At 60.0% G+C, this 55,271-nt stretch carries 58 protein-coding genes and 1 other RNA gene (1 of these 59 running past the window's edge); 20 read left to right on the top strand and 39 right to left on the bottom strand.

The window, feature by feature from the left end; all coding sequences use genetic code 11:
• On the bottom strand, positions 1-497 hold the 5' portion of the coding sequence (locus tag ACMVPR_RS00295; RefSeq protein WP_292269079.1) for an ATP-dependent Clp protease proteolytic subunit. 133 nt of this gene lie to the left of the window's left edge; the window shows 497 of its 630 coding nt (coding positions 1-497); its start codon is at positions 495-497; the stop codon falls past the left edge of the window.
• A gap of 146 nt (positions 498-643) precedes the next feature.
• On the opposite strand from ACMVPR_RS00295, the gene ACMVPR_RS00290 reads away from it, so the two are divergent.
• Entirely contained in the window at positions 644-1,849 is a 1,206-nt protein-coding gene (locus ACMVPR_RS00290; protein ID WP_416881216.1) for an FAD-binding domain-containing protein, read from the top strand.
• A gap of 139 nt (positions 1,850-1,988) precedes the next feature.
• Here ACMVPR_RS00290 and ACMVPR_RS00285 read toward each other — a convergent pair whose 3' ends face one another.
• The 11 genes from ACMVPR_RS00285 to ACMVPR_RS00235 form a co-directional block, all read right to left on the bottom strand.
• The gene (locus ACMVPR_RS00285; RefSeq protein WP_416881215.1) at positions 1,989-3,254 is read right to left on the bottom strand and encodes an NAD(P)/FAD-dependent oxidoreductase; all 1,266 of its coding nucleotides are present in this window, start codon (positions 3,252-3,254) and stop codon (positions 1,989-1,991) included.
• Between the two features lie 54 nt (positions 3,255-3,308).
• Positions 3,309-3,992, bottom strand: a complete 684-nt coding sequence (locus ACMVPR_RS00280; RefSeq protein ID WP_416884591.1) for a c-type cytochrome — start codon at positions 3,990-3,992, stop codon at positions 3,309-3,311.
• Positions 3,993-4,379: 387 nt separating this feature from the next.
• The gene (locus ACMVPR_RS00275) at positions 4,380-5,561 is read right to left on the bottom strand and encodes a c-type cytochrome (RefSeq protein WP_416881214.1); all 1,182 of its coding nucleotides are present in this window, start codon (positions 5,559-5,561) and stop codon (positions 4,380-4,382) included.
• Entirely contained in the window at positions 5,545-6,819 is a 1,275-nt protein-coding gene (soxC, locus tag ACMVPR_RS00270; protein WP_416881213.1) for a sulfite dehydrogenase, read from the bottom strand. The genes ACMVPR_RS00275 and soxC overlap by 17 nt, the downstream gene beginning before the upstream one ends.
• A 20-nt stretch (positions 6,820-6,839) precedes the next feature.
• Positions 6,840-8,537, bottom strand: a complete 1,698-nt coding sequence (gene soxB, locus ACMVPR_RS00265) for a thiosulfohydrolase SoxB (RefSeq protein ID WP_416881212.1) — start codon at positions 8,535-8,537, stop codon at positions 6,840-6,842.
• A gap of 94 nt (positions 8,538-8,631) precedes the next feature.
• Complete coding sequence (gene soxA / locus ACMVPR_RS00260) at positions 8,632-9,483, bottom strand: sulfur oxidation c-type cytochrome SoxA (RefSeq protein WP_416881211.1); 852 nt, start codon at positions 9,481-9,483, stop codon at positions 8,632-8,634.
• A 58-nt stretch (positions 9,484-9,541) separates the two neighbouring features.
• On the bottom strand, positions 9,542-9,868 hold the full coding sequence (gene soxZ / locus ACMVPR_RS00255) for a thiosulfate oxidation carrier complex protein SoxZ (protein ID WP_292268978.1): 327 nt from the start codon (positions 9,866-9,868) through the stop codon (positions 9,542-9,544).
• A 31-nt stretch (positions 9,869-9,899) separates the two neighbouring features.
• Positions 9,900-10,316: a thiosulfate oxidation carrier protein SoxY gene (gene soxY, locus ACMVPR_RS00250; RefSeq protein WP_292268979.1), complete on the bottom strand. Its 417-nt coding sequence runs from the start codon at positions 10,314-10,316 to the stop codon at positions 9,900-9,902.
• A 29-nt stretch (positions 10,317-10,345) separates the two neighbouring features.
• Positions 10,346-10,825, bottom strand: a complete 480-nt coding sequence (gene soxX, locus ACMVPR_RS00245) for a sulfur oxidation c-type cytochrome SoxX (RefSeq protein WP_300586449.1) — start codon at positions 10,823-10,825, stop codon at positions 10,346-10,348.
• A 128-nt stretch (positions 10,826-10,953) separates the two neighbouring features.
• Entirely contained in the window at positions 10,954-11,532 is a 579-nt protein-coding gene (locus ACMVPR_RS00240) for a thioredoxin family protein (protein ID WP_416881210.1), read from the bottom strand.
• A gap of 26 nt (positions 11,533-11,558) precedes the next feature.
• Positions 11,559-12,296: a cytochrome c biogenesis CcdA family protein gene (locus ACMVPR_RS00235; RefSeq protein ID WP_292268984.1), complete on the bottom strand. Its 738-nt coding sequence runs from the start codon at positions 12,294-12,296 to the stop codon at positions 11,559-11,561.
• A 69-nt stretch (positions 12,297-12,365) separates the two neighbouring features.
• Between ACMVPR_RS00235 and ACMVPR_RS00230 the strand changes: the two genes are divergently transcribed.
• The 4 genes from ACMVPR_RS00230 to ACMVPR_RS00215 all read left to right on the top strand — a co-directional run bounded on the left by ACMVPR_RS00230 (position 12,366) and on the right by ACMVPR_RS00215 (position 15,475).
• Complete coding sequence (locus ACMVPR_RS00230) at positions 12,366-12,770, top strand: thioredoxin family protein (protein ID WP_416881209.1); 405 nt, start codon at positions 12,366-12,368, stop codon at positions 12,768-12,770.
• A gap of 9 nt (positions 12,771-12,779) precedes the next feature.
• On the top strand, positions 12,780-13,115 hold the full coding sequence (locus tag ACMVPR_RS00225) for an ArsR/SmtB family transcription factor (RefSeq protein WP_416881208.1): 336 nt from the start codon (positions 12,780-12,782) through the stop codon (positions 13,113-13,115).
• 81 nt (positions 13,116-13,196) lie between these two features.
• Positions 13,197-14,258 carry a YeeE/YedE family protein gene (locus ACMVPR_RS00220; RefSeq protein WP_416881207.1) on the top strand — a complete coding sequence of 354 codons (1,062 nt, stop codon included), beginning with the start codon at positions 13,197-13,199 and terminating at the stop codon, positions 14,256-14,258.
• Positions 14,259-14,410: 152 nt separating this feature from the next.
• On the top strand, positions 14,411-15,475 hold the full coding sequence (locus ACMVPR_RS00215) for a Hint domain-containing protein (protein ID WP_416881206.1): 1,065 nt from the start codon (positions 14,411-14,413) through the stop codon (positions 15,473-15,475).
• 32 nt (positions 15,476-15,507) lie between these two features.
• On the opposite strand, the gene ACMVPR_RS00210 is transcribed toward ACMVPR_RS00215, so the two are convergent.
• On the bottom strand, positions 15,508-16,029 hold the full coding sequence (locus tag ACMVPR_RS00210; protein ID WP_416881205.1) for an SH3 domain-containing protein: 522 nt from the start codon (positions 16,027-16,029) through the stop codon (positions 15,508-15,510).
• Positions 16,030-16,147: 118 nt separating this feature from the next.
• On the opposite strand from ACMVPR_RS00210, the gene ACMVPR_RS00205 reads away from it, so the two are divergent.
• Genes ACMVPR_RS00205 through speB form a run of 4 tightly spaced genes read left to right on the top strand, consistent with a single transcriptional unit; the run spans position 16,148 to position 19,263 of the window.
• Entirely contained in the window at positions 16,148-17,134 is a 987-nt protein-coding gene (locus tag ACMVPR_RS00205) for a 2-hydroxyacid dehydrogenase (RefSeq protein ID WP_300586459.1), read from the top strand.
• 51 nt (positions 17,135-17,185) lie between these two features.
• A complete protein-coding gene (pdeM, locus tag ACMVPR_RS00200; RefSeq protein WP_416881204.1) occupies positions 17,186-17,866 on the top strand; it encodes a ligase-associated DNA damage response endonuclease PdeM in 681 nt (226 codons plus the stop codon).
• 27 nt (positions 17,867-17,893) lie between these two features.
• Entirely contained in the window at positions 17,894-18,307 is a 414-nt protein-coding gene (locus tag ACMVPR_RS00195) for a PaaI family thioesterase (protein ID WP_416881203.1), read from the top strand.
• 11 nt (positions 18,308-18,318) lie between these two features.
• Positions 18,319-19,263 carry an agmatinase gene (speB, locus tag ACMVPR_RS00190; RefSeq protein ID WP_416881202.1) on the top strand — a complete coding sequence of 315 codons (945 nt, stop codon included), beginning with the start codon at positions 18,319-18,321 and terminating at the stop codon, positions 19,261-19,263.
• Between the two features lie 29 nt (positions 19,264-19,292).
• Here the strand turns inward: speB and folD are convergent, their stop codons facing one another.
• From folD to ruvC, 16 genes are all read right to left on the bottom strand, one after another.
• On the bottom strand, positions 19,293-20,192 hold the full coding sequence (gene folD, locus ACMVPR_RS00185) for a bifunctional methylenetetrahydrofolate dehydrogenase/methenyltetrahydrofolate cyclohydrolase FolD (RefSeq protein WP_416881201.1): 900 nt from the start codon (positions 20,190-20,192) through the stop codon (positions 19,293-19,295).
• Between the two features lie 132 nt (positions 20,193-20,324).
• Complete coding sequence (locus tag ACMVPR_RS00180) at positions 20,325-22,001, bottom strand: formate--tetrahydrofolate ligase (RefSeq protein WP_416881200.1); 1,677 nt, start codon at positions 21,999-22,001, stop codon at positions 20,325-20,327.
• A gap of 148 nt (positions 22,002-22,149) precedes the next feature.
• Positions 22,150-22,746 carry an MOSC domain-containing protein gene (locus ACMVPR_RS00175; protein WP_416881199.1) on the bottom strand — a complete coding sequence of 199 codons (597 nt, stop codon included), beginning with the start codon at positions 22,744-22,746 and terminating at the stop codon, positions 22,150-22,152.
• A 131-nt stretch (positions 22,747-22,877) separates the two neighbouring features.
• On the bottom strand, positions 22,878-24,809 hold the full coding sequence (gene ftsH, locus ACMVPR_RS00170; RefSeq protein ID WP_416881198.1) for an ATP-dependent zinc metalloprotease FtsH: 1,932 nt from the start codon (positions 24,807-24,809) through the stop codon (positions 22,878-22,880).
• Between the two features lie 79 nt (positions 24,810-24,888).
• A complete protein-coding gene (gene tilS / locus ACMVPR_RS00165) occupies positions 24,889-26,238 on the bottom strand; it encodes a tRNA lysidine(34) synthetase TilS (RefSeq protein WP_416881197.1) in 1,350 nt (449 codons plus the stop codon).
• Positions 26,235-27,056, bottom strand: coding sequence for a tetratricopeptide repeat protein (locus tag ACMVPR_RS00160; RefSeq protein WP_292266302.1), 822 nt, complete (start codon positions 27,054-27,056; stop codon positions 26,235-26,237). The genes tilS and ACMVPR_RS00160 overlap by 4 nt, the downstream gene beginning before the upstream one ends.
• A gap of 11 nt (positions 27,057-27,067) precedes the next feature.
• Complete coding sequence (pal, locus tag ACMVPR_RS00155) at positions 27,068-27,586, bottom strand: peptidoglycan-associated lipoprotein Pal (RefSeq protein ID WP_416881196.1); 519 nt, start codon at positions 27,584-27,586, stop codon at positions 27,068-27,070.
• 135 nt (positions 27,587-27,721) lie between these two features.
• Entirely contained in the window at positions 27,722-29,047 is a 1,326-nt protein-coding gene (tolB, locus tag ACMVPR_RS00150) for a Tol-Pal system beta propeller repeat protein TolB (protein WP_300581491.1), read from the bottom strand.
• Entirely contained in the window at positions 29,044-30,189 is a 1,146-nt protein-coding gene (locus ACMVPR_RS00145) for a cell envelope biogenesis protein TolA (RefSeq protein WP_416881195.1), read from the bottom strand. Before ACMVPR_RS00145 ends, tolB begins: the two co-directional genes overlap by 4 nt.
• 8 nt (positions 30,190-30,197) lie before the next feature.
• On the bottom strand, positions 30,198-30,668 hold the full coding sequence (gene tolR / locus ACMVPR_RS00140) for a protein TolR (RefSeq protein WP_292266293.1): 471 nt from the start codon (positions 30,666-30,668) through the stop codon (positions 30,198-30,200).
• A gap of 3 nt (positions 30,669-30,671) precedes the next feature.
• Positions 30,672-31,367 carry a protein TolQ gene (tolQ, locus tag ACMVPR_RS00135; RefSeq protein ID WP_416881194.1) on the bottom strand — a complete coding sequence of 232 codons (696 nt, stop codon included), beginning with the start codon at positions 31,365-31,367 and terminating at the stop codon, positions 30,672-30,674.
• Between the two features lie 117 nt (positions 31,368-31,484).
• Positions 31,485-31,874, bottom strand: a complete 390-nt coding sequence (gene ybgC / locus ACMVPR_RS00130; RefSeq protein WP_416881193.1) for a tol-pal system-associated acyl-CoA thioesterase — start codon at positions 31,872-31,874, stop codon at positions 31,485-31,487.
• Complete coding sequence (locus ACMVPR_RS00125; RefSeq protein ID WP_416881192.1) at positions 31,874-32,515, bottom strand: hypothetical protein; 642 nt, start codon at positions 32,513-32,515, stop codon at positions 31,874-31,876. Before ACMVPR_RS00125 ends, ybgC begins: the two co-directional genes overlap by 1 nt.
• 83 nt (positions 32,516-32,598) lie before the next feature.
• Positions 32,599-33,621, bottom strand: a complete 1,023-nt coding sequence (gene ruvB / locus ACMVPR_RS00120) for a Holliday junction branch migration DNA helicase RuvB (protein WP_300581497.1) — start codon at positions 33,619-33,621, stop codon at positions 32,599-32,601.
• Between the two features lie 83 nt (positions 33,622-33,704).
• Positions 33,705-34,373, bottom strand: coding sequence for a Holliday junction branch migration protein RuvA (ruvA, locus tag ACMVPR_RS00115; protein ID WP_416881191.1), 669 nt, complete (start codon positions 34,371-34,373; stop codon positions 33,705-33,707).
• Positions 34,370-34,858: a crossover junction endodeoxyribonuclease RuvC gene (ruvC, locus tag ACMVPR_RS00110; protein ID WP_300581500.1), complete on the bottom strand. Its 489-nt coding sequence runs from the start codon at positions 34,856-34,858 to the stop codon at positions 34,370-34,372. The genes ruvA and ruvC overlap by 4 nt, the downstream gene beginning before the upstream one ends.
• A gap of 315 nt (positions 34,859-35,173) precedes the next feature.
• On the opposite strand from ruvC, the gene ACMVPR_RS00105 reads away from it, so the two are divergent.
• Positions 35,174-35,365, top strand: a complete 192-nt coding sequence (locus ACMVPR_RS00105; protein WP_292266276.1) for a DUF1127 domain-containing protein — start codon at positions 35,174-35,176, stop codon at positions 35,363-35,365.
• 95 nt (positions 35,366-35,460) lie between these two features.
• On the opposite strand, the gene ACMVPR_RS00100 is transcribed toward ACMVPR_RS00105, so the two are convergent.
• Positions 35,461-35,808 carry a hypothetical protein gene (locus tag ACMVPR_RS00100; protein ID WP_292266274.1) on the bottom strand — a complete coding sequence of 116 codons (348 nt, stop codon included), beginning with the start codon at positions 35,806-35,808 and terminating at the stop codon, positions 35,461-35,463.
• 133 nt (positions 35,809-35,941) lie between these two features.
• Positions 35,942-36,817: a 50S ribosomal protein L11 methyltransferase gene (locus ACMVPR_RS00095; protein ID WP_416881190.1), complete on the bottom strand. Its 876-nt coding sequence runs from the start codon at positions 36,815-36,817 to the stop codon at positions 35,942-35,944.
• A gap of 148 nt (positions 36,818-36,965) precedes the next feature.
• Between ACMVPR_RS00095 and ACMVPR_RS00090 the strand changes: the two genes are divergently transcribed.
• Positions 36,966-37,343 carry a hypothetical protein gene (locus ACMVPR_RS00090; protein WP_416881189.1) on the top strand — a complete coding sequence of 126 codons (378 nt, stop codon included), beginning with the start codon at positions 36,966-36,968 and terminating at the stop codon, positions 37,341-37,343.
• A gap of 3 nt (positions 37,344-37,346) precedes the next feature.
• On the opposite strand, the gene ACMVPR_RS00085 is transcribed toward ACMVPR_RS00090, so the two are convergent.
• Positions 37,347-38,579, bottom strand: a complete 1,233-nt coding sequence (locus tag ACMVPR_RS00085; RefSeq protein ID WP_300581506.1) for an MFS transporter — start codon at positions 38,577-38,579, stop codon at positions 37,347-37,349.
• A gap of 227 nt (positions 38,580-38,806) precedes the next feature.
• On the opposite strand from ACMVPR_RS00085, the gene ACMVPR_RS00080 reads away from it, so the two are divergent.
• Both ACMVPR_RS00080 and ACMVPR_RS00075 read left to right on the top strand, forming a co-directional pair.
• Complete coding sequence (locus tag ACMVPR_RS00080) at positions 38,807-39,868, top strand: YeeE/YedE family protein (RefSeq protein WP_416881188.1); 1,062 nt, start codon at positions 38,807-38,809, stop codon at positions 39,866-39,868.
• A 205-nt stretch (positions 39,869-40,073) separates the two neighbouring features.
• Positions 40,074-40,403, top strand: a complete 330-nt coding sequence (locus ACMVPR_RS00075; protein WP_300581510.1) for a 5-aminolevulinate synthase — start codon at positions 40,074-40,076, stop codon at positions 40,401-40,403.
• 31 nt (positions 40,404-40,434) lie between these two features.
• Here ACMVPR_RS00075 and ACMVPR_RS00070 read toward each other — a convergent pair whose 3' ends face one another.
• Positions 40,435-41,196 carry an ABC transporter permease gene (locus ACMVPR_RS00070; RefSeq protein WP_292266266.1) on the bottom strand — a complete coding sequence of 254 codons (762 nt, stop codon included), beginning with the start codon at positions 41,194-41,196 and terminating at the stop codon, positions 40,435-40,437.
• Positions 41,193-42,125: an ABC transporter ATP-binding protein gene (locus ACMVPR_RS00065; RefSeq protein ID WP_416881187.1), complete on the bottom strand. Its 933-nt coding sequence runs from the start codon at positions 42,123-42,125 to the stop codon at positions 41,193-41,195. The genes ACMVPR_RS00070 and ACMVPR_RS00065 overlap by 4 nt, the downstream gene beginning before the upstream one ends.
• A gap of 148 nt (positions 42,126-42,273) precedes the next feature.
• Between ACMVPR_RS00065 and ACMVPR_RS00060 the strand changes: the two genes are divergently transcribed.
• Positions 42,274-43,254, top strand: a complete 981-nt coding sequence (locus ACMVPR_RS00060) for a DMT family transporter (protein ID WP_416881186.1) — start codon at positions 42,274-42,276, stop codon at positions 43,252-43,254.
• A 48-nt stretch (positions 43,255-43,302) separates the two neighbouring features.
• On the opposite strand, the gene hemE is transcribed toward ACMVPR_RS00060, so the two are convergent.
• Positions 43,303-44,337 (bottom strand): uroporphyrinogen decarboxylase, encoded by a 1,035-nt coding sequence (gene hemE / locus ACMVPR_RS00055; RefSeq protein WP_416881185.1) that lies wholly within the window; start codon positions 44,335-44,337, stop codon positions 43,303-43,305.
• A gap of 101 nt (positions 44,338-44,438) precedes the next feature.
• On the opposite strand from hemE, the gene hemC reads away from it, so the two are divergent.
• The gene (gene hemC / locus ACMVPR_RS00050) at positions 44,439-45,401 is read left to right on the top strand and encodes a hydroxymethylbilane synthase (RefSeq protein WP_416881184.1); all 963 of its coding nucleotides are present in this window, start codon (positions 44,439-44,441) and stop codon (positions 45,399-45,401) included.
• 12 nt (positions 45,402-45,413) lie between these two features.
• Here the strand turns inward: hemC and ACMVPR_RS00045 are convergent, their stop codons facing one another.
• Genes ACMVPR_RS00045 through nudC form a run of 3 tightly spaced genes read right to left on the bottom strand, consistent with a single transcriptional unit; the run spans position 45,414 to position 47,693 of the window.
• Positions 45,414-46,220, bottom strand: a complete 807-nt coding sequence (locus ACMVPR_RS00045; protein WP_416881183.1) for a DUF4198 domain-containing protein — start codon at positions 46,218-46,220, stop codon at positions 45,414-45,416.
• Complete coding sequence (locus tag ACMVPR_RS00040; RefSeq protein ID WP_416881182.1) at positions 46,217-46,684, bottom strand: SRPBCC family protein; 468 nt, start codon at positions 46,682-46,684, stop codon at positions 46,217-46,219. The genes ACMVPR_RS00045 and ACMVPR_RS00040 overlap by 4 nt, the downstream gene beginning before the upstream one ends.
• Positions 46,685-46,724: 40 nt before the next feature.
• On the bottom strand, positions 46,725-47,693 hold the full coding sequence (nudC, locus tag ACMVPR_RS00035; RefSeq protein ID WP_416881181.1) for an NAD(+) diphosphatase: 969 nt from the start codon (positions 47,691-47,693) through the stop codon (positions 46,725-46,727).
• Between the two features lie 124 nt (positions 47,694-47,817).
• On the opposite strand from nudC, the gene ffs reads away from it, so the two are divergent.
• An RNA gene (ffs, locus tag ACMVPR_RS00030) (signal recognition particle sRNA small type) lies at positions 47,818-47,916 on the top strand.
• A 106-nt stretch (positions 47,917-48,022) separates the two neighbouring features.
• On the top strand, positions 48,023-49,801 hold the full coding sequence (locus ACMVPR_RS00025; protein WP_416881180.1) for a tyrosine-type recombinase/integrase: 1,779 nt from the start codon (positions 48,023-48,025) through the stop codon (positions 49,799-49,801).
• A 313-nt stretch (positions 49,802-50,114) separates the two neighbouring features.
• Here ACMVPR_RS00025 and ACMVPR_RS00020 read toward each other — a convergent pair whose 3' ends face one another.
• Complete coding sequence (locus ACMVPR_RS00020) at positions 50,115-50,576, bottom strand: very short patch repair endonuclease (protein WP_416881179.1); 462 nt, start codon at positions 50,574-50,576, stop codon at positions 50,115-50,117.
• 67 nt (positions 50,577-50,643) lie between these two features.
• Between ACMVPR_RS00020 and ACMVPR_RS00015 the strand changes: the two genes are divergently transcribed.
• The 3 genes from ACMVPR_RS00015 to ACMVPR_RS00005 all read left to right on the top strand — a co-directional run.
• Positions 50,644-52,197: a DNA cytosine methyltransferase gene (locus ACMVPR_RS00015; RefSeq protein WP_416881178.1), complete on the top strand. Its 1,554-nt coding sequence runs from the start codon at positions 50,644-50,646 to the stop codon at positions 52,195-52,197.
• A 65-nt stretch (positions 52,198-52,262) separates the two neighbouring features.
• A complete protein-coding gene (locus ACMVPR_RS00010) occupies positions 52,263-53,756 on the top strand; it encodes an ATP-binding protein (protein WP_416881177.1) in 1,494 nt (497 codons plus the stop codon).
• Positions 53,753-55,271, top strand: a 1,519-nt coding sequence (locus ACMVPR_RS00005; RefSeq protein WP_416881176.1) for a Z1 domain-containing protein, incomplete at its 3' end; no start/stop codon positions are given. The genes ACMVPR_RS00010 and ACMVPR_RS00005, both read left to right, overlap by 4 nt.

Genomic DNA, 55,271 nt, shown 5'->3' with positions numbered 1-55,271 from the left:
TGTTTCACATAAATCTCGTTCAGACGCGTCTTGAGTTTCTGGGTTTCCTGCGCATGGATCATGATATCCGTTGCTTGGCCCTGATACCCGCCCGACGGCTGGTGCACCATGACGCGGCTGTTGGGCAGCGAAAAGCGCATTCCGGCCTCACCCGCCGTCAGCAGCAACGACCCCATGGAGGCGGCCTGCCCGATCACCAACGTGCTGACCTTGGGCTTGATATATTGCATCGTATCATAAATCGACAGGCCACTGGTCACCACGCCACCGGGACTGTTGATATACATGCTGATTTCCTTGGACGGGTTCTCCGCCTCAAGGTGCAAAAGCTGTGCCACGATCAGCGATGACATGCCGTCATGCACCGGCCCGCTCAGAAAGATGATCCGTTCCTTGAGCAGGCGGGAGAAGATGTCATAGGCCCGTTCGCCACGGCTGGTCTGCTCAACCACCATGGGAACAAGCGTGTTCATATAGGTATCAAAGGGATCTTTCATCTGTGCCTGCCTGGATGAGAAGCCCGCCGGACGGTGGGCTTGGTTGCGAGTTGTCTCAAGACTAGTGTCCGGCTTGGGGGGCTGCAAGGGGCAGCGGTTCATCTGCAGGCCTTGACCCGGCACCGCGCGACGTTACCTCGCGCGACATGACAGACCTGTTTCCTCCGACCCGAACCGCTGCGCTGGAAAAGCTGCAAAGCTTTGTTCCAAAGGCTGCCCGCGACTACGCAGCGCAGCGCAACTATGACCGCGGACCGGGGCATCACGACAATGTGTCGACCCTGTCGCCCTATCTCCGGCATAGATTGCTGACCGAAGCCGAGGTGCTGGAGGCGGTTCTGGGTCGCTACTCTCTCGGCAGCGCCGAGAAATTCGTGCAAGAGGTGTTCTGGCGCACCTATTGGAAGGGCTGGCTGGAAATGCGCCCGGCCGTCTGGGGCGGCTACCAGCAGGGTCTTCTGCGGGCATGGGATCAGGTACAGACCCAATCCGGCCTGCGCGCCGAATGGGAAGCTGCCTGCAAAGGCGAAACCGACATCGACTGCTTCAACCACTGGGCACAGGAACTGGTGAGGACCGGCTACCTGCACAACCACGCCCGCATGTGGTTTGCCTCGATCTGGATCTTCACCCTGCGCCTGCCATGGGAACTGGGTGCGGATTTCTTCCTGCGGCATCTCTATGACGGTGACCCGGCCTCCAATACGCTCAGCTGGCGCTGGGTTGCAGGACTTCAGACCCAAGGCAAGAACTATGTCGCTCGCGCATCAAACATCTCGAAATATACCGAAGGACGGTTCTCTCCTTTGTACCAATTGACCTCGAACCCTGAGCCTTTGGACGGCCCGCCCCATCCTCCCCGCATGGACGCCCCAATGGGGGACAGGCTCGACCAGTCAAAGCCTGTGGTTCTGATCTTGCACGAAGACGATCTCAGCCCCGGCTGGCTGTTCGATCAGGGGCTCAAACCGCTGGCAACCGCAACGCTCGATGCCACCGCTCAGATCGGTCCTTTGCATATCGCGCCGCAGGTCAAGACATTCAAAGCAGCGCTAATGGACGACTGCACCGCGCGCTGGTCCTCTTCGCTTGGTCCTGTCGCCTCCGGTCTCACGACAGCACAAGAGATCGAAGACTGGGCACACAGCATGGGCGCAGAGCAGATCGTCACGCCCTATGCCCCTGTCGGCCCTGCGGCCACGATCCTCAACGACATCTGCGCGCTGCCCCTTGTCCGCCCGCTGCGCGATTTCGACCGTCGGGCCTGGCCGCACGCAACCGCCGGTTTTTTCAAGTTCAAGAAAAAGATCCCCGAACTTGTCGGCGCCATGAAGGGTCTGCAACCCGTCTGATCTTCATCTTGCGAGATAAACTCCGGGAGGTTTGGAGGGCTGGCCCTCCAATCGGTCGGATCGCGCAGCGATCCGACACAATTCCAAAATAAAAAGGCCGGGTCTCATGCCCGGCCTTTTCCCAAATCTGCACCAAAGATCAGCCGAACATGTCGGCCGTGATCCCTTCGTACCAGCCGATGCTTTCCTCATAGGTCGCCTTCCGCAGGGCGGCATCCTCGCCGGTCTGGCTGACAAAGCTCGACACGCTGGCGATCTTCTCGTCATTCGGTTCATAGGCCGCGCCGACTTTCACACCGTCATCCGTCGCAATGAGCGACCAGCAGGTGTTCGAGAATTTCGCCGGGAACACGCGGCTGCCGGTGAGCGCACCGCGCACCGCCATCGCCGCAACCTTGGCCTGGCTGTTGGCCGAGAACCCGGATTTCGGCATGTCACCCTGATTGGTGGCGTCGCCCAGGATGTGGATGTTCTCGTCCAGACGCGACACCATGGTGTGCCCGTCCACCGGCGCCCAGTTACCTTCGGTCAGACCAGCGGCGTCGCAGATCAGACCTGCCTTTTGCGCCGGGATCACGTTGACCACATCCGCCTTGACCACTTCACCGTCGATATTGACGGTCATCGCTGCCGGGTCGACCGTCACATTGCCACCGCCGAAATCCGGGCCGATGCGTTCGACCATGCCGGTGTAGTGTTTCTGCCAACCTTCCTCGAACAGCGCCTGTTTGGAGAACTTCTCTTTCGGGTCGGCAATGATGATCTTGGCCGTCGGATTGTTCGCCTTGAGCTGGTGCGCCACCATCGAAATCCGCTCGTACGGTCCGGGCGGGCAACGGTACGGGTTGGGCGGGGCCACCATCACATAGGTGCCGCCTTCGGGCATCGCCATGATCTGCGCCTTGAGCAACTCGGTCTGGCTGCCACCCTTATAGGCATGTGGCATCGCGTTCTGCGCCGACAGATCCCAACCGGGCACGGAGCCTTCGACAAAGTCGATACCGGGGCTGAGGATCAGGCGGTCGTAGGGCACCGATCCACCACCGGCGAGCGCTACCGTCTTGGCATCCCTGTCCACACCTGTGGCCCAGTCATGCACGACGTTGATGCCGTATTCCGACGCCAGCTTGCCATAGGAATGCGACAGGTTCTCAAGATCCCAGAACCCGCCAAGATAGAGGTTCGAGAAGAAGCAGGTATAGTAGCTGCGCGTCGGTTCGATCAGCGTCACGTCGATCTCGCCTGCGCTGTCCTTGGCGATGTAGCGCGCAGCGGTGGCACCGCCTGCACCGCCGCCTACGACAACCACCTTGGGCTTGCCGTGTGACGCCGCGTGTACCATCGGGGCGCTGAGCGTTGCCGCCGCGATCCCGGTGCCGACAAAAGCCCGTCTATTGAGTTTCATGGTTTTCCTCCCGTTTTCATTACGCACCTTGGCCGTTTTGGTCTCTTCCGGACCTTACTCGGCTTCGGCAAAATACGCCGCGAGCGCGGCGATTTCTTCATCCGACAACCGGGCAGCCATCATCTGCATCACCGGGTGCGGCCTGATCTGTCTTTTGTAGGCATGCATGGCGACGACGAAATCTTCGGTCGGCCATTGCGTGATCGACGGGATGCCCCGGTCCGATCCATCCTGCTGGTGGCAGGTCTTGCATTCGCTGGCGAGGTATTCGCCGTAATCCGTATCGCCCACAATGGCGAGCACCTCTGGCGCAAGCTCCACCTCACGCGCCTGCGCGGTGGGCGCGGCCTCGGGGATGTTTTGCGGGCTGGCCGAGAACTGGCGCAGATAGGCCAGGATGTCGGACCTATCCTGCGGGTCTTTCAGACCGGCAAAGTTCATCCGGGTGCGTGACACCAGCGCCTTCGGGTTCTCCAGATAGGCGTTGAGCGTCTCGATCTCCCAGGTCAGACCGTCGGCACCCATCATCGCCATATCGTCGGAATAGCGGAACCCGTCATGGACGCCCGCACGACGGCCAAAGATACCATTGAGATGAGGACCGATCCGATCCTCGGCACCCTGACCGATCTGGTGGCAGGACCGGCATTGCGCAAAAACCTGTTCGCCGCGCGCCGGATCGCCAAATTCAAGTCCGGTGGCGTCGGCAATGACGGGGTCTGGATCAGGCTGTTGCAGCGGGTCTGCAACGGCGGCAACCGGTTGCACGGCGGCCTGTTTGGCTTCCTCGACAGCTTGCAAGGCCGCAGCCAGTTCGGTCTCCAGTTCCGACAGCCGGGATTCAAGCGCGGATGTCTGATCGGCCTTTGCGGCCAGGTCTGCGTTGCTGCGTTCAAGCTGCGCAAGGCGGTCCGTCAAAACGTCAAGTTCGGACGCGCGATAGTCCCGTGAGGTCCATCCATAGGCGGCCCCGAGCACAAGCGCGGCACCTCCGATCACGGAAAGGAACATACCAGACGTATTGGCCATGACACCTCGTGTGTAACGGTTCGCTTAAAGCTGACTCACAGCTTCATGTTAAAGGTTTTTGCGCGGCAAGATACTGTCTTGCCGCGCAATTAAGTATTATTCGAAGGTAGAAAGATAGGCCGAGACAGCCGCGATGTCGTCGTCGCTCTTCAGGCCGGCAAAGCTCATCTTGGTGCCTTTTGCATAGCCACGCGGGTCAGCAAGGAAGGCTGCAAGATTTTCCGGAGTCCAGTTGCCTTCCATTTCGGCAAGCGTCTTGGAATACTTGAACCCATCGACCGAGGCGATGTCTGCGCCAACGATGCCGTTCAGCGCAGGACCCGACCGGTTTTGCGCACCGTCACCAACCTGATGGCAAGCCTTGCACTTGCCGAAGACCTTTTCACCGGCGGCCACCAGTTCGGGGTCCGGGCCGGCTGCGGCAGCCACTGCGACAGGCGCGGCCTCGGCTGCTTCGGCAACGGGTTCCGCAACAGCGGCGGTCTCGACAACTGCTGGTGCCTCGGTGGCGGCTTCAGCGCCCTCTTCCTCGGGCGTCACATCCAGCACGGTCGCGCGCATGGTGATCTCGACGGTCTCCTTGCAGTTTTCCATGCAAGGCTCGGTGCGCCAGATCGTGTATTCGGTCTCGGCCCGGTCGTCGATGATGAAGCCATTTGCGTTCGGCATCTCGACCTCGAGGAAGTTCTCGTTCGACAGAACGAAATCGTCATCCACGATGAAGTTGGAATAGAGGATATAGGCAACGATGGCGTACACCTCGTCATTGGTAAGCGTCTGCGCATTGCCGTAAGGCATGGAGCGGTGGACGTAGTCCCATGCGGTCGACAGGTAGGGCCAATAGCTGCCCACGGTCTTGACCGGGTCCGCGTCTGCGAGCGTGCCTTCGCCGCCCGCCAGTTCCGGCCAGTTGTCGACACCTTCGGCAAACTCACCGTGACAGACCGCGCAGTTCTCAGAGAAGATCATTTCGCCGTCTTCGACAGACCCGGAGCCAACCGGAAGGCCCGTTCCATCCGGACTCACATCGAGGTCCCACGCCGCGATTTCTTCCGCCAGCGCAGGGCGTCCAAGGCCGAATTTGCCTTCACCTGCGCCTGTCGAGGCATTCGCTGCAGCGACCAGACCGCTCGACACCACGGGCGGTGCAATCGCCGTCATCACCGGCGGGTTTTCCGGGAACCCCGCGATGTTGCGGTCGGCAAAGTTCACCGCCATTGTCAGGACGGCCACGGTGCCGAGTGCAGTTCCGCCGAAAAGATTAAGAGACTTCGACATTTTCGGCCTCCCCGTTGGGTTTGACGTGCCACGTCTGGATGCAGTTGTTGTGATAGATCGAGTTCTCGCCGCGCACTTCGCGCAGTTGCGCTTTGGTCGGCTGAACATATCCAGTTTCGTCCATTGCCCGCGACTGGAGCAGCATGTCCTCGCCGTTCCATTCGGTGTCGAGATAGAAGCGGGTCAGTGCCATCTTCTCGCCCGGCTTGGCCAGACGCGCGGTTTCCCATGTCTTGCCGCCGTCCTTGGACACGTCCACGCGGGTGATCGCGCCATGGCCCGACCATGCAAGACCGGTGATGACCAGCGGACCCGCGCCATGCGTGATGGGGGATTGCGGGCTGGGTGAGGTGACGACGGATTTCGCGTCCATCACCCATGTCCACTTGCGGCTTGTCCCATCGGCCAGCGTGTCGGTGTATTTCGACGTTTCCTCGCGGCTTTCGACCGCGTTTGCCGTGACCTCAATGCGGCGGATCCATTTGACCCACATGTTGCCTTCCCAACCGGGAACAACCAGACGCACCGGGTAGCCGTGCTCTTTGCGCAGCGCTTCACCGTTCGCCTTGAACGCCACCAGAACATCGTCCAGCGCCTTGTCCATCGGGATGGATCGCCCGTTCGAGGACGCATCCGCGCCTTCGACATAGACCCATTTGTCAGCCAGATCGCCCGCCGCGCCAAGGCCCGCTTCGTTCAGAAGGGTACGCAGGGACACGCCGGTATATTCCATGTTGTGGATCATGCCGTGGGTGAACTGCGCGCCATTGAGCTGCGCGCCTGCCCATTCCATGCCCGTGTTCGCCGCACATTCGCAGAAATAGACGTGGTTTTCGCGCGGGAAGCGTTCGAGATCGGCATAGGTGAACACCAGAGGCGTATCGACCAAGCCATTGATCATCAGACGGTAATCTTCCTTGCGCAGCTCGATGGCCCCCGAGTGATGGCGTTCAAACGCACAGCCCTGCGGGGTGATCGTACCATCCAGCGCGTGAATGGGTGTGAAGTTGATCGAGCTGGTGGTGTCGGCGGTCAGCCATTCCACATTGCGGCGCACCACATCGCTTTCATACTGGATCGGCAGACCGTACGGCGTGGCGTCAACGCCATCGCCGAACACGGTGGCCCATTCCTGCACTTCGGTGATCAGCGGATCGGGACCATTGGCCCGCGCAGCGCCCGCTGCAGTCAGCCCCGCCGCAGCCGCGGCAGAGGCCCGCAGAAACGCGCGGCGGGAGGGTTTGAGCATATCAGACATATCTCATACTCCGGTTGAAGTTACGCGCCCACGACGGTGACGCTGTCATTGGGTTGAACGGTGACGGTGCCAAGCTTTTTGATATGTGCTTCGACCACGTCCCAGATTTGCGGACCTTCGGTACCTTCGTTGACCGACGCCCAGCCTGCGACGACATAATTCTTCGCCGGATCAATGGCTTCGCCGGTCTTGAGCAGCACCATATCGGTGATGCGTTCGCCCTGCGGCTTCTGCACGTCGATGCGGTAGCCCATGCCCCCGATACGCACCATGTCGCCACCCTGCTGGTAGTAGGGATCAGGGTTGAAGATGTTGTCGGCCACGTCTTCGAGGATGATCTTGAGGAACTCGCCGGTCATCTCGGATCGGTAGGCTTTGCCGTAAGTCATGGAGGTGACGTTCCAGATATCCTCGCGGGTGATGTTGTCACCGGGGATCAGGCTTGGCCCCCAACGCACGCCCGGCGAAAGCGCGATGTCGGCCTCGCGTTCGCTCATCAGCGCATCGCAAATCAGGTCGTCCCATGTGCCGTTGAAGTTGCCACGACGGTACAGAAGGCTGTCGGTCTGGCCGATCACCTCTTCCAGCTCGGCCTTGTAAGGCGCGCGCTGTTCGTCGATGAGCGCGGTCATCTCGGGATCGGGCGTGATCACGTCCGAGAAGATCGGGATCAGCTTGTGGCGGAAGCCCATCATGCGGCCGTTCTGGATGTCGAGATCGACGCGGCTGACGAATTTGCCGTTGGAGCCAGAGGCCACGATGATCGTCTCACCCACCAGAACCGGCTCGGGCAGAGCGTCGTGCGTGTGTCCGGACAGGATCACGTCGATGCCTGTCACTTTGCTGGCCATGCTCTTGTCAACGTCGAACCCGTTGTGGCTGAGGCAGACGACGCATTCGGCGCCTTGTGCACGCACTTCGTCGACCATCATCTGCATGTTCTCGTCACGGATACCGAAGGAGTATTCCGGGAACATCCAGCCGGGGTTTGCAATCGGCATATAGGGGAAGGCCTGACCGATCACGGCGATCTTCACACCACCCCGTTCAAAGAACTGGTAGGGTGGGAACAGCTCGGCCGGTTCGTCCCATTCGGCGTCAAAGATGTTCTGACCGAGTGCCGCGAAAGGCAGACCTTCGACGATCTCCTGAACGCGGGCCGAACCAAGCGTGAATTCCCAGTGGAAGGTCATCGCATCCGGGAGAAGCTGGTTCATCACGTTGACCATGTCCTGCCCTTCGGTGTGGTAGCAGGTATAGGACCCGTGCCACGTATCACCGCCATCCAGCAGCAGAGCATCCGGGCGATCGGCCCGGATCGCGTTGACCACAGTGGCCACGCGATCCAAGCCGCCGACGCGCCCATAAGCTTTGGCCAGGGAGGAGAAATCGCCAGAGCTGAGCGCGTAGTGGGAGGGGCTGCCGTCATCGATGCCGTAAAGCTTGCGGAAATCGGCCCCGGTGACATGTGGCACGGCACCGCGGTTGTCACCGACACCGATATTCACCGACGGCTCGCGGAAGTAGATCGGCTTGAGCTGGGCGTGAATGTCAGTGACGTGGATCAACGAGACATTGCCAAAGGTGTCGAACTGCAAAAGCTGATCCTGAGTCAGCGCCTGTTGCGCTGCCAGACGGGACCAGTTGCCGAAACCAGATGCGCCGACAAGCGCGGATGCGGCCATCGACACCTGAAGGAAATCGCGACGTGAGATCATGGGAAGGCCTTCTTGGATTTCCGGTCACACATTCGCATGTGTGAATAAGTTGGATGGGAAAAAGCCCGCGCCGTTGCCAGCGCGGGCCTTGAGATTATTGACGGACCGACGGACCTTCGACGCTCAGGCCATTGCCGCGCGAGGCGACATAGACTTCGAGCGCAATGAATTCCGATGAGCCGACTGCAAATGTCTCGGCGCGGGTGTCACGGATACAGCCGCGGAAGCGGTTATGTGTCTGTACGAGACCTGCGTTCTTGAGACGATAGGTCGGGAAACCGTTGATTTGACCCTGAGACAGGTGGTCGGCACGGATGTAGTTGCCGTAGTTCTGTTCATGGCAGTTCGCGCAGGACAGCTCGAGCTGACCGTAGCGGGTGTAATAGATTTCCTTGCCCTTCTCGTAGTATTCTGCGGCAGGACCGTCGATGGCCACGTTCACAGGCATACCACGCGACTGGACAGAGATCAGGGCCTCCATCGCAGTCATCTGTGCGCCGTCATATTTGTAAGCTTCGGCACCCATCTGTTCGGTGCGGCAGTTGTTGACCTGCATCGCAAGCGTCCGCATCTCACCGGCTTCGGCGTTCCACTTGGGGTACACCGCACGGACACCGGCAAGGCTCTCGGGGCCTTCGTGACACGAGGCGCAGGACTTTTCAGCCGTGCCTTCGACGGTGTTCCATGCGTCGATCGCCTGATCCACGGCGATCATGCCGGGGTTATCAAAGGTGTCCGTCTGCATCGCCTGGGTGTCATCTTCCCGGAAGTGCCAGCCCGAGATGATGGTGTCGATGCCTGTCTCTGCCATATGCGCGGGTGCCGCAGTCTTGGAGATCATGACCTCGCCGTCGATGGACAGCGTATCGTCATCCGCTCCGCCAGCGAAAAGCATCGGGGCCGAGATGGCCAGCGCGGCGAACGCTGTCATTGCCTTATATTTCATTCTGTTCCCTCCCAAAATTATCCCTGCCCCGTGAACCGGGACAGGAAGGAGCTTCTGCTCAGACCGCGATGGATTGTGTATCGTTGTAGACGGACCCGTCATCGTCGTACCAGGTGAACGCGAAATCACCGGCTTCGGGCACAGTGGCCTCGAATTCGAAATACGGGTTGGTCGAAATCGCCGGTTCCATCGTGATGTCAATCACGCTCTGGCCGTTGAACTCGCAGGTGAAGCGGTTGATGATCGAGCGCGGGATCGGATTGCCGCTGCTGTCTTTGCGCTGGCCCGATTCCATCGGATGGCTGATCAACGTCTTGATGACGATTGCTTCGCCAGCAGAGGCGGACTTGGGAACCTTGACGCGGGGTTTTACACCGGATGCCATGTTTTATCTCCTGAAATCTGTCTGTTGACCGTTAGCCGCCACAGCCGCCGATTGTGACCTTCACGGTCTTCGAGCTGCGGGCAAAGCTGCCATCGGCCAGTTTGGCGATGGCGATAACGTCCTGGGTACCGGCAAGACGCATACGCGTGCTGGCGGATTGGGACGCGGCGAGCGGGCCAAAGTTGAACGTTGCAACGCCGGGTGTCGGGTTGCCTGCGGCCAGAATCATGATCGCCGTTGCGCCGGGTGCCGACACCGAAATCGGAACCGTGTTGCCGTTCTCGGCAATCTCGGGGGCGGTCAGTTCAACACCGGCATCGCCAACAGCGGCACCACCGGTGAAATTTGCGATCGCATCGTCAACCGCAGCGTTGGCGCGGAACGGCAGGACGAAGGTCAGCGCCGCTGCCCCCGTGAGTGCCAAGGTTTCGCGTCTCGTGAAATCCATGTCTTATCTCCTAATTCAGTGACAGCAGCTCAGCTGCCCTTCAGCGTCAGCAGGAACGCCACCACATCTTCGATTTCCTGCGCCGTCAGAATGGGCGTCAGGTCTTCTTCTTTTGCACCTTTACCGGTGTAACCATCACCGGGGCGGATGAATCCGCTGGTCTTGTAGAAGGCGGGCATCACGCTGCCTTCGAACGTCATCTTGGCGTTGGCCACGATGCCGCGCAGTTCTTCGGCACTGCGGTAATCCGCGATACCATCAAGTGTCGGACCGACCTCGCCATGGAAAAGAGCATCGCTTAGCGCGGTTACCGCATGGCAGGCCACGCAGTTGCCCTTGCCGCGATTGGTCATGATTTTGGCGCCGTTGGCTGCGTCGCCCTCGACACCCGACAACGATGCCGCGATCGCGCCGTAGTCGTCGAATTGCACCTCACCCGGAGTGATCGGGTTGGCGATGGCTGCCGTCGCGAAAATCACGACAGCTGCGGAAATACCTGTTAGCTTCATTGTCCCTCCCTTACCGCCCGATACGTTGACCGAGCTGACATATGGCTTTGTATACCGTAGGCCACTGACCTTGATTCACGCAACAACAAATTCACAGAAGTGAATAATTGAGTATGAATGTCGCAGGATCAGTCGGTGCTTCCGTTGCTGCGCTCCTGAATCCGGCGTGCATGGTAGCGCTGAAAATCCTCTTCAAATTCAGGCATGTAGCGCTTTTCAACAACCCATGTAAACATGTCCAAAGTGGTCCCCTTGCCAAAGGCGCCCGGCATCACTGCAACGGACGCTTCGAGCGCGTTTTGGTCCTCTGGCACCTCTTCCGGCAGGAAAACGATGTTCGGTGTGAAGAGCACTCGCCACTTTCGGGCCATGTCTTTCTCGGACAGAACCTCACCATCAAAGTCGGTGACTTCGATGTCGCCATGCAGGTTCAATTGCACCACGAAATAGTTCTCGGCGATGAAATCGCTGACCGTGGCATCCGAGAACACCTCCTTGTGCATCTTCTCGCAATAGATGCATCCACGTTGTTCGAAAAACAGCACCAGCCGCTTGCCCTCGGCATTCGCTTCACCAAGGTCCTCGCGCAGATCCTTGAATGTGTCGCGCATCCACGGCTGCTTGTGCAAACCGTCATCCCCAAGCTCTGCCGCCGCCACCGGAAGCGCCATCACCAGCGCCAATGCGCCTGCCAGAAAATGTTTCATCTTCCTTCCTCCTCCTCGGTTGACGGTCATCCCAGCGATGACCAATTCGGGAACCAGCGTAGCATGGCATCCGCGATCAGGTTCACGGTATCCGTTGCGATCAGCACCGCAAACAGGATCAACATACCGCCCATGACCTTTTCGGCGTAGCCCAGAAAACTGCGGTTGCGGGCGGTCCAGCGCAGGAACGGGCCGGAAAACAGCGCCGCAATGACAAAGGGGATGGTCATGCCCAGCCCGTAAACGAACAGCAGCAATCCGCCTTGGTAGATGTCCCCCATCCCGCCCGCGATCATCAGGATCGAGGCCAGCGCCGGGCCGACGCAGGGCGTCCAGCCAAACCCGAAGGCCAGCCCCATCACATAAGCGCCGATCAGCGTGGTCGGTTCGGTTTTCGCCTCCACCCGTGCCTCGCGGTAAAGGATCGGGATGCGCACAACGCCAAGGAAATGCAGGCCAAATGCCAAAAGCACCGCCGCCGCGACATAGCGCAAAGGCTCACGATAATCGGCAAAGGCTTGCCCCACCGCCGTCGCCCCCATGCCGAGCAGCACAAAGATCGTCGTCACACCCAGCGCAAACAAACAGGCCGAAAGAACGAGGTTCCACGCGACCCCGCGCGGTACATCCTCTTCACCCTTCAGTTCGTTCATCGAAATCCCGGCCATGTAGCACAGGTAGAAGGGAACCATCGGCAGAATGCAGGGCGTGAAGAAACTCAGGAGCCCCGCAAGTGCCGCGCCCGCGAAAGAAATATCGAACATGGACGGAGATTCCTTGAATTATTCACATATTCAGATTAAGTGTTTTGTCCAGACGCCGTCAATTGGTGAATGATGAACGCATTGAACGCCCTCGCGCTTGTAACTGGTGTATTGGTTTTTCCGGCATGGTCCTCGGACGCTCTGGCAGAACCGTTCCTTGTTATGGTCGAACAACCGGGCTGCATTTACTGCGAGCGGTGGGACGCAGAAATTGGTCCGGCTTATCCCAAAACGGATGAAGGCAAGTTTGCGCCTCTTTTGCGTGCAGATTTGCGTCAGGGACCGCCGGAAGGCATCACCTATGCACGTCGCGTACTTTTCACGCCAACATTTGTTCTGGTAAACGAGGGTCAGGAACAGGCGCGTATTGAGGGGTATCCCGGTGAAGACTTTTTCTGGCCGCTGCTGACAAAGCTGCTGTTGGACAACACAGACTTCGCATCATCCACCGGGACTGAAACGTTCAGGAACTAGAGGCACGGCATGGCACTTCCTCAGCTCAGTCCAGATCTGAACGAAGACGAACTTGATCGGATCGTTGACAAGGCCACGACTGCGTCCAATTTCCTCAAGGCGATCAGCCATGAAGGTCGCCTGATGATCCTGTGCCACCTCGTCACCGGCGAAAAATCCGTGACCGAGCTCGAGGAACTGCTGGCCGCCCGTCAGGCTGCGGTGTCGCAACAGCTGTCCCGGTTGCGGCTGGAAGGGTTGGTTATTCCGCGGCGCGATGGCAAGACAATCTTTTACCGTCTTGCCGATGACAAACCGCGCAAGATGCTGGAATGCGTATACGACTTGTTCTGCAAAGACGACTGAAGCCGCCCTCTACTCTTTCCTTGCTCTCACATCGCGCTGACCGCATACTTGACGCGGGAGCCTGTCTTGGGAGGACAGCACATGCTGGAGAGCGTTCCGGAGCACATCATTGTGGCCGCCGTTGGATTATTTGGTGGTGTCCTTCTGGGACTGGCCGCAAGACTTGGCCGATTTTGCACATTGGGCGCGATCGAAGACCTGCTTTATGGCGGCTCTGATACCCGTATCCGCATGTGGGGCATTGCCATCGGCACCGCGATCGTTGGCAGTTTCGCCCTCATGGGGGCCGGTCTCGTTGATGCCGGGACGACCTATTACCTGTCGATCAACTGGTTGCCCTGGGCCTCGGTCGTAGGCGGTCTGATGTTCGGCTATGGCATGGCACTTGCCGGAAACTGCGGTTACGGCGCGGTGGCCCGGTTGGGCGGCGGCGACCTGCGCAGCTTTGTCATTGTGCTTGTCATGGGCGTGTCGACCTATGTCGTTCTAAGCGGCCCGCTGGCCCCCTTGCGGGACATGCTGTTCCCGCAAAGCCCTGTTCTCCCCGGCGACGTGCCCCCCGGTATCGCGCATGCGACCGCGCATTGGACCGGCGTTTCCTCAACAGCAATCGGACTGAGCATCGGCCTGATCGTGCTGGCCATCTCTGCCAGCTCGCGCGCCTTTGCTGACAACCCCAAATCGGCTGTCTGGGCGGTCGTGGTCGGTCTGGCCATCATCAGTGGCTGGGCTGGCACGTCATGGGTGGCCAACACCGGCTTCGAAGCGCTGCCTGTCGTGTCGCACAGCTTTGCCGCGCCCTTGGGCGAAAGCATCCTGTGGTGGATGATCGGCTCGGCACAGCCAGTCAGCTTTGCCGTTGGATCGGTTGCAGGTGTCTGGCTGGGTGCCTTCATCGGATCGCTCATTAAGGGACATTTCCGCTGGGAAGCCTGCGAAGACCCGCGGGAATTGCGGCGCCAGATCTTTGGCGCAGCGCTGATGGGCGCAGGAGCGGTCATCGCTCTGGGCTGCACCGTCGGCCAGGGTATCAGCGCCTTTTCCGTCCTCGCCTTGAGCGCACCAGTGACTTTTCTCGCAATTTTTGCCGGGGCCGCTTTTGGCTTGCGGCAGTTGATCGTCGGGTTCAACCCAGCAGAATAGCGCTTACCCTGCGTCACCCGTTGCCCAAGAATCACGGTGCGCAATAAATTTGCGGCAAAGCTGCACGTTGGCGTAATTTTGCCTGCACACCTGCGCAACGCGCGCTAACTTTAGATAAAAAATAAAACTAAAGAGAGCAGGCATTCAGGAACATGGGAACGGCTTACAATGGCACGTTCGTCATCTCCTGGTCGCAGACAAATATAGACACGCTTCAGTCGGCTCCGGTCGATTTCCTGAAGGTCGGTGTGACTTGGGGTTGGGAAGGTGAGGCCGTCCGCGTGGATGGACCGAACGACCTGTTGCGACTGGACGATGCGGAGGGAGAGGCGGATCGCCGGAAACGGGCGGCGCGCATGGTGCGACGTCTGGTTGGGGCGGCCATCGAAGACACCACCGACCTGAGCGTCATCGCGGTTGACCACCCGATCGCCGACAAGTGCTTTGTCCTGACGGATGGCCGCAGCACCTACACCGTCACACTGATCGAGTCAGGCACGCGCAAACCACCGCTGCTGATGTTCCTGAATTCTTTGCCGCCGAAAAACAGCGACCTGTGGGTCGTTCACGCATCATTGGTGAATACGATCACGCAAAGTGATGCCGAACACCAAGGCGCTGTGATCTGCTTTACACCCGGAACGCGCATTCTGACGCCCGACGGTGTCAAACTCATTGAGGAGTTGCGCGAAGGCGACCTCGTGCAGACGAAAGACAACGGATGCCAGCCGATCCAATGGATGGGTCAGCGCCGTATGAGCGGTGCGCGGTTGTTCGCGATGCCGAAACTGCGTCCGATCCGCATCCGCGCGGGATTGTTCGGGCTGGATGAGCCTGACGAAGATCTATTGGTGTCACCCGAGCATCGGATGCTGGTCAAGGGTCGCGTCGCGATGGATCTTTTCAACACGCCCGAAGTTCTGGTTGCCGCGCGTGATCTGGTAGACCATGAACGCGTGTCGATTGACCTGAATGTGCGCGAAATCACCTATGTGCACATGCTCTTGCCGCAGCACGAAATCCTGTTCGCCAATGGAGTCGAGTCGGAAAGTTTTCACCCCGCAAATGCCGCCTTGTCGACCTTGGACCCAGCGGATCGCGCGCGTCTGCGGGACATGCTGCCCAGCGTCGAATTCAACCCGCAAGGCTATGGCAACTTTGCGCGGCGCAACCTGTCCTCGTCCGAAGCGGCGATCCTTATTCATCAGGCAGCCTGACCCTCACGAGTCAGGTCAATTCCCGTGCTGGATTACTCGAAAACCTCTTCTGGCAGAACGCCCCAATAGGATCCCTTGCGCGCCCATCCGCGGTAACCGCCAGCCGACAATTCGCACCAGTCGGGCAGACATTCGCGAACCTCAGCCACGACACCCAAAGCCAATTGCGCGTTGACCTGGGTCGAAGAATCCGGCCGCGCATAAAGGTTAAGCAAGTCGACTTCGACAATCGCCGTGCGCACCCCGGACAGCAGCGAATAATGCACCCAGCCGCCGGCCCCGTCGCGGTCCTGAACGCGACGCCAATGTTCATGCTCTGCCGTGATCTGCAACGGCATGTTGCGACGTTTGTAGACCCAGTCGATTCGGTGCGACAGCGACGGGCCACGCCGGACATTGCCCTCGCTCGCCTTCATGGAAACGAAGCGCGGCAATGGCAAATTCGTCACCGAACCACGATCTGCGGCCATCGCGGGGCCGGAACTCAGCAGTCCGATGATCAATGCGACGGACAGGGAACCACCCATCAACGCCCGTAACGAAAGCCAGCTCATGTGATGCGCCTCAATTTGCTTGGTTTTTTGGTTTTTGGCGGCAGGTTCTTGTGCCCGCCGCGCCTTTGGGACACTGTGCCAAAACCTGACACGCCGGGGAAGTAGTGGGAGCGAAAGCATGCCATCAAAACGTCTGAGTGTTGTCGTCACGCGACGTTTGCCGGACGCCGTCGAGACACGCCTGAAAGAACTGTTCGACGTCCGCCTCCGGGACAGCGATGAACCGATGACCCAAGCCGAGTTGATCGAGGCGGTCAAAGTCGCCGACGTCCTTGTCCCGACCGTCACTGACAGGATCGACGCCGGTCTGATCGGTCAGGCCGGAGACCAGCTTCGCCTGATCGCCAATTTCGGTGCCGGGGTCGATCACATCGACGTCGACACGGCCCGCAGCCGCGGCATCCTTGTTTCAAACACCCCCGGCGTGGTCACCGAAGATACCGCCGACATGGTCCTTGCCCTCATGCTCAGCGTGACCCGCCGCATTCCCGAAGGCCTTAGCGTGATGCAGACCGGCGATTGGGAAGGATGGGCGCCGACAGCGTTTCTGGGCGGTCGTCTGGGTGGGCGCCGTCTTGGCATTCTTGGCATGGGACGCATTGGTCAGGCGGTTGCGCGCCGTGCCAAAGCCTTTGGCATGCAGATCCATTACCACAACCGTCGCCGCCTTCGCCCCGAGATCGAAGACGCGCTTGAGGCGACCTATTGGGAAAGCCTCGACCAGATGGTCGCGCGCATGGATATTCTGTCGGTCAATTGCCCGCATACGCCTTCTACTTTCCACCTGCTCAACGCGCGGCGGCTCAAACTTCTCAAACCCAGCGCGGTGATCGTGAACACCTCGCGCGGCGAGGTGATCGACGAAAACGCCCTGACCCGCATGCTCAAGGCGGGTGAATTGGCCGGCGCAGGGCTTGACGTGTACGAACACGGCCATCGCGGCAATCCCGAACTGCGCAACATGCCGAATGTCGTCATGCTCCCCCATATGGGGTCGGCCACGCAGGAAGGCCGCCTTGAGATGGGCGAGAAAGTCATCATCAACGTCAAAACTTTTGCCGATGGACACCGCCCACCCGATCAGGTGGTGCCCGCCATGTTGTGACAGGGGTCATTGGCCCTTGCCATCGTTGTAAGGTCCGGCGATGAACAAAGCATGAACGCGCTTGAGTTTTCTTTCCAGTCCGAAACCCTGCACGCCCTGCCAACGGGCGGGTTATTTTGGCCAGCGCAAGAACTGCTCGTCGTGTCTGACCTGCATCTTGGCAAATCCGCCCGCGCCGCGCGCTTTGGTGGCGCGCAATTGCCGCCCTACGAAACAACCGAAACACTGACCCGATTGTCGGGCGATCTGACTGCGACCAAAGCCCGTCGCGTGATTTGCCTAGGCGACAGCTTCGACGCACCTACGCTGCAAACAGCGCTGCCCGAGTCCGACCTCTTGAGCCTCACAACGCTCCAAGCAGGTCTCGATTGGGTCTGGATCGAAGGCAATCACGATCCGGGTCCCGTGCAGCTTGGCGGCACCCACCGACGCAGTCTCATCATTGGCCCCCTGCACTTTCGCCATATCGCGGAACCCACCCCGACGCCCGGCGAAGTCTCAGGCCACTACCATCCCAAAGCCACGCTGTCGCTGCGCGGTCGCGCCTTGACACGGCCCTGTTTCCTGTTTGACGAAACACGCCTGATCCTGCCCGCTTACGGCGCCTTCACCGGTGGATTGCACAGCCATGATCCCGCGCTGACCAGACTGATGTCACCGCACGCACAGGCCATTCTGACCGGACCCAAGCCCTGCAAAATCCCGATGCCGGGCCTCGCCCCCTTGTCTTGACCCACGCGGCATGCTCACTGTTTGCGCATGAGCACGAACCCACGCATTCAAGCCAGCTTCGACAGCCAGTCCATGATGGCAACCTTGGGCGCAGAACTTGTCGAAACCGGCGAGGGCACCGCGACCATAAGCGCCCCGATCCTGCCCGGATCGCGCCAGCAGCAAGGCTTCGGTCATGCGGGCCTGACGTTTTCCATCGGCGACAGCGCAGCGGGTTATGCCGCCCTGACGCTGATCCCGGATACCCAGGAGGTCGTGACTGCCGAGATCAAGATAAACCTGCTGGCCCCGGCCATCGGCGACCGCCTTATCGCCCGTGGCCGCGTGATCAAACCCGGACGGCGTCTGATTGTCGTCGCCTCTGATGTTTACGCTGAATCCGATGGTACCGAACGCCACATTGCCAGCCTCATGGGCACCATGATGCCCGTCGACCTGTAAAGGAACAGTAAATGCCGACATACAACCAGCCCTTGGGCGGCAACACATCCCCCCGGTTCTCCGGCCCCAACACGATGATGCGCCTGCCCGCGCAGCCCACCGCCGAAGGGCTGGATGCGTGCTTTGTCGGCATCCCGATGGACCACGGCGCGTCGAACCGCCCCGGAACACGGCTTGGCCCGCGCCAAATTCGCGAAGAAAGCCGCATGATGCGCCCCTATAACATGGCCACAGGGGCGGCGCCGTTCGAGTGTATGCAGGTGGCGGATATCGGCGACGTGGCGGTGAACACCTTCGATTTGAAGAAAACCATCGGCATCATCACCGACCATTACCGCGAGATCCTCAAACATGACACGATCCCGCTGACATTGGGCGGTGACCACACACTGACATGGCCCATCCTGCGCGCGATCAAGGAAAAACACGGACCCGTCGCGCTGATCCATGTGGATGCCCATGCCGACACCAGCGATGAGATGTTCGGCGAGAAAGAAGCCCACGGCACCCCCTTCCGCCGCGCGTGGGAAGAAGGCTGCCTGCAGAACGACAAGGTCTGGCAGATCGGCTTGCGTGGATCGGGGTATTCCCCGGACGACTGGAACTGGGCACGCAATCAGGGCTGGAACGTTATCCCGGCGGAGCAATGTTGGTATAAGTCACTGGCCCCTTTGATGGCCGAAATCCGCGCCAAGATCGGCGATGCGCCGGTTTATCTCAGCTACGACATCGACAGCCTCGACCCTGCTTTCGCCCCGGGCACCGGCACGGTCGAGATGGGCGGCCTCAGCACATGGCAGGCGCTTGAAATCGTGCGCGGCTGCGCTGGCTTGAACCTCGTCGGCGGTGATCTGGTTGAAGTATCGCCGCCCTTCGACACCACGGGCACCACCGCCCTGATCGCATCGAATCTTCTGTTTGAGATGTTGTGCGCGTTGCCCAAGGCGCAGGCGTAGGAAGGCCGGGCGATCGCCCGGCGCGGGGCTCAGGCCGTCAGCCCTTCGGGTTCTTCAATGCCATGCGCCCTACAGCAGGCGGTGAGGGTATTGGCGAGCAGGCAGGCGATGGTCATGGGGCCGACGCCGCCGGGGACGGGTGTGATCGCTCCGGCCACCTCGGACACCTGCGCAAAATCGACGTCGCCGAGGAGCCTGGTCGCGCCGGGTTTGTCGGGATGCGGAATTCGGGTGATGCCGACGTCGATCACGGTGGCCCCCGGTTTGACCCAGTCGGCCTTGACCATCTCGGCCCGTCCCACGGCGGCCACCAGAATATCGGCGCGCTTGCAGACAGCGGCCAAATCCTTGGTCCGCGAATGCGCGATGGTCACGGTGCAGTTTTCCTGCAGCAGCAATTGCGCCATCGGCTTGCCGAACAGGTTTGACCGCCCGATCACAACTGCGTCCAGCCCCGACATGGCATCGATCTGGTCGCGAAGCAGCATAAGACACCCCAGCGGCGTGCAGGACACCAGCCCCTTTTCGCCACTGGCCAGAAGACCGGCGTTGACCACACTCAACCCGTCCACGTCCTTGGCCGGATCAATCCGCGCGACAACAGCACGTTCATCCAGATGATCCGGCACCGGGAACTGGCACAGGATGCCATGCACATTCGGATCGGCGTTCAACCGGTCGATCAGCGCAAAAAGGTCCGCCTCGGACACATCCGCAGGCAGCTTGTGCTCGAACGAGGCCATGCCGACCTCGACGGTCTGCTTGTGCTTGGCGGCGACATAGACCTCGCTCGCCGGGTCCTCGCCCACCAGCACAACCGCCAGACCCGGCGTGATGCCGTGATCGGCCTTGAGCCGCGCGACATGCCCTGCCACCTGCCCGCGCACAGTGGCGGCAAAGGCCTTTCCGTCGATGATCCGAGCGCCCATGATCCGTCCTTCTTCTCTTTTCAAATACGCAATTCCGCCAGATGCCCTCCAAGACCGCCCGCTGGTCACGGGCACCTTGCGGGATGGCGGGTGGGGCGATGGGCCAAACCCGAGCGCCCACCCGCCATCGGCTCAGAACAAGCCTTCGATCTGGCCCGCCTCGTTCAGGCGGATGTTCTCCGCCGACGGCACCCGCGGCAGACCCGGCATGGTCATGATCTCACCGCAGACCACCACGACAAAGCCCGCCCCGGCAGACAGACGCACTTCGCGCACCGGCACCGAATGGCCGGTCGGCGCGCCGCGGCGGTTCGGATCGGTGGTGAAAGAATACTGCGTCTTGGCCATGCAGACCGGCAGATGGCCATAGCCCTGCTCTTCCCACAGCTTCAGCTGGTCGCGGATCTTCTGATCCATCAGCGCCTCGTCCGCGCGGTAGATGCGCTTGGCGATGGTCTGGATCTTGTCGGCCAGAGACATCTCGTCCGGGTAGATCGGCGCAAAGTTCGCCTGACCCGCATCCGCCACTTCGGCCACCTTGCGTGCCAGATCGGCCGATCCTTTCGACCCCAGCTCCCAATGGCGCGACAGCACCGCTTCGGCGCCATGCTCTTTCACATAGGCCTTGATCGCGTCGACCTCGGCCTCGGTGTCGGTGACGAAGTGGTTGATCGCCACAACCACCGGCACGCCGAAGGATTTGAGGTTCTCGATGTGACGGCCCAGGTTCGGGCAGCCCTTCTTGACCGCCTCCACATTCTCGGCCCCGAGATCGGCCTTGGCGACACCACCGTTCATCTTCATCGCCCGCACCGTGGCCACGCAGACCACCACCGACGGGGCAATGCCGGCCTTGCGGCACTTGATGTTCATGAACTTCTCGGCACCGAGATCGGCCCCGAAGCCCGCTTCCGTCACCACGTAATCAGCAAGCTTGAGTGCGGTTGTGGTTGCGATCACCGAGTTGCAGCCATGGGCGATGTTGGCGAACGGGCCGCCATGCACGAAGGCCGGGTTGTTTTCCAGCGTCTGCACGAGGTTAGGCTGCATCGCATCCTTGAGCAGCACCGTCATCGCGCCTTCCGCCTTGATGTCGCGGCAGAAGACCGGGCTGCGGTCGCGCTTGTAGGCCACGATCATGTCGCCCAGCCGCTTTTCGAGATCCTTGAGGTCTTTCGCGAGGCACAGGATCGCCATGACTTCGGAGGCCACGGTGATGTCATAGCCTGCTTCGCGCGGAAAGCCATTGGCCACACCGCCCAACGAGCACGTGATCTGGCGCAGCGCACGGTCGTTCATGTCGACCACACGCCGCCAGACGACACGGCGGGTGTCGATGTCCAGCTCGTTGCCCCAGTAGATGTGGTTGTCGAGCATCGCCGACAGCAGGCTGTGCGCGCTGGTGATGGCGTGGAAGTCGCCGGTGAAATGCAGGTTCATGTCCTCCATCGGAACCACCTGAGCATAGCCCCCGCCAGCAGCGCCGCCCTTCATGCCGAAGTTTGGCCCAAGCGAGGCTTCGCGGATGCAGACCATCGCCTTCTTGCCGATATGGTTCAGACCATCGCCCAGACCCACCGTCGTCGTCGTCTTGCCCTCGCCCGCCGGCGTCGGGTTGATCGCGGTCACAAGGATCAGCTTGCCATTCGGACGATCCTGCACCGAGTTGATAAAGGATTGGCTGACCTTCGCCTTGTCATGGCCATAGGGCAAAAGGTCATCCGACCCGATCCCGATCTTCTCTCCAATCTCCATGATCGGGCGCTTCTGCGCCTCGCGCGCAATCTCAATATCCGACTTGTACGACATGAAAGGGCTCCCCTGTTCGGAACGTCATTTGCCCCACGCATACCTTTGTGCACCAGAGCCGTGGCACGGTGAAACCGACACTTCCCGGCTAAACTGCGGCGGGATCATTACCGCGCCGACGCCAATCGGAAACACCACGGCGTTTACGCTACGAACGCGCAGCTTCGAGATGTGGCCAGACCGGCTGATCAGGCACATGCAGCCGAAGGCTGTCACCCAGAGCGAGCGTTCCCGGTCGTTCGACCCAGGCGGTCACTCCCCGGCGATTCCGCGCGGCAGTCTTGAATGCCTTTCCCTTGCCCGGATGCACCGCTTCGATCTCGCGCGCAGGAAGGTGGCAGGGGCGGTTCTCCATATCCACGATCAGCGTGACGCCGTCCGGCCCCTGCAGGCGCGACGATGGCGGCACATATGTGAAATCGGGGATCCCTTCGATCACGAGGGTTGCGCCCAACCAGACGGGATCGATTGCGTCCAAACCCATATCCGATGCGATCGCGGTCAGATCCTCGGTCGACAGAACTGACAATTGACGCACGTTCGCGATGTCCGTGCCGCGTGGATGTTGAGTGGTGACCCGGCTGCAGGATGGCCTTGTCCGTCCTGAATGACGCTCACCCAGCGGTCCGTCAAACCCAAGCTCCAAGCGGTCCAACGGCGCCGACAGGATCGCCTCACCCGCAAGGGGAACGCATCCGATCCAGCGAACGACGGCGGTGAAATCAGTAGATTTGAGGGCGGGCACAGCACATCTCCAGAAACGTTTTTGCGCAAGAAAACGCGGCTTCCGTCGATGGACAACCCGAAAGATGACAAAGCGGCAAAGAAAAACCCCGACGCCAGGACGCCGGGGTTTGTGCCGTCAATGTAAGAGGATCAGAGCGTTGGTTCCGGCTCCAGATCACCGTCGTCCTTGCGGGCCTTGGTCTTGGCCTTGGTCTTGGCCTTGGTCTTCGGGATCGCCGTGATGCTTGGTTTTTCAGCAACGTCGCCCGGATCATCATCGTCACCCGCCTGCGGAGATTCGCCCCGCATCACGCGTTTGATCTCTTCGCCGGTCAGGGTCTCGTATTCCAGAAGCCCCTGCGCCAAACGTTCCCATTCATCCTTACGCTCGGTCAGAATGGCGAAGGCGCGTTCGTACGCGTCCTGGATGAACCGTTTCACCTCTTGCTCGATCATTTCCTTGGTGTTGGCCGACACCGAGAACCCGGCGGTGTTGCCGCTATAGCCTTCCGCAGCTTCGCGGTAATCGATATTGCCCACTTTGTCGGACATGCCCCATTGCAACACCATCGCACGGGCCAAAGCGGAGGCCTGCTGAATGTCCCCCGCAGGGCCGTTCGACACGTTTTCAGGGCCGTATTTGATGATCTCGGCGGCCTTGCCCGCCATGGTCATGGCCAGCTTTTCCTCGCATTCGGACTTGTGCCAGTTCAGGCGGTCGATTTCCGGCAGAGACACAACCATCCCCAGCGCGCCACCGCGCGGAATGATCGTTGCCTTGTAGACCGGATCACATTGCGGCAGAGCCAGACCAACCACGGCGTGACCTGCCTCGTGGTAGGCGGTTTTTTCCTTTTGATCCGGCGTCAGCACCATGGAGCGGCGTTCCGCGCCCATCATGACCTTGTCCTTGGCGTTCTCGAAATCTTCCATCGTCACGAAACGACGCCCGACGCGCGCCGCCATAAGTGCGGCTTCGTTCACGAGGTTCGCCAGATCAGCGCCCGAGAACCCCGGCGTTCCGCGTGCGATGATGCGCAGGTCCACATCCGGGCCCAACGGCGTCTTGCGCGCATGCACACCAAGGATCTTTTCCCGGCCCTTGATGTCGGGGTTCGGCACCGTGACCTGACGATCGAAACGACCCGGACGCAGCAGAGCGGGGTCCAGCACGTCACGACGGTTGGTCGCAGCGACGATGATCACACCTTCGTTCGCCTCAAACCCGTCCATTTCGACCAGAAGCTGGTTCAGCGTCTGTTCCCGTTCATCGTTGCCGCCACCATAACCGGCACCGCGGGCGCGGCCGACGGCGTCAATCTCGTCGATGAAAACGATACATGGCGCGTTCTTTTTCGCCTGTTCAAACATATCGCGGACGCGGCTGGCACCAACTCCGACGAACATTTCCACAAAGTCGGAACCCGAGATTGTGAAGAACGGCACCCCCGCTTCGCCTGCAATGGCGCGCGCGAGCAGCGTCTTACCGGTACCCGGAGGACCGACGAGCAATGCACCTTTCGGGATCTTGCCGCCCAGACGCGAGAACCGCTGCGGATTTCGCAGGAATTCCACGATTTCCTCAAGCTCTTCCTTGGCTTCGTCGATCCCGGCGACATCGTCAAAGGTCACGCGGCCATGCTTTTCGGTGAGCAGCTTTGCCTTGGACTTTCCAAAGCCCATCGCACCGCCTTTGCCACCGCCCTGCATACGGTTCATGAAATAGATCCACACACCGATCAGAAGAAGGAACGGGAGCAGGCTGAGCAGGAAGGACTGGAACCCGGATTGCTGCTGCTGTTCGGCGCGGATCGGAACGTCATTTGCGATCAAGAGATCGGTGACCGTCGCATCTTCCGGTTTGATGGTCACATAGTCCTGTCCGTCCGCGCTGCGGAACCGAACCTGTTCGCCGTCCAGTGTGACAGAGCTGACCGTGTCGTTTTCAACGGCCGACACGAAATCGGAATAGCTGATCTCACGGCTTTGAAGCGTATTGCCACCGCCGGAGAAGATGTTGAAAAGCGCAAGGATCAACAGGAATAGGACGACCCAAAAGGCGATATTTCGTGCGTTGCCCAAGGAAAATTTCTCCTGAATCTGACAAGGGCGGAAAAGCCCGCGTCTCTTGGCCTATAACATAGACATGCGCAGCGCGGGTTCAATGCGAAAGACAAAATGCCTCAAAACCGGTGTCTGCCCGCCCAAGCACAAAGCGGGACACGTCTAGTGTCGGCCCAAACCCCAGCGCGGGACAGGCCAAAAGCGTGCCGTCGGACCATACCGACGGCAATGCCAAAGCCGCCCGGAAAGGAAGGGTAAGTCCCGACCTATCCACGATCTGCTTCCAGCCCTCTTCGCCCAAGGCGTGGACTGTTGCATCGGCGGGGCATAGGCCAGCGGGATCGACCAAGCGCCATTGCCCGTCCCAAAGCTCTCCCAATGGGGTGTCCACCCTGGCAACGGCAGCCCCTTCTCGGACAATCCGCAGGTAAGCTTTTTCCACCAGCACTTCCGCGCCATGCAGCGTGCCACCGCCGCCGGACAGAACCTGCGTCAGTAGCGCCTCGCTTGATGCAGCGCGCGGCCTGTATTCTGCAGCCGCGACATAGCATAGCCCTGCAGTGAGCAGCCGCAGGCGCGTTTCCTCGTCCAGAGCCGCAAACCCATCGCGGTCAATGCGCACCTGTCCCAGAGGTGCAGCAGATGACAGCGACCGAACCGCGTCGACCAGCCGAGCTTTCAATCCGTCGCGCGCACGGGCCATGCGCCGCGCCGTATCCGAAAGAACGGTTGCCGTGATCCCTTCCTCGCTCAAATGTCTTAACAATTGACGAACGCGCACGCGCTCGAAATCACGGTTGTCATTGCTTGGGTCCTCCACCCATCGGCCTTTCAGGACCTGAAGGTAGTGCCGAAGCTCTGAACGCTGCATCTCGAGGCAAGGGCGCAGCACAGTATATCCCGGAATGACATTGTCTCGACAGGGGGCCACGCCGTCGATCTGTGCCGCTTCAAGTGCCGGCACATTCACCGCATGCGGCGCGACCTCTCTAAATGCAGCCATGCCGGAAAGCCCGTCAACTCCCGACCCCCGCGCCAGACGCATCAGCACGGTTTCCGCCTGATCGTCGAGTGTATGTGCGAAGAGGACGTGGCGCAGGTCTCCGCGCCACTGGTCGATCAGAGACAACCTTGCCCGGCGCGCCGCATCCTGCACATTGCCAACCCCGTCCCAATGCCAACGCACCGTGGCATGCGGCCATCCGAGTGCCGCACATTCTTCCGCGACCATATCGGCCTCAACGGCACTTTCCGGGCGCAAGCCGTGATCGACCGTCGCCACCCAAAGCCGAATACCATAGGTGCGGGTCCAGTTATGCGCGAGATACAGCATTGCCATGCTGTCACCGCCACCGGAGACGGCCAATCCGAGATCGGAGGGAAAATCGGGGCCAAGCAAGTGCCCCATCGCGTCCGCGAACCGCTGCAACAGCGGCGTATCGGTCACTGGCAACTCAGCCGGTCTTTGGCGGCATCGGCCTGCGCAATCGCATCGCTGCTGCCCGGATAACGACCAGCCACCTCATTTAGCGTCACACACGCCTCGGCCAGGTTCCCAAGCGCCCCCAAAGCCGCGCCCAGTCGCCACAGCGCCTCTGGACCGGCGGCATCGTTGGGATAGCCGGCATATGCCTCGAGATAGCGGCGCGCCGCATCGCGCGTGTTGCCCAATCCTTCAAGCGCCCGGCCTTCGGCCACCAGCGCCTGCGCTTCTAGCGGTCCACCCGGATAGGTCTGGCGAAAGGCCGCAAACTGGTCTGCGGCGGATTGAAAGTCACTGTTGGCGAGCGCCTCCCCGGCTCGCCGAAAGTCCGTTTCTTCACCAACTGCCAATTGCGTGCCACCCGCCTGCGGTGCGGCAGGCTGGACGGAAGGAACGCTGGGCGACTGGGGAACGCCGCCAAGCGTCGGGGTCTGACCCAACGCGCCGATGTCGCAGCCGGTCTCCAGCTCGCACAACCGGAATTCCAGATCGCCAAGACGCTGCGCGCCGTCCTCGGCCACGCGCCCGACGCGGAATTCCAGTTCTTCGGTCTTGGCCGTAAGACGCTGCAATTCGCTTTCGATCGCATAGAGCCGGTCCAACGCACCTGCTGGCAACGCAAGCGAGGAACCTCCGGTTGTGCTCAGCTCGCGTTTGAGCTTCTGGATCTCGACAAACAGCACCGACATGTCCTGCCGGATGTCTGCAAGCGTTTCCTGCGCCTGCCCCGCAAGCGGAGCAAAGGCCAAAGCACATCCCAGAAAAATCCCCCTCAAACGCATTGTGATCTCCGTCAGCCTGTCAATCCGGCGGAAATGATTGTCACGGCCCGCCGGTTCTTGGAGTAACAGGATTTGTCCGAGCAGATCTCAATCGGGCGTTCCTTGCCGTAGCTCACAAAGCGCAACCGGCTGGACGGAATGCCTTGCCCGATCAGGTATTCCATCACCGCATTGGCGCGACGCGCGCCCAGCGCGAGGTTGTAGGCGCGGGTGCCCTGTTCATCGGCATGGCCTTCGATCACCGCATTGTAGTCGGAATTGGTCAGCAACCACTGTGCCTGTCCATCCAACGTGGCCCGCGCTTCGGGGCTGAGCGAAGATTGATCGACGGCGAACAGAACGCGGTCACCGACGGTCTGCTGAAAATAGGCGGGCGAACTTGGATCGCTCGCACTGCCGGGCAAGATGCCCCCGGCACTGCCGGTTGCCGCGTTGAGGTCCACGGCGTCATTGTCAAAGCGATTGGCATTGGTACAGGCCGACACGGCCAGAACGGCCATCAGCATTGTGAGTTTTGCGGTTAGTCGCATGGGATGTCCTGCTCTCTTATGATTGGTTCAAAACTACCACAGCCGTATCGCTGCGCCTAGTCGTCTGCGCTGCGTCCGAATTTTCGTACGAAAATTCTGACAGCCGCACATAAATTTCTGGTGAACATGCGCTCGTCACTGGAGCGGCCCCCAGCTTGGGTCCGACGCACCTTCGGGCGTACGCACGCGCTTGAGGTTCCGGCCCGAGATATCCACCGTATAGAGCGACGACGACCCCTGCGCGCCCTGCGTTTCGCGTGCGAACATGATGACGCGGCCATTCGGTGCCCATGTCGGACCTTCATCTAGGAAGGAGGCCGTCAAAAGCCGCTCTTCGGACCCGTCTGTCCGCATCACACCGATGTGGAACCGCCCCGCATTCTGCTTTGTAAATGCAATCATGTCACCGCGCGGAGACCAGACCGGAGTGGAATAGCGCCCCTGACCGAAACTGATCCGCCGCGCCTCGCCACCAGAGGCGGGCATGACGTACAATTGCTGCGTGCCTGACCGGTCGCTCTCAAACACGATCTGGCTGCCATCGGGCGAATAGCTCGGCGCGGTTTCAATCGACGGCGCGCTCGTCAACTGGCGCGTCCCGCCGCTGCCGATATCCATGGCCCAGATATCTGTGTTCGACCCTTGGGTCAGCGAATAGACGACGGTCTGCCCGTTCGGCGCAAACCGCGGTGCAAAGCTCATCACACCATCCTGCCCTTGCAGGATACGGCTTTGAACCGTCCCCACCTCGAGCACGTGAACACGCGGCATGCCGGTTTCGTAGCTTGTATAGAGCACCCGCTGTCCGTTTTCCGAAAAGCGCGGTGCCAGAACAAGAGCGTTGCCCCCGGTCAGGTACTGCACATTGGCGCCGTCGTAATCCATGACAGCAAGCCGTTTGGCGCGCTGATCTTTCGGACCGCTTTCCGACACGAACACCACGCGGCTGTCGAAATACCCCGACTCGCCCGTGATCCGGCTATAGACCTGATCGGCCACCTTGTGCGCCATGCGCCGCCAGCCATCCGGCGTTCCCGCGAACTGCATGCCCTGCCCCAGCTCCGTACCGGCGAACACGTCCCACACGCGGAACTTCACCACGATACGCCCACCTTCGGAACTGACCGCTCCGGTGATCAGCGCCTGCGCATTGATCGCCTTCCAGTCGGCAAATTGCACCGGACTGCCAAAGCTGGTGATCTGGCTGATATGCGCCTCACGCGGGACTTCACGGAACAGGCCGGTTCCGGTCAGGTCGTCTGCAACCACCCGCGCGATCTGCTGCGCCAAGTCCTGTGCTCCTGCGGTTTCCCCGACGAAATCGGGCACCGCATAGGGCAATGGTTCGACCACGCCCTCCGTGATCTCGATCCTGAGTGGACCGCCCTGTGCCAGAACCACACCCGGCGCGCTGACCGCCCATACCAATACAGCCAACAGTGACGCGACGATCTGTTTCATCGGATCCTCATACTCTCGGGGTTGAACGTCATCTCGACGGTCTTCCACTGGTCAAACTTTTCTGGCGGCAGGCTATACCCATCGCCCTGGCACCGCAAAATCGCCCGTCGCGCGGCCTGGAACGCGGTGTCCACCGCCGAACCGCTGCCACCTTCGGACGACAGCAATCTCAGACTTGAACTCACAACGCGGCCGGAACGATCCATGTCAAACCCTACCGTAACAGTGACATTGGATGCTTGCGAGCCGACATCGACCACCCAGCAATCCTGCACAGCAATGCGGAAGCCGTCGGTTTCCCCCTGGGTGAGCGGCGGACCACTTGCCGCGCCAGTGCTTGCTCCGGCCAAAGCCTCTTCCAATGCACCCGCAATCGCCGAGGCCGTGGCATCTGCCGCCGCATTGTCTTGCTGCGGTGCCGGCGCAGGCTCGGCTGCAGGCGTAGGAGCCGGCTCTGTCGGAGCTTCGGCCGTTTGCGGTGGTGTTGGCGCAGGACGGTTCGGGCGCACCTGCGGACGCACCGATGCGGCAGGCGCACGCGCTGGTTCTTCCGCTTCGGTGACGATCTCGGTCGCCGCAGCTTCGGGGGCTGTGGCCTGTTGTTCCTCGGCCTCGGTCACATCGGGCGTATCGGACCGCTCAATCGTTTCCTGCACATTGGGCGCGACGTCGGCTTCGGGCGCGGGTTCCGGCACAGCCTCGGGGGCGACACGATCCGCCGGGCGCGGGATCGGGCGCAAGGCCACTTCGGGTGCTTCGACCTCGGGTACAGGGTCTGGCTCGGGCGGTTGCGGCGGGGTTTCCGCCACTTCGGGTTCAGGCGTCGGAGGCACAGGCAGCGGTACGGGATCGGGCTGCACCACCTCAGGCTCTGCGGGCTCTGGGGGTGGCGTCGGCTGTACGTCGGCAACAGGTGGCTGCGGCGGCTGCTCAGCGATCTCGGGTTGTGGCAAGGCTGCGGGTTCTTCGCCCAGCGTTGGTGCCGCCTGCGGCTGCATCATGGCGGCGAACTGCGCCTCGGAAATGACCGAGACATCCGCCACCTGGAGCTCTGGTGGATCACTGCGAAACATGCCGCCGAACAGCGCCCAGAGGATCAGAATCCCATGGGCACCTCCCGAGATATAATGGCCCGTGTGCACTGCGCGCCTCAGCCATCCGACCCGTCAAGCGCCGGACCCCCGATATCGGTCACCAGCCCAATCGAACTGAAACCACCAGCGTTCAGCGCGCCCATGATCTGGGCAACCACTTCATATGTGACGGTGCCATCGGCCCGCAAGAAGACGCGGTCATCCGCCCGTTCGGCAGCAATCGCCCGCAGTCGCGGGACAAGGTCTTCACGCGGCACTTCCGTATTCTGGATCGACACGATCCCGTCGGCAGAGATGGTCACCGTCAACGGCTCTTCGGTTTCGGACGGCAGGGCCGAGGCCGCGGTCTTGGGCAACTCGACCGGAACACCGACGGTCAACAACGGGGCCGCCACCATGAAGATGATCAAGAGCACCATCATCACGTCGACAAAGGGCGTGACGTTGATTTCCGACATCGGCATAGCGCGGCTCTTGCGCCGCCTGCGCCCGCCGCCTCCGCCCGATTTGACGACGCCACCCCCCATCGCTCAGCTGTCCAACTGGCGGCTGAGAATGGTCGAAAACTCATCGGCAAAAAATTCGTAGCCTGCAAGGATACGGTCACTGTCCGCCGACAGCTTGTTGTAGAACACCACGGCCGGGATTGCCGCCAAAAGGCCTAGACCAGTGGCCAACAGCGCCTCGGCGATACCGGGTGCCACGACAACCAGCGATGTGTTCTGCTGCTGCGCGATCTCGACAAAGGCATGCATGATCCCCCAGACAGTGCCGAAGAGACCCACGAACGGCGCGACCGAGCCAACCGTCGCCAGAACCGCAAGGTTTTTCTGCAAGTCCTCAGCCTCTTTCTGGATTGCCACATCCATAGACCGGTCGATCCGCGCATGCGCGCCTGCGATCAAACCGCCATCATCCCGGTGCGACCGACGCCATTCCGTCATGCCCGCCGCGAACACCTTTTTCGCACGTCCATCCGGCTCCGGACCAATCTGGTCGAACAATTCATCAAGCGGCTCACCCGACCAGAAGGCCCGATCAAACTCCGCCGCTTCGGCCCGTGCCTTGCGATACGCGATAATCTTTTCAAAGATGATCGCCCACGCCCAGAACGATGCCAGCATCAGCATGATCATGACGATCTTCACTGTAAGGGTGGCGCGCGCAAAAAGGCCCCACATGGAGAAATCAATCTCCTGCGCCAGCGCAAGTGTTTCTGCTTCCATCTGCCTGCTCTTTAGCCGGTTGGCCCCAATTGGTTGGGCTCTGATTACCAGCATCATTACCGCAATTGCAGGGGAAACGCCAACACATTGGCGTCAGAACACGCGGTTTCCGGCAGGCTAGTGAATCTGACGGCGGATATTCGCCGGGAGCCGCGCTGGCGCTCCCGCCTCGCCCACGCAAACCACCGTCACTTCTGCATGAAACAAGAGGTCATCGCCGCGAACGACCTCTTGAACCATGATCAGCCGCACACCTGTGACCGCCTTGACCACCGTGCGCACCAGCAACTCATCGTCGAATTTCGCGGGTTTCAGATAATCCGCTTCGACCCGCCGCACGACAAAGACCACACCGTCCTTTTCCCGCATCGCGTTCTGATCGACGCCAAGCGATCGCACCCAGTCCGACCGCGCCCGCTCGATGTAGCGCAGGTAATTTGCGTAATAGACGATGCCCCCCATGTCAGTGTCCTCGTAATACACACGAACCGGCAATGTGTGGACCATCAGCTCATCCCTCCCTGCGCCACCTGCATCCGCGCGGCGAGCCGCAGCGCATGGCTGGCATCCTTGGCCATCGCGGGCATCACGGGATCATAGGCCGCCCGGATCAGCGCACCGATCTCGGGACGCAAGACAACGCGCCCATCTTCCAGCTGCCCCAGTGGCGACCTGTCGGTGAACGCCACATCGGACCAAAGCACCACCGACTGCACCACCTGGCTCAGCGCAAGGGTTTCAGCAGGCTGCGCGGACATCACGTCATCCATGCGCAGGAACACGAAACAGGCCTTGATCGCCCCCGCTTCGTCGAAGCGGAAAACCCTGTACTGGTTCGCCTCTGCATGTGAGAGTTTGGACACCAAAGGGGCCAATCCGTCGATCAGGCGATCCAGATCAGGCACGTCCAGCAATTCGGCCCAATCGCGGAAGAAAAAGAACATCACGTTGGTGCCAAGCTCGGGATCGGTTTCCGCCATGTGATGCCCAGCCATCGCGCAGACCGCCTCCAACGCGCCTTTGACAACGGCCAAGGTCGCATCTTCGACCCCAAAGACGATGGGCGCAATTGGCCGCCCCCAGCGGGCAAACAGGTAGCTTCCGTCCGAGCGCGTGAAACAGCGCTCCACCTCGGCTGCATCCATCATGAGGCACCGCCCCCCTGCTTCTTCTCTTGTCAAATACGCAAGTCCGACCTCTGGCATAGGGTGCCAGCATGGGCAAGTCACGCCTACCCGAACAGGTCGCTTTGTCCCGGGGTCTGGGGTGCCGCCATACCCAGATGTGTCCACGCTTTCTGCGCCAGCATGCGCCCGCGCGGGGTGCGTTGGATCAAACCCTGCTGGAGCAGATAAGGTTCAATCACCTCTTCCAGCGCATCGCGGCTTTCCGAGAGCGCCGCCGACAGCGTCTCGATGCCAACCGGACCACCGGCATAATTCTCGGCGATCAGCCGCAGATACCGTCGGTCCGCACCATCAAGGCCAAGGCCATCGACGCCAAGTCGGGTCAATGCCCCATCGGCAAGCTCCTTGGTCACGATGCCATTGCCCTCGACGACAGCAAAGTCGACAACGCGGCGCAACAACCGCCCGGCAATCCGCGGCGTCCCTCGCGACCGGCGGGCGATCTCGCGCGTACCCTCTGGAGCCGCCTCAACCCCAAGCTTCACCGCGTTGCGGGCAACAATCAAATCCAGCTCGTCCTCGGTATAGAAGTTGAGGCGCGTTGGAATCCCAAAGCGGTCGCGCAGCGGCGTCGTCAAAAGCCCCAGACGGGTCGTTGCCCCCACCAGCGTAAAGGGCTGCAATTCGATCCGCACGGTGCGGGCAGCCGGTCCTTCGCCGATCACGAGGTCCAGCTCGTAATCTTCCAATGCCGGATAGAGCACCTCTTCCACCGCCGGGTTCAACCGGTGGATCTCGTCGATAAAAAGAACGTCCCGCGCTTCGAGGTTGGTCAGGATCGCCGCAAGATCGCCCGCTTTGGCCAGAACCGGGCCAGAGGTCATACGAAACCCGACGCCCAACTCGCGGGCCATGATCTGGGCCAGCGTGGTTTTCCCAAGGCCGGGAGGGCCGTGAAACAGCGTATGGTCCATCGCCTCACCGCGCTGCCGGGCCGACTGGATGAACACGCGCAAATTGGCGCGCGCCTCAGCCTGCCCTACGAAATCATCAAGCATTTGGGGCCGCAAGGCGCGGTCGCGATCCTCGGGCAAGGGTTCAGGGCGCATGATCGGATCAGTCGACATGGCCGCTCCTCAAGCCCGTCTGGGCGTTTGTCGCAGTCTGAAGGCGAAGAGGCCTGAAAAGGCCGATGAGCATGCCCATGGACCTATCCCTTCGGTGCCAAAAGCTTCAGCGCGGCGCGGATCAGCGCCGGTGTTTCGGCATCAGGCGCATCGCCCGCCGCCTGCGCTACAGCGCTCGCCGCTTCTCCGGGGGCGTATCCAAGATTGCCAAGCGCCGACAAAGCCTCGGCCTGCGCTGATGCAGACGGGATCGTAACAGGCGCAGATGGCGCAGACGACATCGGCTCGATCACGGCATCTTCGTCCGACGCCTTGGCCGCGACAGACGCCGCACCCCCCATCGCCATGACGGAATGCGCCTTATCCTTCAACTCGTTGACCACGCGCTGTGCGGTTTTCGGACCGATCCCTTTGGCCGCCTTGACGGAATTCCAGTCACCCAGCGCAATCGCGCGGCTCACCCCGTCCGGCCCCAAGGCACCAAGGATTGCAAGCGACGCCTTCGCGCCAACCCCCTGCACCGACATCAGCAAGCTGTGCCATTCCTTTTCCACCAGCGTCGGAAAGCCGAAAAGCTGGAGGATATCCTCGCGCACCAGCAAATCCGTATATAGCGCTGCCGCTTCCCCCGGCCGTCCGATCTGCGACAGCACACGGTCTGAGCAATAAACAATATACCCGACGCCGCGTACGTCGATCAGCACATGATCGTCCGCTTTGTATTCGATACGCCCAGCAATCCGCCCGATCATGCCCGCATCCTCATTCCCGGCCCCGTCATGTGGTGCGCGTGGCAAATCGCGATCGCCAAGGCGTCCGCCGCGTCGGAGCCGTGAATTTCGGCACCGGGCAATTGCATCTTCACCATGTGTTCGACCTGCCGTTTGTCTGCATGGCCAACGCCCACAACGGTCTTCTTGACTGAGTTTGGCGAGTACTCCCCAATCTCCAACCCGAACTGCGCAGGCACCAGCAAGGCCACACCCCGCGCCTGCCCGAGCTTCAGCGTGCCCACGGCATCCTTGTTCACAAAGGTCTTTTCGATGGCGACAGTTTCGGGCTGATATCGGTGAAAAACGTCCGTCAACGCCGTGTGCAGGGTCAAAAGGCGCATCGCCAATTCCCCCGTTCCCGACAGGCAAACACCGTTCGCGACATGGCGCAAACGGCTTCCTTCGGCCTCGATCACGCCCCAACCAAGGAAACGCAGACCCGGATCAATCCCCAAAACACGCATTCTGCTCGCGCCTTTGTTGCTTTTGTATCACGGCTAGCACGAAACGCGAACAAACGCCAAGCACTCAAAACAGGAATGACCACCGAAGGCCGATGTCGAAAATGAACTCCGAGAGGTCAACTCTGGATGCGGAGGCCCAAAAACGACGCAAAATGTGTCGCATTTACCGCCTTTCGCAGGCGCAGAAAAACCATGCCAAGAGCCATGCACAAATCGCATAAAAACTATGCGAAAAGGGCAATTGAAGACGCCATTTTCCGCAACTAGATGCGGCTCACAAAGAAACTCTCCCCCATTTACCCAAGGAACATGGCCATGGCCGCTTTTGACACATCCCGCCCCACCTATGCCGCAAGCTCAAAAGGCTTCGGCGGTTTTGCAGCTTCCCTGATCGCAGCGTTCACCGCGTGGAACGATTCCCGCCAGACCCGCACCGCGCTCAGCCAGCTCAGCGATCACGAACTGGAAGACATCGGTCTGACACGCGGCGACATCAACTCGTTCTGAGTTGTTCCGCAAAATCGAAGAACGACAAAAGCCGTGTCAGTCTCCCTGACACGGCTTTTTCTTTTGTGAGCAAGAGAGAGTAAGGCGGAGAGAGATCAGCCGATAATGTAGCTCAGCAGGCGGGACAGCGGCGCGGTGATCGGATCGATCTGCATAAACACGGCGCCCATCTGTTCGACAAAGCCCCCTTCGCGCAAAAGATCGACCTGCTGGCGATACCCTTCTTCGCCCAAGACAGTCACGATGGCGGCTTTGAGCACAAAAAGAATGCCGAACGGCAAAAGCAAAGCCGAGAACGAAAACGCCTCGCGGACATGGCGGATCGGCTTGTGTACGATCACACCGGTTTTTTCGATTTTTGTGACGTAGCCACGTGACAATTGGCGATGACGCTTGAGCACCCGGCGGTACCGTTCGTCAAACATGTCCTGCTGTTTGGTCATGTGAAGCAGCCTTTGTTCCGGCCCCCACCGGATGTGTCCGAGATAGGGGCGGAATGTGGCAAGAATGGGGCAAACGTGGCAAATCGGCTCGAATTGCGGCGAAATTCCGCAAAAACCGGAAATTGCGGCGCGTTTAAGACGTTGCTTTTTGCAGTGTCAGCGTCGTCCAGTCACCAATCTCTTCGCGGTGCCAGGTATTGATGCCATTTCGTGCATAAACCTCTGCCACCTCATCGCCTTGATCGTTCAGAATACCCGAAAGGATCGCGAATCCCCCCGGAGCAAGGTGGCTGGCCATGTCCGGTGCAAGGTCGATCAAGGGTTGTTTGAGGATATTTGCGAACACCAGATCGAACGGCGCAGCTTCGTGCAATTGTGGATGTTCGAAGCCCAGCGCCTCAAGGCAGATCACCCGACCGGCGAGGTCGTTCGCCGCCACGTTCGCATCGGCCACTTCTACCGCCACCTGATCCATATCGCTGGCAATCACGGTCTCGGGCCAAACCCGGGCCGCCGCCATCGCAAGCACCGCCGTGCCACAGCCGATATCGGCCACGTTGTGACAGACCACACCAGCCTCGATCAGGCGGTCGAGCGCCTTGAGACAGCCTTGCGTGGTGCCGTGATGCCCGGTCCCAAAGGCCATGGCCGCCTCGATCAAGAGAGGCTCTACACCTTCGGGCACGGTATGGGCGTCATGACTTCCGTAAACATAAAACCGCCCGGCATGCACCGGAACCAGTTCCCGCCGTACCTTGGCGACCCAATCGGTTTCCGGAAGTTCGGAAACGACAAACGGATTTGCGCCATGCGCTGCGGCCAAGAGCGCGAGCTGCACCTCGTCAGGGGCTTCGAGAAAATAGCCGCCGACTTCCCACATTCCGCTGCCATCTTCGATTTCGAACACACCGACGCCATAGGGCTCGTTGCTCAACTCTTCCAAGGCAGCGCCCAAGGCTTCCGCCGAGTCTTTGTTGGACAGGGTGGTATAGGCGGTGAAGGTGGTCATAGTCATCCCCAGGTGCTTTGGCGCGGGACTTACAAGCCTTTGCCTACACTGACCAGACGGAAAGACCGACACCACAAAAAAGTGGACGGCGCAGGCGTCGCGGATTAGCCTCCGGAGCCATTCAAGATTTTATTTTTCGGAACATATCATGAAAACATTTCTGAAAATCATCGGCGTGGTCGCCGTAATTGCCGTGCTCGGCTATGCCGCCATCATGTATTTCAGTTCGGGTGCGCGCAATGTCGCGCGCGATTTCCTGATGCTCAGCAGCACCGGAAACCATGAACAAGCCAGAGCGTTCCTTCACCAATCCCTACAGACCGAAGAAAGTTCTCAGAAAATCGTGGCGATTTTTGACGGTGTTGAGCCTTATACCGAAATCTCGTTTTCAGGCGTAAGCATGTCAGGTGGATCAACAATACTTGAAGGCACAGCGTTGACCGACAGTGGGTGTGCATCAAAAATTGAAATGGAGATGACCAAAGAACAGATCACCTTCTTCAATATTTCACCGTTGTGTCGATGAAGGTCACTCGGCCGGTGCAGTGACGAGCGCCGAGAACACGGTTTCGTTTCCAGGTTCCGGATGGCGCGGGATCATCAGCGCCAGCATCAACGACACACACGCCATGCCCGCCGCCAGCGCAAAGACCGCACCGGGTGAGATCAGCCAGAGATAGCCAAGCACCGCCGGCAAGAACACAGCCGCGATGTGGTTGATGGTGAACGCGACTGCGGCCGTTGGGGCGATATCGCCGGGATCGGCAATCTTCTGGAAATAGGTCTTCAAGGCCAACGCAAGAGCGAAGAAAATGTTGTTCACGATGTAAAGCACGGTGGCCAGCATCACGCCCCAGCCAAACCAGTAAATCCCGCCGTAGAGCACGAAAACGATCACCAGCCCGACATATTCCACAACCATCGCGTTGCGCTCGCCAAAGCGGTGAACGACCTGTCCCAGCATTGGGGCAAGCACCATGTTCGCGACAAGCGTGACCAGCATCAGCTTGGTGATCTGATCCACGTCGAGACCGAACCGTTCAACCATCATGAACGCGGCGAATACGACAAAGATTTGCCGGCGGGCCCCCGACATGAACTGCAGCGCGTAATAAAGCCAGTACCGTTTGCGCAGGATGAACTTCTTGACCTGCGGGTTGGGCGCTTCGAAATGCGGCATCATCACCACGCAATAGGCCACGATGATCAGCGTCAACGCGCCGGACACCATATAGACGAAATTGTAGCTCAGGTCGTAAGCGCGCCATGTCACAACGATCACGCCATAGGCAATAAGTGTCGCTGCGGAGGCTGCTGAGACCAACAACCCCAGCATCTGCGGCGCGCGGTCCTTGGGCAGCCATTGAAGCTGCAGCGATTGGTTCACCGTTTCATAATAGTGAAATCCGATCGAACTGATCAGCGTCACGAACAACAATCCCCCCATTGAGGGAAAATAGGCCGTAATGGCCGTGGCCACCCCCAACATGGCAAGCGAGATCATGGCAAGCGTCTGTTCGCGGATGAACATGATCACCGCGATCACGCCCACGGCCAGAAAACCCGGTATTTCGCGGACCGTGTGCAACCAGCCGATATCCGCCCCGTCGAACTGCGCCACTTCGATCACAAAGTTATTAAGCAGCGCCGACCATGTCGCAAAGGACAGGGGCATGGCGATAGCCATCAGGAACAGCAGCGTGATGGGCCGTCGATGGATCGGCAGGTCACGCGCATCCGCAAGGGGAACAATGCGCTTCATGGCCTTCCTTTACGCCCGCTTTCCCGACTTGGCGAGGGTCAAGAAAGCCCAGAACACACTGTGTGCAGATTTTCACATCTCCTACGCGTTCCTCCAAAACGGCATCCCAGAGCTACTGGTAGGGCAAAAATAGTGAGGAATTGTTAACGCCGCCCATCAATCTGATCCAAATCAAAGCCGACACATTCATCCTTGCGCATACATGGCCAACCCAGACGGAGACCGCCATGGACCTTGTCACCCTTGTGGACCAAATCGGCGAAGCCCCCACCGCCGCCTTGTTCGGCCTGATCACCGGCATCACCTTTGGTGTCGCCGCGCAACGCTCGCGCTTTTGTCTGCGCGCGGCCACCGTCGAATTCGCCCGAGGCATGATGCAGGACAAGGTTGCCGTCTGGCTTCTGACCTTCTCGACGGCCGTGGTCTGGGTGCAAGCGGCACAGATGTTCGGCCTGATCGACACCACCGAGGCCCGCATGATGGCCGTTCCCGGAAGCTGGTCTGGCGCCATCATCGGTGGCCTGATGTTCGGCGCAGGGATGGTGCTCGCCCGTGGATGCTCTGGACGGCTACTTGTGCTAGCCGCCACGGGCAACCTGCGTTCGGTTGTCTCCGGTCTGATCTTTGCCGTCGTGGCGCAGATGAGCCTCACTGGCTGGCTTGCCCCGATCCGCGATCAATTGGCCGCCATGTGGATCACGTCAGGTGGGCGAAACATGGACCTTCTGGCAACGCTGCACCTGCCCGAAGGATCCGGCCTTGTCTTCGGCCTTGCCACAGCGCTCCTTGCACTTGAACTTTCGCGCCGCAATCAGATCGGCTGGCAACGTCTGGTCTTTGCCTCTGGCGTTGGCTTTGCCGTTGCGATGGGCTGGGCCCTCACCTATGCGCTCAGCCTCGTGGCGTTCGAACCTGTGCAGATCGAAAGCGCCACCTTCACCGGGCCATCGGCCAACACGTTGATGTTCTTCCTTGACCGATCGTCAATCCTCGAATTCGACGTCGGTCTGGTGCCGGGCGTGGTGATCGGATCGTTCCTCGCCGCGTTCGTGACAGGAGAGCTCAAATTTCAGGGCTTCGAAGGCCCAACCCCCATGCGAAACGCCATGATCGGCGCGGCGCTCATGGGGTTCGGCGGAATGCTCGCGGGCGGCTGCGCCATCGGCGCGGGTGTGACCGGCGGGTCAATCTTTGCCGGGACAGCGTGGCTTGCTCTTTTCTGCATGTGGATCGGTGGGATGAGCATGGATCTCGTCATGGGCGGACGGGGCCAACCTGCTGCAATCTGAAGCGCGAAATTCCGGAATTTCGCACCATCCCTGCCGTTTCTAAGAAACGGACCGCACGTTTGCACACCAATCGCCCTATAGGTTTGAAAACCGACCTAAAATTTGCCCCGAGGTACGGTTTTCCAGTCTTTGCAAAACCACAAACCGTGGTATTCTTCGGCATCAAAATTTTTCAGACTACCCATTTTTTGAAACGGACATTCCAATGCTTGTTGTCGAATTTTTTTCGAACAAGGCCGTTTTGGCCATCGCAGCCGGAGTCGGCTACGCCATTGCAACACTCTTGATGAAAATCGCCTCGGAAGACCTGACGACGGCCGTGATCGGTGCCATCGCCTTGGTTCTGGCGGCCGTTGTCATCGCCGAAATCCTGCTCTTGCGGCAAGTCGATCTGGGTCTTGCCTATATCGCCATCATGGCGACGGAAACGCTTCTGGTTCTGCTGGCAACCTATTTCGTTGGCCAGCCCCTGTCAGGCCGCGAACTCGCGGGCGGGGCGCTTGTCTTGGCGGGCGTGGCAATCGTCAGCTATTGATGATTTTCGGCAAAGCCTGGGCGCACGTGTGCTATTGCCGAATGCGCCAGCCCGTCTTGAAGATCCACCAGATGATTGCAAGACACAGAACCGTAAACCCGGCGATGGCCAACAGGCTCAGCCCGATGGGCACATCCGCAAACCCGAAAAACGACCAGCGGAAGCCAGAGACAAGGTACACGACCGGGTTGAAGAACGAGATCGTCTGCCACACGGGCGGCAGCATAGAGATCGAATAGAACGACCCGCCAAGGAACACCAAAGGCGTGACCACCAGCAGCGGGATCAGTTGCAACTGCTCGAAATTCCCGGCCCAGATGCCGATGATGAACCCGAACAGCGCAAAGCTCAGACAGGTCAGAACAAGGAAAGCCAGCATCGCCAGGGGGTGCTGGATGCTCAGGTCCACAAACAGCGCCGAGGTTCCAAGGATCACGATTCCGATGAACAGCGCCTTCGTCGCCGCCGCCCCGACATAGCCCAGAACGATCTCAAGAAAGTTGATCGGGGCCGACAGAAGCTCATAGATCGTGCCGATGAATTTCGGGAAATAGATTCCGAAGGACGCGTTGGAAATCGCCTGCGTCATCACCGACAGCATGATCAGTCCCGGCACGATAAACGCGCCATAAGACACCCCCTCGACCTGGTCGATCCGGCTGCCAATAGCCGCACCGAAGACCACAAAGTAAAGCGATGTCGAAATCACCGGCGACACGAAGCTTTGCAGCAACGTGCGGAAAAAGCGCGACATCTCGAAGACATAGATCGCGCGGATGGCTTGCCAGTTCATGCCGCGTCCTCCTGTTTCGAGACCAGCCCGACGAAAATATCCTCAAGCGAGTTCTGCCGCGTCTGCAAATCGCGCAGCACCAGTCCGGCCTCGCTCACCTCGCGGATCAGCGTGGCAATACCGGTGCGCTCTTGTGCGGTGTCATAGGTATAAACCAGCGCCTGCCCACTCTCTTCGATCCGCAAACCGCGATCCGCCAGCGCAGCGGGCAACGCTTCAACCGGCTCGTGCAGTTCGATGCGCAGCTCCTTCTGCCCAAGCCGCGTCATGAGCGCGGTCTTTTCTTCGACCAGCAGGATCTCACCCTTGTTGATCACCGCAATCCGGTCGGCGATGGCCTCGGCCTCTTCGATGTAATGGGTGGTCAGGATGATCGTGACGCCCGCCTTCTTCAGCCCGGCCACGATCTCCCACATGTCCCGGCGCAATTCGACATCGACCCCGGCGGTTGGCTCGTCCAGAAACAGCACCCGTGGCTCGTGCGCCAACGCCTTGGCGATCAGCACACGCCGCTTCATCCCGCCTGACAGTTCCATGATCCGGTTGTCTTTCTTGTCCCACAACGACAACTGCCGAAGGATGCGTTCCAGCAAAGCGTCATCCTTGGGTTTGCCGAACAAGCCCCGAGAAAACCGCACCGTATTGATCACCCGCTCGAACGGTTCGAGGTTGATCTCCTGCGGCACCAAGCCAACCAAAGACCGTGCGCCGCGATAATCGGTCACAACATCATGCCCGCCCACGGTGATTGTGCCGGATGTCGGCTGCGTGATCCCGCAGATCGTGGAAATCAGCGTGGTCTTCCCCGCACCATTGGGGCCGAGCAGCGCCAGGATTTCGCCTTCGTGAATATCCAGCGACGCGCCTTTGAGCGCTTCCAACCCGCTGGCATAGGCTTTACGCACATCTGTGATCCGCACCATGGGCATCGCGTGGCCCTCCTTTGCAATCGGACAGGCGGCATACCTAATACGACGCATCGCAGACGCAATGGCGAAAGTCGTGCGCCAGAACGCATGCGATGTGCACGTCGTTTTTGGACCTGACCTTGCGGATCGTTGGGCCTATGCCTGACCCATGAACGCCCAGTCTGACGCAAACATAGCCCGTGGCATCACGCTGATCTGCATTGGCGTCTTTGCCATTTCGATCAATGATATGCTGATCAAGGCATTGTCGGGCGGCTATCCTCTGCACCAGATCGTGTTCAGCCGCACCGCTATTGGGATCCTGTTCTCTTTCGTGATGCTCCACCGCGAAGGCGGTTTATCCCTGCTGCGTACCAATCGTCCCGGCCTGCATGTTCTGCGTGGACTGACGCTGGTAGCCGCCAACATGACCTTCTTTGCCTCACTCGCGGTTCTGCCCCTAGGCCTGACCACAGCGCTCTTCTTTGTTGGACCGCTGTTCATCACGCTGTTCAGCTTTGTGTTCCTCAAGGAAAAGGTCGGTCCCTTAAGGCTTGGCGCAATTGTCTTTGGCTTCATGGGGGTGATCGTGATGCAAGAGCCGTGGGGCGAGGCATCAATCTATGGCCCACCATGGCTTTTTGCCCTACCGGTGATCGCAGCGGCTTTGTATGCGTCGATGGCCGTGTTGACCCGTGCGCTGGGTGTCAAGAGCACCGCCGCCGCGCTCACCATCTACAACCAGTTGATGTTCTTGCTGGTCTCCAGCCTGTTCTTCCTGATCGTGGGCGACGGAAAAGTCGATCCCGGCCCGGACTCGCCCAGCCTCCATTTCCTGTTCAGGGCGTGGGTCTGGCCCAGCGCTCAGGACTGGCCGCTTTTCCTGCTGACCGGCGTCTGCAACGGCATCATCGCTTATTGCATAACTGCCGCCTACCGCATGGCACCCTCTGCCAGCATCGCGCCGTTCGAATATATCGGGCTGCCGCTCGCGATCTTCTGGGGTTGGTTGATCTTTGCCGAATGGCCGACGCCCGCGATCTGGACGGGCTGCGCCATGATCCTTGGCGCAGGTCTGTTCGTGTTCCTGCGCGAACGCCAGAAGGGCAAGGTCATCGGACCCACGCGTCCCGGCAGCCACGTGCCCTGACACCTCCGGTCCCGGAGGTGCAAAACACGTTGACGGGTTTTGGCGGGGTCAGGCCCCGCGCACCGTGTCGATCATCAATTGAACGTTCTCGGGGTCTGCGTCAGGAGTGATCCCGTGACCAAGGTTGAAGATATGCGGTCCGTTCTTGAGCGCATCCACAACCTTGCGGGTCTCATCCACGAGTTGCTGACCACCTGTCACCATGTGATGCGAAGCCAGGTTGCCCTGCACACAGCCACCGGGCTGCACATGCTCGGCCACCCATTCGGGCGTCACACTGTCATCGACCGCCACACAATCGGCCCCAGTTGCCGCATGGAACCCAATATAGCCATCCCCTGCCTGACGCGGGAAAGCGATCACGGGAATGCCGGGATGACGGCGCTTGATCTCTTCTGTGATGACCTTGGCGGGGTACTTGGCATACCGCTCAAAATCGTCGCCCTTGAGCGATCCCGCCCAACTGTCAAAGATCTTGACCACTTCGGCCCCGGCATCGATCTGTGCCGACAGGTAGTCGATGGTGCTTTCCGTCAGCCGCTCCAGAATCGCCTCAAACAGCGCGCGGTTCTCTTCCTTGAGCGCATGTGCCGGCCCCTGATCCGGCGTCCCCTTGCCCGCGATCATGTAGGTCGCCACGGTCCACGGTGCCCCGGCAAACCCGATCAGCGTCGTTTCCTCGGGCAGTTCGCGACGCAGGATGCGCACTGTCTCGTAAACCGGATTCAGCGTGTCGTGAATCATCTCGCCGCGGCCCAGCTTGTCGAACTCGGCCTGAGTGGTAATCGTCGACAGACGCGGGCCTTCGCCCGTCACGAACCAAAGGTCCGCACCCAGCGCCTGCGGCAGCAGAAGGATGTCGGCAAACAGGATCGCTGCATCGAACCCGTAGCGGCGGATCGGCTGCAATGTGACCTCGGCCGCAAGCTCCGAATTGTAGCACAGCGACAGGAAATCCCCGGCCTGCGCGCGGGTCGCGCGGTACTCGGGAAGGTATCGTCCAGCCTGACGCATCATCCAGATCGGCGGGGTCGGAAGAGTTTCGCCCGCAAGGGCACGGAGGATGGTTTTTGTCTGGCTCATCAGGTCTTTCCTTGTCTATGCCCCTCGGATCAACCGTAGAAAAGCATATGTCAAGACAAGCATGGTTGTCAGGACAAGTTTACACGCATAAAGATCGATTCATGACGATTGACCTGCCCACACCCGACCAGCCCCTGAACATCGGCACCCGCGGATCTCCGCTTGCATTGGCTCAGGCTTATGAAACCCGCGAACGCCTGTCCAAGGCGTTCGACCTGCCGTTTGAGGCGTTCAACATCGTGGTCATCAAGACCACGGGCGACGACCGCACGCTGATCGATGCGGACCGCCCGCTGAAAGAGATCGGCAACAAGGGTCTGTTCACCAAGGAAATCGAAGAAGCGATGCTCGAAGGCCGTATCGACATCGCGGTACATTCGATGAAGGACATGCCCGTCGCCCAGCCCGCGGGACTGATGCTTGATTGCTACCTGCCCCGTGAAGATGTGCGCGACGCGTTTATCTCGCACAATGTGACGCAGATCGCGGACCTGCCGTCTGGCGCAATCGTGGGCACCTCATCTTTGCGCCGCCGCGCACAGTTGATGAACCGCCGCCCCGACCTCAACGTGGTGGAATTCCGGGGCAACCTGCAAACACGCCTGAAAAAGCTCGAAGACGGTGTGGCCTCCTGCACATTCCTTGCTATGGCGGGCCTCAACCGGCTCAAGATGGATGAGGTTCCCAAGACCGCCATTGAAACCGCCGACATGCTGCCCGCCGTGGCGCAGGGTGCTATCGGGATCGAGCGGCGAGTCGATGACCCACGCGCCGCCGAAATGCTGGCCGCGATCCATGACACCCCGACAGGTCAGCGCCTGGCCGCAGAACGCGCATTCCTCGCGGCTCTTGACGGGTCTTGCGAAACACCGATTGCCGGTCTGGCCGAACTCGACGGGGGCACGCTCCGTTTGCGCGGCGAAGTGCTCCGCCCCGACGGTTCGGACGCCCATACCGATGAGATCAGCGGTGCAATCGCCGATGGCGTTTCGATGGGCCAAGCCTTGGCGCGGACCCTGCTGGATCGTGCAGGCCCCGGCTTCTTCGACTGGCACGGCAAATAAAGCGCGTGCCGGTCACTCCGGCACGGCAAAGGTCAGCGACGCCCAAAGACTTTCCCAAACGGGATCTTTCTCGGCCTGCGGCTCCATCGGTCGCAGGACGACGGCATCAGCGAGGTAAGAATAGCCCGGCTGCACCGGCAAGGTGACCCGGCCGTCGGCGTCTGTGCGATGCAGACTCACCTCGACCTCACCCGAAGGAGGCCGTGCAAACAATTCCACCTGAGCATCGGCACGCGGCGCGCCATTGTAGAGCACACGGATCGGGAAACCGCCCGAGATGTCGTCTGTGTAGGGGTTCGCTTCGGCGACGATTTCGGTGACCAGCCCGACCTCGGCATCGGACCCCGCACCATCGCCCACCGCGATCAGGCTTTTCGCATAACGGCTGTATAGCTCGATAAACCCGGTTTCGGGCAATCCGCGCGCCGCGTGCTCGTCCAGCACACCTTCGAAATCCTTGTGCTCGACAAAATTCACGAATTTCTGCCAGACGCTGTAGGTCAGCGTGTAGTCCTTCGTCTGATGGATGATCACGCACAACCCGTCCCAAGGGGCAGCTACATTCAACGCAGGACGGTCCCCGGCGCGGCCCGGGACCGGATCGACCATGCCGCCGCATTGCATGTCGAAGCGGACAAAGTTGCGGTCCAGATAGGACTGTTCGGCTCCGGCAAAATTCTCGCCAACCCGCAAAGTGGCCACCAAGGTCCCCCCGGATGGCACCGCGTATTCCACCGGATCAATCCAGAATTCATGCGCTGTCGCAGTGACAGGCAAGAGGGTCAGCGCGATGGCACCAACGGTTTTGAAAAAGCTCATGCGGTTTTGACCACCCTGTTTTCGATCTCGCGCGCATATTGAGTGATGCGCGCCTTGAACCGCTTGTTGATGCTGGACCGCGCCAATTTGAACGATTGCACCAACAGTCGCGCGGATAGAGTTTTGGGGCTCATCTTGAACACGAGGTTGACCCGGGTCCGGTTCGGTGAAAGCGGCACCAATTCGATCAGGGTCGTTGTCTCCAATCCTCCCGACACCCCCCCGAACTGCACCATATTCGGTGAATCATAAGCCTGAAGCGTGATCTTCGCTGTCCGTTGCTTCCCGCGAAACTTGAACTGTGTTTCCCATCCGTCGCCGATAGACGGGGCCGCCCCCCGAAACTGGCGTCGCACCTCGATTCCACGCCGCATGGCCTGGCGCTCCATCGCGTCGAATGCAGTCAGTTCTGCAAACACATGCTCGATCGGAGCAGCTAAATCCTCGGTACCCGTCACTTGCATCGGCGTGCCCCTGTTCGCCTCACGTTTCCTTAGAGTTGCGTCATTCCAGCGTATCGGCAAGCCAGTTCCGCAATAAAAAATGTGCGATCGCCCCTTTACGTGCGGGCAAGAGTCCCTGCCTGATGCCTGCGAGTGCATCCATGACCTCTTCGCGGCTGACCCACAGCGCATCCTCGATCTCATGCGGATCAATCGTGATTTCTTCGCTCGTCGCTATACCGTGGCACCCGAACATCAGCGAGGCGGGGAACGGCCAAGGCTGGCTGGACAAGTATCTCACCTCCCCCACGCGCACGCCAGCTTCCTCCCAAACCTCGCGACGCACCGCCGCCTCGATGGTCTCGCCCGGCTCCACAAAACCCGCCAAACAGGAATACATCCCTTCCGGCCAACCATGCGAGCGGCCCAGAAGCACCTTGTTGCCATGCGTGATCAGCATGATCACAACCGGGTCAGTACGGGGAAAATGGCTCGCCCCGCAGGCCTGACACACCCGCTGCCAGCCGGCTTGCGTGACGTCGCTCGGCGCGCCGCATTTCGCGCAGAACCCATGCGACTCGTGCCAGCTCATGATCGCCTTGGCGGTTGCCGCCAGTTCTGCATCCCGCGCGCTGAGCGCCGTCATGATGCTGCGCAGTTCCGCAAATCCCTGCTCCTGCGGCAAAGTCGGATGCGACTGGACGCTCCGGTCGATGAACGCCCCCACATCACTCAGGTCCGTGTCCGGGGTCCAATCCGAGACATCATGCGCAAACCGTGCCGCTCCGTCTTCGCGCCCAAGAAGAATCGGTGCGCTGCGGGCCTCTTTCAAAATCGGATGATTCAGCGGCAGACGCACCAGCGTGCAGCCGCCATGTGATTGATCGACCAACGGCTTGCCTTTCCACAGGACGATTGTCCGCGACCCCGCGTCCTGCAGAAGGGTTGCAAGCGCCGGGATATCCCCCCGCAATTCTGCCGCACGATCCAAGCCCGAGCCGCCAAAAGTCACCTGTTCCGCGCTGCGCATCGCACACCTCAACTCCTGCCATGGACTGCGATTGCCACGCGACGGCGAAAAGAACAATGCACGAGGCCGCATTCGCAAAGGCCATTGGCTTGCAATTCGCGCAGACCTCCCTTATCTCAAGCCTCGAGAGGTTGGCGCGGGCGAGCACCTCGCCAACCCGGTCAGGTCCGGAAGGAAGCAGCCGTAACGAGCCCCGCTTGGGTCGTTGTCCAGCCTCTCACCTTACACCCCCTTAGCGCCTTGAAAATGCACAAAACCCCAAGTTTCCAAGGGCGCATGCTACAAAATCTGCTACAAATTCAGCTACAAATCAGCCCCTAGAGGTAGGTATGAAGCACGTCCAGAAGGTGCGTGGTATATGGGTGGTCCGTGTTACGGTTCCGGAAGAATTGCGGGACATCATCGGCGTTCGAGAACTCGTGGAGCGCGGCTTGCCGAACGACACCAGACAGAGAGAACGCTTGGCTGTCGGTATCATAAATGGATTCTACGCACGTATCGAAGAGGCACAGGAGCAGCTTGCGACGCGCGGAGATGCTCCTGCCCCACATCTCTCTTCGCTGGCAAAAGCCCACTATCAAAGCAAACTGTCAGTCGACTCTCAGAAGCGGTCTGCAATGCCAACCCCCGATGTGATCGCTGCCGAGGAGCAGAGGATTTACGAAAGGATCGACAAGGGCGAAATCAGCATCTCGAATGGCTTCGCTCCGATGATCAACGCCATGACAGATCTTGAGCTGATGCGTGGTGCGCGAGATCACGATGCTCGCTTGCGCAAACGCAGGCTTGATGCCCTTCGTTCTGGCCTCGTAGCCCGAGATACCAAACTGGTTGAATCAGACCTGCGACGCCTCACGTCTGCCCAGAAGCTTTTGGGCGGGCCGGGTTCAACTCAATGGATTGATCTTGGGCTTGCGCTGATGCGCGCAGAGATCGAAGCCTTGGAGCGCACGATCGAGCGGGACGCTGGAGATTACGGGGGACAACCGCAAGATCCACTGCTGACGGAGCCGGAAGTCGAACCGACTCAATCCGTTGGATACCAAGGGCGCGCAGTATCGGGAATGACACTGTCAGGCGCTTTACAGGCATTCCACAAAGAAAGAACTGCAGGTGGTAGCACCTTGGCTGCGAAAACAATGGAAGAGCACAAGAATGCCGTCCGTATGTTTAACGAGTTTATGCGAACCGACGTGCCAGTGCGCAAAATCTCAAAAAAGGATGTAATCGACTACAAGAATGCTCTATTGAACACGCCCAATCGATATACAATGCGGTTTCCTGGCCTGACACTACCGCAGGCGATCAAGGCGAATGCAAAACTAGGTAAACCGCACGCGACGCTCGCGCCAAAGACAATCAACATGAAATGGCTGTCACATTTGTCTAGTATTCTGCAATGGGCTTCAAATAACGGGCATTTGGAAGTGAATCCTGCACAGGGGATTCGAGTAGACACTGGAAGCAAAGTTCACCGGGAACCTTCTTATCTTCCTTTCACTCGGGATGAGCGAAATCTGATTTTTGGTCACGAGATGTTCTCAGACCCCAGCACTTATGGGACCAATCAGTGGGCGTTGCTCGTCATGCTTTACACAGGAGTGCGGAACTCTTCAGAAATGGCCAGGATGCCGTTGACAAACATCTATGAGGAACAAGGCATACCCGTTTTCTTTCTCGCGGATGCTTCAAAGAACCAAAGAAGCAAGCGCCTGGTGCCAATCCATGACGATCTGATCTCAATCGGGCTCATGGATTATGTGCATCGACTGCGCGAAAAGAACGAAACCTACTTGTTCCCTGAATGGGCACGGAGAACCGACAAGGTAAACGACTGGTTCAACAATACGTTTCTCGTAGGTATTGGCATCAAGACGAAGCAGAAAGTCTTCTACAGCTTCCGGCATACTCTTGCGACTGAACTCGCTCGTGCGGGCGTTCCACGCGAGCTGTCGAAAATGATCTCTGGCCACGCCCCACAAGAGGTTGCGTCTGTCTATATCCATGCCTCACCGGTGCAACTGATGGCCGAGGGGCTGAACAAGGTAAGGTTTGATCTTCCGATCTTGGCCTTTTTCCGAGATAATCAAATTATGCGTCGATCATAACGTTTCGTGTGAAGAATACTCCCACCAGCTTGAGCAGTTGTTCTGAACTCGTGAGTTAGACTACAATCGTAAGAACCTTTTTCTCATCAAACCTCAAGACATGATCAAAAAGACTATATTTTTCTTGACCTCCCTTGAGTGAGAAGTCCGACCAAATGACGTGGGAACCGCAATCCTCCAAATAAACACTGATATTTCACTTTAGCCCAATTATCATTTAACTCTGATCTAAAACTAACTTGGCGTACGAGCAAAATTCCGTATGAAATAGCGCTTAGACTAGAGTTAAAATTTGAAGGTCTGTTTGGGCACTTCAGCATCCACAATCATTCCTGCCAATTTCAATGAAAGATCCGCCTTCGAGTATCCAATCCGCCAATTGCTCGATGGTGAGATCAGCATTGGCCTGCTTTTTCAGCGCACATTCCCAGACAATCGCGATCCGCCAGCCCTCATCCGACAACGTTGCCACGACTTTCTGATCGCGCCGGATATTGGCCGCGAACTTCGCCGCCCAGAATTCGGGGCGCGTGGCAGGCGTCGATGCAAATCGACAGCCTTCATGTCGGTGCCAGAAGCATCCATGCACGAAAACGGCGACCTTGTGTTTGGTCAGGACCATATCCGGTCGGCCGCTCATGGTCTTGGGGTGAAGCCGGTAGCGGAACCCGCGCGCGTGAAGGGCCCGGCGCAGCAACAGCTCGGGCCGCGTATCCTTGCCGCGTATTCCCGACATCATCCGGGAACGGATCTCCTTGTTGACAATATCTGCCATTTGGCTCCTGGCATCGTCCCTCTCACCTAGTATACAGGCATCAGTCCCCTGACGAGAGGTCCCTGATTTGCCAGCCAAATTCGGCATTGTCGATCTGTTTGCCGGTCCTGGCGGGCTTGGCGAGGGCTTCTCCTGCGTCAAGGCGGGTGACCACGCCCCCTTTCACATCGGCATCTCGGTCGAAAAGGAAACCTCGGCGCATCGGACACTCAGGCTGCGGGCCTTCCTGCGGGAACATCACGCGCAGCACGGAACGCTGCCGCAAGCCTTCGCCGATTTCCATGCCGGGCTTTCGGACGAACCGGACTGGCACGCGGTTAACGCCAATGCATGGGCGCAGGCCGAGGCAGAGGCGCTCTGCCTTGAACTCGGGACCGAGGACGCGGGCAAGGCCATAGACGCAGTCATCACGAGCCTGCGCCGGGACTACGACGACACGATCCTTATCGGCGGGCCACCCTGCCAAGCCTATTCGCTTGTCGGCCGCGCCCGTTCGAAGGGGAAGGTCGGCTATGTGCCCGAGGAGGACGAGCGGCACTACCTGTTCCGGGAATACATCAGCGTCCTCGACCGCCTGCGCCCGGCGGCCTTCGTGATGGAAAACGTCAAGGGCATGCTCTCCTCGACCATCGAAAGCCGTCTCGTGTTCGAGATGCTGATGGAGGACCTGGCATCGCTCGGCACGGGCAATGGCCACCAATACGAGCTGCGCGCGATCCATGTCGAAGACGGCAGGGCCAGCCTGCGCGAGGCCGCGCAGCCATCCGACTTCATCGTGCGGGCCGAGCGGTTCGGCGTACCTCAACGGCGTCACCGCGTCATCATCATCGGGATTCGCTCCGATCTCGCCAAGGGCGCAAGCGCTGCCGAGATCGCGGTGTCGGATGTTGCCCGGACGGTCAATGACGTGATCGGGAACATGCCGATGCTGCGCAGCGGGATCAGCCGGGGTCGGGATGACCCGGACGAATGGCGGGCAATCGTGATCAATTCTGCGCGGCTGCTAGGCAAGCTGCATGGCGGCAAGGACAATGCGGCGATCAGGGATGGCTTCAAGGATGTCGCGAAACGGCTGAAAGTGGGAGGGCCAAAGGCTCGCTCGGTGTCTCGACTTCCCGAGGCGTATAGCACCGCCAACGACGCTCTGCTGCAGTGGCTGGAAAGGCCGGGACTGCGCGGGCTGGCGCAGCACGAAACACGAGGGCACATGGCGCCGGACCTTGGCCGCTACCTCTTCGCGGCCGTGTTCGGCAACGTGCATGGCTACAGCCCGAAAGCAGCCGATTTCCCTTATGTCATTAGCCCAGACCACAAGAACTGGGACAGCGGAAAATTCAACGACCGTTTCCGGGTCCAACTGGCAGGTGAGGCCTCCACGACTATTACCAGTCACATCTCGAAGGATGGTCATTACTTCATTCATCCGGACCCCATGCAGTGCCGCAGCCTGACAGTGCGAGAAGCTGCTCGTCTGCAGACCTTCCCCGACGACTATCTTTTCCTCGGCAACCGGACGCAGCAATACGTGCAGGTAGGGAACGCCGTGCCACCGTTTCTCGCGCGGCAGATCGCGGGTCTTGTCCATGCTGCGCTGACAAACCAAGGCAAACTACAGCTCTGAAGACCTTGCAATATCGAGATCCTCCCGCCAAAGTTGTTGAGAAGCTTGGATAAACGAAGGATAGCATGCAGGAAGTTGTTTCGACACGTCGCGCCGATGCAACTCCGCATGCAGCCTCATTGATCGAGGGCTTGAGGGATATCGGCTATTCCCTCGAGACCGCAATTTCTGATGTCATCGACAATTCGATCACTGCGGGAGCGCGTCGCGTCCGGATCGTGACCGAGACCTTTGCGGACGAGCCCCATATCGCCATCATCGATGATGGGGGCGGAATGACAGAAGAAGAATTGATAGCGGCCATGCGTCCGGGGAGCCGCAACCCCTTGGCATCACGGGATGAGCCCGACCTGGGCCGTTTCGGTCTTGGCATGAAGAGCGCAAGTTTTTCGCAATGCCGGCGGCTGACAGTCGTGTCGCGCAGGGATGGCAGGACATCGGCGGCTGTCTGGGACCTCGACGATGTCGCGGAGCGGAACGAGTGGGCTGTGCAGCTGCCGGATGACGTTTCGGGAATTCCCGAGGTCGAAAAGCTGGGAGAAACCGGCACCCTCGTTCTTTGGGAAAAGCTTGATCGCTTGTCGGGCGGGTATGCCCACAACGCCACAAAGCGGGCCGAGGTGATCAATCAGCGCATTGCCGAAACGGAGCGGCACCTGCGTCTCGTCTTCCACCGTTTCATGGAAGATGCAAAACCGCTTTCGATTTCGCTGAATGGCCGGGTGCTTCCGCCTCTGGATCCATTTGCCCGAAAAAACCCGGCAATAATTCCCGACCCCGAGGAGCGTCTCTCGCTGATCCGGGGTGATGTTGAAATCCAGAGCTTTACCCTTCCGCACCACAAGCAGATGGGTAAGACGGACTGGGAAGACATTGCCGGACCGGAGGGCCACCTGAAGTCGCAAGGCTTCTATCTTTATCGTGGCAAGAGGCTGATCCTGTATGGGACCTGGTTCGGCCTGTGCCGTCAGTCGGAACTGACCAAGCTGTCGCGGGTCAGGATCGACATTCCCAACAGCATGGATGCTGACTGGAAGATCGACGTCAAGAAATCCTCCGCGCAGTTGCCGCCCATCGTCAGGGACCGCCTCAAGAAGGTCATCGAGCGGATTCAGGACGGATCGAAGCGCACCTACCGCAAGCGCGGTCAGAAGTTGGTGGATCACGAGCGTCTGCCCATGTGGCATCGCATCCAGGCCGAGGGGCAGATCCGTTACAGGCCGAACGTCGAGCATCCGGCTTTCGCGGACTTTGCCGAAAGTCTGCCGCCAGACCTGCGCCGCGGTTTCTTCAATTGCATCGCTCTGGTCGGTGCGTCCCTGCCGATCGAGACGCTTCACGCCGACATGGCCGGGACGGCCGAAGAGATCGTGCCTGATCGGGTGGACGAAGACACCCTTGCACAGGCTGTTCAGGCGACCCTTTCCGTTCTGATGGGTGCGCGAAAGGATATCAAGGAAATCATGGCCTTGATGAAGGATGTTGATCCGTTTCGGTCTGCCTGGGACGATACTCAGCGCATCATCGCGACGACGCTTGAAGAAAAGGAGCAGCAATGACCCCGCTTCTCAGCAGTCTCGAGGGCATGACGTCCATGTACATGGCGTCCCAGGCGGGGCCCCACACTGCGCAGTCCATTCGCGACATCATCGCCCAACTGCGCGAAACCCCGATGTTCGCGGGCAAGATCGAGGATGAAGACGCCGAGGAACTGGCGCGCCTGATCGAGGAGAAATACGGCATCAGCATGGGGCTCGGCGCCATCGTGGATGCGGAGGATTTCAAACCCTGGCTTCATGACGCGCGGATCAATGGCGAGGTCGGGGATTTCTACTGGGGGCGGTATCGCAAGCTTCTGGGCCTGAAGGGGCTTCCCAAGTCGGTGATCGACGGCACGGACGAGGTCACGGACAAGGTGCTGGACCGCCTCGGCAACCCGAACAACCTGAGCCCCTGGAGCCGCCGTGGCATGGTCGTGGGGCATGTCCAGAGCGGCAAGACCGCGAACTATACCGGCCTGATCTGCAAGGCGGCGGATGCGGGCTACCGGCTGATCGTCGTGATCGCCGGCATCCACAACAATCTGCGCAACCAGACCCAGGCGCGGATCGACGAAGGCTTCATCGGGCGGGATACCGGGCGGCTGGCCCATGCCAACAAGGCGCAACGGCAGAAGATCATCGGCGTCGGACAGTTCGATCAGCGCGAATTTCCGGTGTCGTTGACCAACACTCTGCGCGATTTCAACAAGGCAACGGCAACCACCTTCACCGCGCAGCTGAGCCAGATCAACGTGCCGGTGGTGCTGGTGATCAAGAAGAACTCCAGCACGTTGAAGAACCTTCTGGAGTGGCTGAAAGAACATTCCGTTCACCAGAGCACGCAGATGGTCAGCCAGCCCATGCTGCTGATCGATGACGAGGCCGACAACGCCTCGATCAACACGGCCTATCAGCGGGACGAGGTGACGCGGATCAACAGCCAGATCCGCGAGCTGCTGTCGCTGTTCCATCGCAGTTGCTATGTCGGCTACACCGCGACGCCCTTCGCCAACATTTTCATCGATCCGGACACCGATGACGAAGCGCTGAAACAGGACCTGTTTCCCCGGGATTTCATCATCGGGCTGGATGCGCCATCGAACTATTTCGGGGCGCAGAAGATCTTCCTCGACGCGCGCGATCAGCACATCCGACTGATCGACGACAACGAGGACGTGCTGCCGATGAAGCACAAGATCGACCATCCGGTCGATGTGCTGCCCGGCAGTCTGATCGAGGCCGTGCGCGCCTTCATCGTGGCTCGGGCGATCCGGAATGCGCGCGGGCAGCAGGCTGGCCATGCGTCGATGCTGGTCAATGCCTCGCGGTTCACGGACGTGCAGGGGCGCTTGCGGTCGCGGATCGCCGATGTGGTGGCGCGCATTCGTGATGTTGTGGCCGTAGAGGCGGGCAAGGGGTCGGCGGCGCTTCGGAACCCCGAGATCGCTGCGCTGCACGCGACTTGGAAACGGGAATTCGCCGACGCGGAGGGGGGCGACTGGCCATCGGTGCAGGCGCGGTTGCACGAGGTTC

The organism is Marivita sp. (assembly GCF_048006345.1).
GTDB lineage: Bacteria > Pseudomonadota > Alphaproteobacteria > Rhodobacterales > Rhodobacteraceae > Marivita.
Note: the sequence above shows the minus strand (reverse complement) of the source record. Positions and strands in the feature narration are given on the sequence as shown.

Excerpts from the sequence above, each read along its gene's own strand:
- ACMVPR_RS00065 (WP_416881187.1), bottom strand. The coding sequence starts at position 42,125 with ATGCCCATGGTGCGGATCACAGATGTGCGTAAAGCCTATGCCAGCGGG.
- ruvA (WP_416881191.1), bottom strand. The coding sequence starts at position 34,373 with ATGATCGGGCGGATTGCTGGGCGTATCGAATACAAAGCGGACGATCAT.
- soxY (WP_292268979.1), bottom strand. The coding sequence starts at position 10,316 with ATGGATTTCACGAGACGCGAAACCTTGGCACTCACGGGGGCAGCGGCG.
- soxX (WP_300586449.1), bottom strand. The coding sequence starts at position 10,825 with ATGAAGCTAACAGGTATTTCCGCAGCTGTCGTGATTTTCGCGACGGCA.
- ACMVPR_RS00080 (WP_416881188.1), top strand. The coding sequence starts at position 38,807 with ATGGACCTTGTCACCCTTGTGGACCAAATCGGCGAAGCCCCCACCGCC.
- ACMVPR_RS00210 (WP_416881205.1), bottom strand. The coding sequence starts at position 16,029 with ATGAGCTGGCTTTCGTTACGGGCGTTGATGGGTGGTTCCCTGTCCGTC.
- ACMVPR_RS00180 (WP_416881200.1), bottom strand. The coding sequence starts at position 22,001 with ATGTCGTACAAGTCGGATATTGAGATTGCGCGCGAGGCGCAGAAGCGC.
- ruvB (WP_300581497.1), bottom strand. The coding sequence starts at position 33,621 with ATGTCGACTGATCCGATCATGCGCCCTGAACCCTTGCCCGAGGATCGC.
- ybgC (WP_416881193.1), bottom strand. The coding sequence starts at position 31,874 with ATGGTCCACACATTGCCGGTTCGTGTGTATTACGAGGACACTGACATG.
- soxZ (WP_292268978.1), bottom strand. The coding sequence starts at position 9,868 with ATGGCATCCGGTGTAAAACCCCGCGTCAAGGTTCCCAAGTCCGCCTCT.
- ACMVPR_RS00125 (WP_416881192.1), bottom strand. The coding sequence starts at position 32,515 with ATGATGGATGCAGCCGAGGTGGAGCGCTGTTTCACGCGCTCGGACGGA.
- hemC (WP_416881184.1), top strand. The coding sequence starts at position 44,439 with ATGACGATTGACCTGCCCACACCCGACCAGCCCCTGAACATCGGCACC.
- ACMVPR_RS00045 (WP_416881183.1), bottom strand. The coding sequence starts at position 46,220 with ATGAGCTTTTTCAAAACCGTTGGTGCCATCGCGCTGACCCTCTTGCCT.
- soxA (WP_416881211.1), bottom strand. The coding sequence starts at position 9,483 with ATGAAATATAAGGCAATGACAGCGTTCGCCGCGCTGGCCATCTCGGCC.
- speB (WP_416881202.1), top strand. The coding sequence starts at position 18,319 with ATGCCGACATACAACCAGCCCTTGGGCGGCAACACATCCCCCCGGTTC.
- ACMVPR_RS00275 (WP_416881214.1), bottom strand. The coding sequence starts at position 5,561 with ATGTCGAAGTCTCTTAATCTTTTCGGCGGAACTGCACTCGGCACCGTG.
- ACMVPR_RS00075 (WP_300581510.1), top strand. The coding sequence starts at position 40,074 with ATGCTTGTTGTCGAATTTTTTTCGAACAAGGCCGTTTTGGCCATCGCA.
- tolQ (WP_416881194.1), bottom strand. The coding sequence starts at position 31,367 with ATGGAAGCAGAAACACTTGCGCTGGCGCAGGAGATTGATTTCTCCATG.
- ACMVPR_RS00160 (WP_292266302.1), bottom strand. The coding sequence starts at position 27,056 with ATGCGTTTGAGGGGGATTTTTCTGGGATGTGCTTTGGCCTTTGCTCCG.
- pal (WP_416881196.1), bottom strand. The coding sequence starts at position 27,586 with ATGCGACTAACCGCAAAACTCACAATGCTGATGGCCGTTCTGGCCGTG.
- ACMVPR_RS00020 (WP_416881179.1), bottom strand. The coding sequence starts at position 50,576 with ATGGCAGATATTGTCAACAAGGAGATCCGTTCCCGGATGATGTCGGGA.
- ACMVPR_RS00235 (WP_292268984.1), bottom strand. The coding sequence starts at position 12,296 with ATGTTCGATATTTCTTTCGCGGGCGCGGCACTTGCGGGGCTCCTGAGT.
- ACMVPR_RS00230 (WP_416881209.1), top strand. The coding sequence starts at position 12,366 with ATGATGAACGCATTGAACGCCCTCGCGCTTGTAACTGGTGTATTGGTT.
- ACMVPR_RS00060 (WP_416881186.1), top strand. The coding sequence starts at position 42,274 with ATGAACGCCCAGTCTGACGCAAACATAGCCCGTGGCATCACGCTGATC.
- ACMVPR_RS00240 (WP_416881210.1), bottom strand. The coding sequence starts at position 11,532 with ATGAAACATTTTCTGGCAGGCGCATTGGCGCTGGTGATGGCGCTTCCG.
- tolR (WP_292266293.1), bottom strand. The coding sequence starts at position 30,668 with ATGGGGGGTGGCGTCGTCAAATCGGGCGGAGGCGGCGGGCGCAGGCGG.
- ACMVPR_RS00215 (WP_416881206.1), top strand. The coding sequence starts at position 14,411 with ATGGGAACGGCTTACAATGGCACGTTCGTCATCTCCTGGTCGCAGACA.
- ruvC (WP_300581500.1), bottom strand. The coding sequence starts at position 34,858 with ATGCGTGTTTTGGGGATTGATCCGGGTCTGCGTTTCCTTGGTTGGGGC.
- ACMVPR_RS00195 (WP_416881203.1), top strand. The coding sequence starts at position 17,894 with ATGAGCACGAACCCACGCATTCAAGCCAGCTTCGACAGCCAGTCCATG.
- ACMVPR_RS00010 (WP_416881177.1), top strand. The coding sequence starts at position 52,263 with ATGCAGGAAGTTGTTTCGACACGTCGCGCCGATGCAACTCCGCATGCA.
- soxC (WP_416881213.1), bottom strand. The coding sequence starts at position 6,819 with ATGTCTGATATGCTCAAACCCTCCCGCCGCGCGTTTCTGCGGGCCTCT.
- ACMVPR_RS00040 (WP_416881182.1), bottom strand. The coding sequence starts at position 46,684 with ATGCAAGTGACGGGTACCGAGGATTTAGCTGCTCCGATCGAGCATGTG.
- ACMVPR_RS00220 (WP_416881207.1), top strand. The coding sequence starts at position 13,197 with ATGCTGGAGAGCGTTCCGGAGCACATCATTGTGGCCGCCGTTGGATTA.
- ACMVPR_RS00225 (WP_416881208.1), top strand. The coding sequence starts at position 12,780 with ATGGCACTTCCTCAGCTCAGTCCAGATCTGAACGAAGACGAACTTGAT.
- ACMVPR_RS00285 (WP_416881215.1), bottom strand. The coding sequence starts at position 3,254 with ATGAAACTCAATAGACGGGCTTTTGTCGGCACCGGGATCGCGGCGGCA.
- ACMVPR_RS00025 (WP_416881180.1), top strand. The coding sequence starts at position 48,023 with ATGAAGCACGTCCAGAAGGTGCGTGGTATATGGGTGGTCCGTGTTACG.
- pdeM (WP_416881204.1), top strand. The coding sequence starts at position 17,186 with ATGAACGCGCTTGAGTTTTCTTTCCAGTCCGAAACCCTGCACGCCCTG.
- ACMVPR_RS00090 (WP_416881189.1), top strand. The coding sequence starts at position 36,966 with ATGAAAACATTTCTGAAAATCATCGGCGTGGTCGCCGTAATTGCCGTG.
- nudC (WP_416881181.1), bottom strand. The coding sequence starts at position 47,693 with ATGCGCAGCGCGGAACAGGTGACTTTTGGCGGCTCGGGCTTGGATCGT.
- folD (WP_416881201.1), bottom strand. The coding sequence starts at position 20,192 with ATGGGCGCTCGGATCATCGACGGAAAGGCCTTTGCCGCCACTGTGCGC.
- ACMVPR_RS00095 (WP_416881190.1), bottom strand. The coding sequence starts at position 36,817 with ATGACCACCTTCACCGCCTATACCACCCTGTCCAACAAAGACTCGGCG.
- ACMVPR_RS00100 (WP_292266274.1), bottom strand. The coding sequence starts at position 35,808 with ATGACCAAACAGCAGGACATGTTTGACGAACGGTACCGCCGGGTGCTC.
- ACMVPR_RS00085 (WP_300581506.1), bottom strand. The coding sequence starts at position 38,579 with ATGAAGCGCATTGTTCCCCTTGCGGATGCGCGTGACCTGCCGATCCAT.
- ACMVPR_RS00290 (WP_416881216.1), top strand. The coding sequence starts at position 644 with ATGACAGACCTGTTTCCTCCGACCCGAACCGCTGCGCTGGAAAAGCTG.
- ACMVPR_RS00105 (WP_292266276.1), top strand. The coding sequence starts at position 35,174 with ATGGCCGCTTTTGACACATCCCGCCCCACCTATGCCGCAAGCTCAAAA.
- ACMVPR_RS00070 (WP_292266266.1), bottom strand. The coding sequence starts at position 41,196 with ATGAACTGGCAAGCCATCCGCGCGATCTATGTCTTCGAGATGTCGCGC.
- soxB (WP_416881212.1), bottom strand. The coding sequence starts at position 8,537 with ATGATCTCACGTCGCGATTTCCTTCAGGTGTCGATGGCCGCATCCGCG.
- tolB (WP_300581491.1), bottom strand. The coding sequence starts at position 29,047 with ATGAAACAGATCGTCGCGTCACTGTTGGCTGTATTGGTATGGGCGGTC.
- ACMVPR_RS00205 (WP_300586459.1), top strand. The coding sequence starts at position 16,148 with ATGCCATCAAAACGTCTGAGTGTTGTCGTCACGCGACGTTTGCCGGAC.
- hemE (WP_416881185.1), bottom strand. The coding sequence starts at position 44,337 with ATGAGCCAGACAAAAACCATCCTCCGTGCCCTTGCGGGCGAAACTCTT.